The 57347-nt window shown below is 65.2% G+C and carries 50 protein-coding genes and 1 pseudogene (2 of these 51 running past the window's edge); 28 read left to right on the forward strand and 23 right to left on the reverse strand.

The window, feature by feature from the left end:
* The 4 genes from Q0L30_RS17965 to Q0L30_RS17980 all read right to left on the reverse strand — a co-directional run.
* Nucleotides 1-1241, reverse strand: partial view of a CHASE2 and HATPase_c domain-containing protein gene (locus Q0L30_RS17965; protein ID WP_296659211.1) — the 5' portion only. 1189 nt of this gene lie to the left of the window's left edge; only the first 1241 of its 2430 coding nucleotides appear in the window; it begins with the start codon at nt 1239-1241; the stop codon falls past the left edge of the window.
* 11 nt (nt 1242-1252) lie between these two features.
* Nucleotides 1253-1462 (reverse strand): hypothetical protein, encoded by a 210-nt coding sequence (locus Q0L30_RS17970; protein WP_296659213.1) that lies wholly within the window; start codon nt 1460-1462, stop codon nt 1253-1255.
* Nucleotides 1459-2157 carry a response regulator transcription factor gene (locus Q0L30_RS17975; RefSeq protein ID WP_296659367.1) on the reverse strand — a complete coding sequence of 233 codons (699 nt, stop codon included), beginning with the start codon at nt 2155-2157 and terminating at the stop codon, nt 1459-1461. Before Q0L30_RS17975 ends, Q0L30_RS17970 begins: the two co-directional genes overlap by 4 nt.
* Before the next feature lie 904 nt (nt 2158-3061).
* Nucleotides 3062-4012: an SH3 domain-containing protein gene (locus Q0L30_RS17980; protein WP_367277836.1), complete on the reverse strand. Its 951-nt coding sequence runs from the start codon at nt 4010-4012 to the stop codon at nt 3062-3064.
* Nucleotides 4013-4665: 653 nt separating this feature from the next.
* Between Q0L30_RS17980 and Q0L30_RS17985 the strand changes: the two genes are divergently transcribed.
* Nucleotides 4666-5400, forward strand: coding sequence for a YoaK family protein (locus Q0L30_RS17985; RefSeq protein ID WP_296659215.1), 735 nt, complete (start codon nt 4666-4668; stop codon nt 5398-5400).
* A 34-nt stretch (nt 5401-5434) separates the two neighbouring features.
* Here Q0L30_RS17985 and Q0L30_RS17990 read toward each other — a convergent pair whose 3' ends face one another.
* The 3 genes from Q0L30_RS17990 to Q0L30_RS18000 all read right to left on the reverse strand — a co-directional run bounded on the left by Q0L30_RS17990 (nt 5435) and on the right by Q0L30_RS18000 (nt 6999).
* Nucleotides 5435-5830: a hypothetical protein gene (locus Q0L30_RS17990; protein WP_296659218.1), complete on the reverse strand. Its 396-nt coding sequence runs from the start codon at nt 5828-5830 to the stop codon at nt 5435-5437.
* Nucleotides 5831-5889: 59 nt separating this feature from the next.
* Entirely contained in the window at nt 5890-6126 is a 237-nt protein-coding gene (locus tag Q0L30_RS17995; protein ID WP_296659221.1) for a hexameric tyrosine-coordinated heme protein, read from the reverse strand.
* A 252-nt stretch (nt 6127-6378) separates the two neighbouring features.
* A complete protein-coding gene (locus tag Q0L30_RS18000) occupies nt 6379-6999 on the reverse strand; it encodes a glycine zipper 2TM domain-containing protein (protein ID WP_296659222.1) in 621 nt (206 codons plus the stop codon).
* A gap of 720 nt (nt 7000-7719) precedes the next feature.
* Between Q0L30_RS18000 and Q0L30_RS18005 the strand changes: the two genes are divergently transcribed.
* A complete protein-coding gene (locus Q0L30_RS18005) occupies nt 7720-8493 on the forward strand; it encodes a methyltransferase (protein ID WP_296659226.1) in 774 nt (257 codons plus the stop codon).
* An 80-nt stretch (nt 8494-8573) separates the two neighbouring features.
* On the opposite strand, the gene Q0L30_RS18010 is transcribed toward Q0L30_RS18005, so the two are convergent.
* The gene (locus Q0L30_RS18010; RefSeq protein ID WP_296659227.1) at nt 8574-9899 is read right to left on the reverse strand and encodes an HD domain-containing phosphohydrolase; all 1326 of its coding nucleotides are present in this window, start codon (nt 9897-9899) and stop codon (nt 8574-8576) included.
* A gap of 474 nt (nt 9900-10373) precedes the next feature.
* Between Q0L30_RS18010 and nosP the strand changes: the two genes are divergently transcribed.
* Both nosP and Q0L30_RS18020 read left to right on the forward strand, forming a co-directional pair.
* A complete protein-coding gene (nosP, locus tag Q0L30_RS18015) occupies nt 10374-11537 on the forward strand; it encodes a nitric oxide-sensing protein NosP (RefSeq protein ID WP_296659372.1) in 1164 nt (387 codons plus the stop codon).
* Between the two features lie 70 nt (nt 11538-11607).
* On the forward strand, nt 11608-12732 hold the full coding sequence (locus Q0L30_RS18020) for a histidine kinase (RefSeq protein WP_296659374.1): 1125 nt from the start codon (nt 11608-11610) through the stop codon (nt 12730-12732).
* A gap of 223 nt (nt 12733-12955) precedes the next feature.
* Here Q0L30_RS18020 and ribA read toward each other — a convergent pair whose 3' ends face one another.
* Nucleotides 12956-13603 (reverse strand): GTP cyclohydrolase II, encoded by a 648-nt coding sequence (gene ribA / locus Q0L30_RS18025; RefSeq protein ID WP_296659230.1) that lies wholly within the window; start codon nt 13601-13603, stop codon nt 12956-12958.
* Nucleotides 13604-13839: 236 nt separating this feature from the next.
* Here ribA and Q0L30_RS18030 point away from each other — a divergent pair, with 236 nt between their 5' ends.
* On the forward strand, nt 13840-14283 hold the full coding sequence (locus tag Q0L30_RS18030) for a CBS domain-containing protein (RefSeq protein ID WP_296659232.1): 444 nt from the start codon (nt 13840-13842) through the stop codon (nt 14281-14283).
* 323 nt (nt 14284-14606) lie between these two features.
* Here Q0L30_RS18030 and Q0L30_RS18035 read toward each other — a convergent pair.
* Nucleotides 14607-14726, reverse strand: a pseudogene (locus Q0L30_RS18035) (3-methyladenine DNA glycosylase); the annotation flags it as partial.
* A gap of 82 nt (nt 14727-14808) precedes the next feature.
* Between Q0L30_RS18035 and Q0L30_RS18040 the strand changes: the two are divergent.
* Complete coding sequence (locus Q0L30_RS18040; protein WP_296659234.1) at nt 14809-15204, forward strand: hypothetical protein; 396 nt, start codon at nt 14809-14811, stop codon at nt 15202-15204.
* Nucleotides 15205-15284: 80 nt separating this feature from the next.
* Here the strand turns inward: Q0L30_RS18040 and prpR are convergent, their stop codons facing one another.
* Nucleotides 15285-17279: a propionate catabolism operon regulatory protein PrpR gene (gene prpR, locus Q0L30_RS18045; protein ID WP_296659236.1), complete on the reverse strand. Its 1995-nt coding sequence runs from the start codon at nt 17277-17279 to the stop codon at nt 15285-15287.
* Between the two features lie 194 nt (nt 17280-17473).
* Between prpR and prpB the strand changes: the two genes are divergently transcribed.
* The 4 genes from prpB to prpF all read left to right on the forward strand — a co-directional run bounded on the left by prpB (nt 17474) and on the right by prpF (nt 23552).
* Nucleotides 17474-18364: a methylisocitrate lyase gene (gene prpB / locus Q0L30_RS18050; RefSeq protein ID WP_296659239.1), complete on the forward strand. Its 891-nt coding sequence runs from the start codon at nt 17474-17476 to the stop codon at nt 18362-18364.
* A 30-nt stretch (nt 18365-18394) separates the two neighbouring features.
* On the forward strand, nt 18395-19561 hold the full coding sequence (prpC, locus tag Q0L30_RS18055; RefSeq protein ID WP_296659240.1) for a 2-methylcitrate synthase: 1167 nt from the start codon (nt 18395-18397) through the stop codon (nt 19559-19561).
* A 115-nt stretch (nt 19562-19676) separates the two neighbouring features.
* Nucleotides 19677-22274, forward strand: coding sequence for a Fe/S-dependent 2-methylisocitrate dehydratase AcnD (gene acnD, locus Q0L30_RS18060; protein ID WP_296659242.1), 2598 nt, complete (start codon nt 19677-19679; stop codon nt 22272-22274).
* A 93-nt stretch (nt 22275-22367) separates the two neighbouring features.
* A complete protein-coding gene (gene prpF / locus Q0L30_RS18065) occupies nt 22368-23552 on the forward strand; it encodes a 2-methylaconitate cis-trans isomerase PrpF (RefSeq protein WP_296659244.1) in 1185 nt (394 codons plus the stop codon).
* A 119-nt stretch (nt 23553-23671) separates the two neighbouring features.
* Here the strand turns inward: prpF and Q0L30_RS18070 are convergent, their stop codons facing one another.
* A complete protein-coding gene (locus Q0L30_RS18070) occupies nt 23672-24574 on the reverse strand; it encodes a peptidoglycan DD-metalloendopeptidase family protein (protein WP_296659245.1) in 903 nt (300 codons plus the stop codon).
* 650 nt (nt 24575-25224) lie between these two features.
* Here Q0L30_RS18070 and opgC point away from each other — a divergent pair.
* The 3 genes from opgC (at nt 25225) to Q0L30_RS18085 (ending at nt 27967) form a co-directional block, all read left to right on the forward strand.
* Nucleotides 25225-26322 (forward strand): OpgC domain-containing protein, encoded by a 1098-nt coding sequence (gene opgC, locus Q0L30_RS18075; protein ID WP_296659247.1) that lies wholly within the window; start codon nt 25225-25227, stop codon nt 26320-26322.
* 124 nt (nt 26323-26446) lie between these two features.
* Entirely contained in the window at nt 26447-27283 is an 837-nt protein-coding gene (locus Q0L30_RS18080) for an alpha/beta hydrolase-fold protein (RefSeq protein WP_296659248.1), read from the forward strand.
* Nucleotides 27284-27679: 396 nt separating this feature from the next.
* Entirely contained in the window at nt 27680-27967 is a 288-nt protein-coding gene (locus Q0L30_RS18085) for a DUF3331 domain-containing protein (protein ID WP_296659250.1), read from the forward strand.
* Nucleotides 27968-27997: 30 nt separating this feature from the next.
* Here the strand turns inward: Q0L30_RS18085 and Q0L30_RS18090 are convergent, their stop codons facing one another.
* Nucleotides 27998-28498 (reverse strand): thioesterase family protein, encoded by a 501-nt coding sequence (locus Q0L30_RS18090; RefSeq protein ID WP_296659251.1) that lies wholly within the window; start codon nt 28496-28498, stop codon nt 27998-28000.
* 217 nt (nt 28499-28715) lie between these two features.
* Here Q0L30_RS18090 and Q0L30_RS18095 point away from each other — a divergent pair, with 217 nt between their 5' ends.
* Nucleotides 28716-31295 carry an adenosylcobalamin-dependent ribonucleoside-diphosphate reductase gene (locus Q0L30_RS18095; RefSeq protein ID WP_296659253.1) on the forward strand — a complete coding sequence of 860 codons (2580 nt, stop codon included), beginning with the start codon at nt 28716-28718 and terminating at the stop codon, nt 31293-31295.
* Nucleotides 31296-31465: 170 nt separating this feature from the next.
* On the opposite strand, the gene Q0L30_RS18100 is transcribed toward Q0L30_RS18095, so the two are convergent.
* Nucleotides 31466-33505: an EAL domain-containing protein gene (locus tag Q0L30_RS18100; RefSeq protein ID WP_296659256.1), complete on the reverse strand. Its 2040-nt coding sequence runs from the start codon at nt 33503-33505 to the stop codon at nt 31466-31468.
* Nucleotides 33506-33720: 215 nt separating this feature from the next.
* Nucleotides 33721-34743 (reverse strand): AraC family transcriptional regulator, encoded by a 1023-nt coding sequence (locus tag Q0L30_RS18105; protein WP_296659258.1) that lies wholly within the window; start codon nt 34741-34743, stop codon nt 33721-33723.
* A gap of 205 nt (nt 34744-34948) precedes the next feature.
* Here Q0L30_RS18105 and Q0L30_RS18110 point away from each other — a divergent pair, with 205 nt between their 5' ends.
* The 3 genes from Q0L30_RS18110 to Q0L30_RS18120 all read left to right on the forward strand — a co-directional run bounded on the left by Q0L30_RS18110 (nt 34949) and on the right by Q0L30_RS18120 (nt 38419).
* The gene (locus Q0L30_RS18110) at nt 34949-36010 is read left to right on the forward strand and encodes an NAD(P)-dependent alcohol dehydrogenase (protein WP_296659261.1); all 1062 of its coding nucleotides are present in this window, start codon (nt 34949-34951) and stop codon (nt 36008-36010) included.
* Nucleotides 36011-36224: 214 nt separating this feature from the next.
* Entirely contained in the window at nt 36225-37181 is a 957-nt protein-coding gene (locus Q0L30_RS18115) for a LysR family transcriptional regulator (RefSeq protein WP_296659263.1), read from the forward strand.
* A 383-nt stretch (nt 37182-37564) separates the two neighbouring features.
* A complete protein-coding gene (locus tag Q0L30_RS18120) occupies nt 37565-38419 on the forward strand; it encodes a helix-turn-helix domain-containing protein (RefSeq protein ID WP_296659265.1) in 855 nt (284 codons plus the stop codon).
* 40 nt (nt 38420-38459) lie between these two features.
* Here the strand turns inward: Q0L30_RS18120 and Q0L30_RS18125 are convergent, their stop codons facing one another.
* On the reverse strand, nt 38460-40280 hold the full coding sequence (locus Q0L30_RS18125) for an ATP-binding protein (RefSeq protein ID WP_296659378.1): 1821 nt from the start codon (nt 40278-40280) through the stop codon (nt 38460-38462).
* Nucleotides 40280-40471 carry a hypothetical protein gene (locus Q0L30_RS18130; protein ID WP_296659268.1) on the reverse strand — a complete coding sequence of 64 codons (192 nt, stop codon included), beginning with the start codon at nt 40469-40471 and terminating at the stop codon, nt 40280-40282. Before Q0L30_RS18130 ends, Q0L30_RS18125 begins: the two co-directional genes overlap by 1 nt.
* A 221-nt stretch (nt 40472-40692) precedes the next feature.
* Here Q0L30_RS18130 and Q0L30_RS18135 point away from each other — a divergent pair, with 221 nt between their 5' ends.
* Nucleotides 40693-41640 carry a phosphoribosyltransferase gene (locus Q0L30_RS18135; RefSeq protein ID WP_296659270.1) on the forward strand — a complete coding sequence of 316 codons (948 nt, stop codon included), beginning with the start codon at nt 40693-40695 and terminating at the stop codon, nt 41638-41640.
* 10 nt (nt 41641-41650) lie between these two features.
* On the opposite strand, the gene Q0L30_RS18140 is transcribed toward Q0L30_RS18135, so the two are convergent.
* A complete protein-coding gene (locus tag Q0L30_RS18140; protein WP_296659273.1) occupies nt 41651-43363 on the reverse strand; it encodes an ATP-binding domain-containing protein in 1713 nt (570 codons plus the stop codon).
* Between the two features lie 181 nt (nt 43364-43544).
* Here Q0L30_RS18140 and Q0L30_RS18145 point away from each other — a divergent pair, with 181 nt between their 5' ends.
* Nucleotides 43545-44171 carry a glutathione S-transferase N-terminal domain-containing protein gene (locus tag Q0L30_RS18145; protein WP_296659276.1) on the forward strand — a complete coding sequence of 209 codons (627 nt, stop codon included), beginning with the start codon at nt 43545-43547 and terminating at the stop codon, nt 44169-44171.
* Between the two features lie 57 nt (nt 44172-44228).
* Nucleotides 44229-44831: a Fur family transcriptional regulator gene (locus tag Q0L30_RS18150; protein WP_296659279.1), complete on the forward strand. Its 603-nt coding sequence runs from the start codon at nt 44229-44231 to the stop codon at nt 44829-44831.
* An 82-nt stretch (nt 44832-44913) separates the two neighbouring features.
* Here Q0L30_RS18150 and Q0L30_RS18155 read toward each other — a convergent pair whose 3' ends face one another.
* Genes Q0L30_RS18155 through Q0L30_RS18165 form a run of 3 tightly spaced genes read right to left on the reverse strand, consistent with a single transcriptional unit; the run spans nt 44914 to nt 46530 of the window.
* Complete coding sequence (locus Q0L30_RS18155) at nt 44914-45321, reverse strand: response regulator (RefSeq protein ID WP_296659282.1); 408 nt, start codon at nt 45319-45321, stop codon at nt 44914-44916.
* Nucleotides 45318-45824, reverse strand: a complete 507-nt coding sequence (locus tag Q0L30_RS18160) for a hypothetical protein (protein WP_296659284.1) — start codon at nt 45822-45824, stop codon at nt 45318-45320. Before Q0L30_RS18160 ends, Q0L30_RS18155 begins: the two co-directional genes overlap by 4 nt.
* Nucleotides 45811-46530, reverse strand: coding sequence for a TetR/AcrR family transcriptional regulator (locus tag Q0L30_RS18165; RefSeq protein WP_296659287.1), 720 nt, complete (start codon nt 46528-46530; stop codon nt 45811-45813). The genes Q0L30_RS18160 and Q0L30_RS18165 overlap by 14 nt, the downstream gene beginning before the upstream one ends.
* Before the next feature lie 88 nt (nt 46531-46618).
* On the opposite strand from Q0L30_RS18165, the gene Q0L30_RS18170 reads away from it, so the two are divergent.
* On the forward strand, nt 46619-48142 hold the full coding sequence (locus Q0L30_RS18170) for an MDR family MFS transporter (RefSeq protein WP_296659290.1): 1524 nt from the start codon (nt 46619-46621) through the stop codon (nt 48140-48142).
* 7 nt (nt 48143-48149) lie between these two features.
* Here Q0L30_RS18170 and Q0L30_RS18175 read toward each other — a convergent pair whose 3' ends face one another.
* Entirely contained in the window at nt 48150-49559 is a 1410-nt protein-coding gene (locus tag Q0L30_RS18175; RefSeq protein WP_296659293.1) for a PLP-dependent aminotransferase family protein, read from the reverse strand.
* Nucleotides 49560-49689: 130 nt separating this feature from the next.
* Between Q0L30_RS18175 and Q0L30_RS18180 the strand changes: the two genes are divergently transcribed.
* From Q0L30_RS18180 to Q0L30_RS18205, 6 genes are all read left to right on the forward strand, one after another.
* The gene (locus Q0L30_RS18180) at nt 49690-50592 is read left to right on the forward strand and encodes a DMT family transporter (RefSeq protein ID WP_296659295.1); all 903 of its coding nucleotides are present in this window, start codon (nt 49690-49692) and stop codon (nt 50590-50592) included.
* A 217-nt stretch (nt 50593-50809) separates the two neighbouring features.
* On the forward strand, nt 50810-51646 hold the full coding sequence (locus tag Q0L30_RS18185) for a mechanosensitive ion channel family protein (RefSeq protein ID WP_296659298.1): 837 nt from the start codon (nt 50810-50812) through the stop codon (nt 51644-51646).
* Between the two features lie 272 nt (nt 51647-51918).
* Nucleotides 51919-53127, forward strand: coding sequence for a voltage-gated potassium channel protein (gene kch, locus Q0L30_RS18190; protein ID WP_296659301.1), 1209 nt, complete (start codon nt 51919-51921; stop codon nt 53125-53127).
* A gap of 390 nt (nt 53128-53517) precedes the next feature.
* Nucleotides 53518-54045 carry a cytochrome ubiquinol oxidase subunit I gene (locus Q0L30_RS18195; RefSeq protein WP_296659303.1) on the forward strand — a complete coding sequence of 176 codons (528 nt, stop codon included), beginning with the start codon at nt 53518-53520 and terminating at the stop codon, nt 54043-54045.
* 33 nt (nt 54046-54078) lie between these two features.
* The gene (gene cydB, locus Q0L30_RS18200) at nt 54079-55083 is read left to right on the forward strand and encodes a cytochrome d ubiquinol oxidase subunit II (protein ID WP_296659306.1); all 1005 of its coding nucleotides are present in this window, start codon (nt 54079-54081) and stop codon (nt 55081-55083) included.
* Between the two features lie 230 nt (nt 55084-55313).
* Nucleotides 55314-56093 (forward strand): hypothetical protein, encoded by a 780-nt coding sequence (locus tag Q0L30_RS18205; RefSeq protein ID WP_296659308.1) that lies wholly within the window; start codon nt 55314-55316, stop codon nt 56091-56093.
* A gap of 28 nt (nt 56094-56121) precedes the next feature.
* On the opposite strand, the gene Q0L30_RS18210 is transcribed toward Q0L30_RS18205, so the two are convergent.
* Complete coding sequence (locus Q0L30_RS18210; protein ID WP_296659311.1) at nt 56122-56799, reverse strand: isoprenylcysteine carboxylmethyltransferase family protein; 678 nt, start codon at nt 56797-56799, stop codon at nt 56122-56124.
* A 311-nt stretch (nt 56800-57110) separates the two neighbouring features.
* Here Q0L30_RS18210 and Q0L30_RS18215 point away from each other — a divergent pair, with 311 nt between their 5' ends.
* On the forward strand, nt 57111-57347 hold the 5' portion of the coding sequence (locus Q0L30_RS18215; protein ID WP_296659315.1) for a carbohydrate porin. 1245 nt of this gene lie beyond the right edge of the window; 237 of the gene's 1482 nt are visible here — the first part of the coding sequence; its start codon is at nt 57111-57113; its stop codon lies beyond the right edge, outside the window.

A 57347-nucleotide genomic window follows, 5' to 3' on the forward strand; every position in this document is an offset into this window, starting at 1 on the left:
TCGCCCGCATATTCGCGCACAGGCACGGGTGCTTCAGGCAACAGATAAGGTTCGTCGGCCAGTCTGCGCAAAGCCTTGCGCAGATACGCCATCGTCATTTCCAGACGCCGCCAGTTCCACATCGGATAGACAAAGATCAGCGCGGCCACTGCGGGCACGGGGCTCAGCCACATGTGCGCGCCGTCGAGGAGCGCGGCGCTCACAGCAAGCGAGGCGACACCGAGCGCGACGGACAACAACAGGGCGCGCCACGGCGACAACACGAGAAAACCCGCCAGCAGCAGTGAGAGCGGCACGAGCGACGCGAGCAGCGCCCACGGTCTCGACACGGGTTCGATGGCGGTGCCGTTGAGCAGCGTGTCGAGGACGTTCGCGTGGATGTGCACGCCCGGCAGCGGGCCGAGCATGCCGGAGACCGGCGTCGCGAAACGATCCTGGACCCCCGAAGCCGTGACGCCGACCAGCGCCACACGATCGCGCAACCATTCGGCCGGCACGTGGCCGTCGAGCACGTCCGAGAACGACACGCGCCGATGGATCTGCGCATGCGCGCTGAACGGGACGAGGAAGCGCGCCTCCCTGCCCGCGCTAGCCAGCGCCTCGCCGCGGATGGTCTGCGGCGCGCCGCCGGACAGCGTGATCTCACCCCCGCGCGCGGCGCGCCAGGCGGGCACCATCAGTTGCGGCCAGTGCTGATGCGCGTCGCCCTGGAATAGCGCAACGCTGCGCACGATGCCGTCACTGTCGACTTCGAAATTGACATGCCCGAGACCGGCAGCCGCATTCGCGAGCGGTGCGACGGGCAGCACGACTTCACGTGCGCCCGCTGCATCCGAGGAACCCAGCACGACCGGAAGGTAAGCCGGCCGCGCGGCGAGCGCTTTCGCAAAACTGTCGTCGTCGGGCGAAGGTTCGGTGAACGGCACGTCGTAAACGATCGCCGCCACGCCCGCCTGGTCCAGTTGCTCGGCGAGCCGCGCATGGATGCTGCGCGGCCACGGCCAGCGGCCAAGCGCTGCGATGCTCGCGTCGTCGATCTCGACGATCGCGATATCCGACGACATGGAGGGCGCACGCCCGGCAAGGAAGCGATCGTAGACGAACTGGTCGGCACCGGCCGTCCACTGCCACACGATGCTGAGGATCACGATCAGGAGGCCCGCGCATCCGACACCCGCCCATTCGGACAGGAACCGGCGCCTGAAGGAGCGGCCTGGGCGCGCAGGCGGCTTGACGCGCATGGCGGGCGCCGTCACCCGTCGAGCCGGAACGACGCGATCAGCCAGGCTTGCCGGTAGTAGCCGCGGTTGTCGACCGGCTCAGCGAGCACGGTCCGGTCGTACACGTCCTCTGGAAGATCGTTGACCGCGATCTCGGCGTTCGTGGCGTCGGCGAATTCGACGGACGGCACGCGCACCGCCCGCGCCGGCGCGGCGCGCTGCATCGGGCGAGCCGGACTCACGCGGCGTCCCCTTCGATTCTCTCGAGACGATAGCCGTAGCCGTAAATCGGCGTCAGACGGTAGCCGTTTTCGGGGCGCAGGCCGAGCTTGGAGCGCAGCATCGAGACGTGCGTATCCATCGTGCGCGACGGAATATCGTCGGACTGTTTCCAGATCACATCGAGAATGTGTGTGCGCGAAAGCGGCCGGCTCAGATGCTGGAACAGCAGCAGCGCGAGATCGAACTCCTTCTGCGTCAGCGCGACCGGCTTGCCGTGCACCAGGACCTTGCGGGATTTCAGATCGAATTCGTATTCGCCGAAGACTTCTTTGAGCACCGGCGCATACAACTGATAGGCGCGGCGCAGCAGCGAACCTACGCGCGCCACCAGCACCGCTGCGGAAACCGGCTTGACCACGTAGTCGTCGGCACCGCTGTTGAGCATCAGCACGATATCGGCCTCGTGGCTGCGGCTCGTCATGAACAGCACCGGCAACCGCGTGGAGAGGCTCTGGCGCACCCAGTACAGAACCTCGTCGCCCGACATGTCGGGCACGTTCCAGTCCAGCACGAGCAGGTCAAACGTCTCGCGCCGCAGCTGCCGCACGAGGTCGTTGCCCTTCGCAAACACATGGCAAGTGTGGCCGGCTTCCCCCAACGCTTGACATACGAATTCCGCTTGAGCCGGATCGTCTTCCAGTACTGCAATTCTCATCATGCCCCGCACCTGCAATCGTCTTTCATCTTTCCAGGATGGATTGGCTTTCCAGGCGGGCCGAACGGCGGCACCGTCCCGTCCCCGCGCCGGCCGTCGTGCCGCGGCGCATAGCGCCCCGCGGACACCGACGGACATCCGTCCCGGAACACGCTGCGCACGGTCTGACCATGCGTCCTCAAACCGCTACTCTCGCTTCGTCTTGAAAATAACGGGAGAGCGCCGCGCCAGTCGTTATGTGAAATCGGATCTCGTTCATAGTAGTCGAAAAGAGTTTCCCCTTACCGTAGTCCGTATAGTCCGTCGTGGGCGGCACCGCGCTACAGGCCGTCAGACGCAACGTTGTGAGATGAACGTCCCCGCGCTTCCTGCACCGCCACGTGGCGGGCGCATGCCAGCGCGCAACGTTTCCGGCTCAAGGTGAATGGATCGGATCCGTTGGACCCGGATGTGCCCCGTGCCGTCGCGCGCCGGGCACTGCGTCGGCCACGTCGGCCATCTGACAAGTGGGCTTATTGATCGGCTTCACGGAGCCGGATCACCACGCGGGTTCACTGAGTGGGTTCCGATCGTTCATTAAGCGGCCTCCTTGCCTCAGGCAACGACAGCCGTATATTTTGGAGCGCGTATTGTCCCCGGAAGTCGCAATATTTAGTGTCAAAGATTGCTAAATCTCGCAATCCATGCAGCATGGATATGCAAAATACTCTGACATCCTAACGATACAAGATCGACGGCAACGCATTGCTGACGCGCGAAGCGCAGCAGCAGCAGCACAAGCGGTGGCCAGGAGAATGCGATCGCTCAGCCAGTGCAGAGCGATCTGTCGGGAAGACGGATGGGAGTCGGCGCGAGCGCCCGAAACCGGCGCTCGCGCGTGAAGAAGCCGGACTAAGGCGGTGCGTCAGTTCTGCTGTCGGTAGTCGCGGCGGCCGCTGTTCGCGTCACCTGACGGGTGGCCGCCCTGCGGCGCACCTTGCGGGCGTTCCGGTCGCGCCGCACCGGGCGCCGGGCCGGGCGCACGCTGACCGCCGTATGGCTGACCGGCAGGCGGGTGGCCATAAGCGCCTGCGGGCGGCTCAGGCGGACGACCGCCGTACTGCGGCCCCTGCACCTGAGGACGGGCCGCACCCGGCGGCGGGGCGGACGGCCGCGCGCCGTTGAATTGCGGCTCCGGCGGGCGGTGCATACCGGGCGGCGAACCTCCGGCCTCAGGCATCGCCCGACGTTCCGCTCCGCGTGGCGGCTCGCCATGCATTGGCGGAGGCCCACCGGCCTCAGGCATCGCCCGTCGTTCCGCTCCACGCGGCGGCTCGCCACGCATTGGCGGAGGCCCACCGGCCCCAGGCATCGCCCGACGTTCCTCTCCGCGCGGCGGCTCGCCATGCATTCGCGGCGGCCCTCCGTACGGGCGCCCGCCATAGCCCGGTTGCGGCCTGTGCGCCCAGCGATCACGGTCGCCGTACCACGGACGATCGCGATAGAAACTGCCCCAGTACGCTCCGAGCGCAAAAGTCACGACCGGCAGCCCGATGGATGGGCCATAGTCTTCGAGCGGCACGTAGCCGCCCTGGTAGGGATACGAGAGATAGGCGGCATAGACCCAGCCGCGCAGGTCGGGCAGCGCGACGTCGCACCACGAGTAGTCGCTCACGCAGCCCATCACGGTGACGGGCACACCGGGCCCGAGTTCGGACACAACCGGGTAGTCACCCGACGGTCCGGCGAAGAGTTCGACCGGCTCGCTCGTGTAGGCCTGGACCTGCGCGAACGCACGAGGCGCCGCCAGCCCGAAACCGGCCAGCACCACCGCGACGGCCAGCGCCCGCGTGCGCATCGTCTGGCTCTTATACATTGTTTTCTCCCTTGACCACTTTTCGTATTCGATCAAGCCGCACGTTTCGTGCCTGATTCACGCGTTTTCGTCGAAATAGTGAATTGGACTCGCCCAGCGGGCTGCCTCGCCGAAAGCTTACCTTGATTAAGACAGTTTGCAGTTTTATTGGGACTCAATGACGGTGCGGTAAATGCGGGCCTGTATCGGTCCGCTCGCAGGCGTGACGCGCGGTCAAACGAGGCACCGGGAACAACCCTGCCGGTGGTCGCGAGCACGAATTGCCGACGCCCGGAACCGGCCAACGTACGGACATTCGGCCACCACAGCTTCAAAGGAGCGCTTCAGGTCGGCGCCGGTCCGTCACCATCGGAGCGCCGATTCAACACACTAAAGACCGCATAAGCAGTGGAGGTGTTGCAAATGAAGCACAGACGGCGGATTTACAATGCACACCGCCAGAAGGCGTTGATATGCGGGCGGTGGCGCAAAAACCGCGCGATTTCAACTTGCCTCTGCGAGATTTGAGAGCGTTGTGTCACGTCAAGTCGGCCAGCATATATCACACCGTGATACAATCGGCACGTTTATATGCCTTTTGATGTCTGTGCAAGTCAACGAGGCAATGCTGCGACGCGTATCCGTTAATCGTCAATCCGCCCAGAGTTTTCTAAATGTTGCTGCGTCAGGGAGAAGCCCGCAACCACGAGATCGATCGTCAACTTGCCTGCATACTCGCCGGGATTGCAGGCGCCCTGAACACCGCGGCCTTTCACGCCGCCGGGTTTTTCTCGGCAAACATGACCGGGAACGTGTCGTCACTCTCGGATCACGCTGCACTCGGGCAATGGTGGGTCAGCGCCTTCTACTTCTCCATCCTCGTCATCTTCGTTTTCGGCAGCACGACGTCGACCCTGCTGATCAATGCCGGGTGCCGGCGTACGATCCGCAGCATCTACGCGATCACGATCCTCGCGGAAGCCATTCTCATGGTGTTGCTCGGACTCGCCGAATGGTCGATTCCCTCGATGGATCGCGGCCCCGTGCTGATCCTCGGCCTGAGTTTCCTGATGGGATTCCAGAACGCCGTCGTCACTCGCATCTCGGGTGCGAGGGTTCGTGCCACACACGTTTCCGGCATGTCGACCGATATCGGTATTGAGTTCGGCATGCTTCTCGACATCATCCGCGGGCGCGAACCGGACGTCGAACTTGCGCCGTATTCGGCCAAACTGCGTCTGCACGTACAGACCGTCCTGTCGTTTTTGGCCGGCGGTGTCGCGGGGATGGTGGTCTATCAGGCAATCGGGACGCGGCTTCTGTTCGCCGCCGCCGTTCTGCTGTTCGCGATGGCGATCACATCCATCATTCGCGCCCGGACGCAGAGCAATCAGATATCGATGCCCTGATCCCTAAAGCGGTAATTCAAAAAGCCACCGAAGTTCAGGATCGGCATTTGTTAATGCCTGCATATTTCCACTGACCATTTATTAATGGCTCTACCCGAGGAACAAGATCCTGTCCGGCCGTTGCCGTGTTTGCACCCAACCCTGATTCCACCGTCTTGTGCCGGACTTTGAGAACTTGTTCGGGCGTTGTCGTGCCGCCCAATGTGACAACATCGGTTATCGAGCCCACCGTGACGCCTGGCGCGCCCTCATACAGGCCGGTGAGGATATTTCCATTTGAAACTTGCGTCCCTGCATCACTGGCTATTTTTGCCGTTGTGCAACCGGACAGCGCTGCTGTGCAAGCAACAAAAGGATGGCCCCGCATCCATCCAAAGAGCGGTCCTGGAGGGCCCTGGTCGATGAACGTCTCCCGGAGTAGGGACAGCATCGGGGCGGCACTCCGAAAGCTCTTCAGCCCTGGAGTGCCATGATTCGATCCGGACCTGACTAATCGCGCCAGTAGTGATTGGCTGCGGCTATCGTGGCGAACTCAGTCGCTACGACTTGCCCGACCTGAAGCAGCATGCTCGCGTCGTTCGCATACACGTCGCGTAGCTTATCCCGGACAGCCTCGTCCTGCTGTGTCGCCTTGATGATCAGCCGTGCCATCTTGACGGCCAGTTGGCGCCCTTCTTCCGGAGTCGCGGTGATGAGCGAATTGCCGGGAACAAGTGTGGTATCCATCGTTGCGCACCTCTCTGGTTACAAGTGAGTGAACGAAATATGTCGGAGCGATCTGACAGCTTCGACATTCATGATTATTGCTGACACCGGGCAACTGTGACGCGACCTGTTCACGCCGCAGCTGGAACCGGACGCACTTGATGCTCCAGCCGGGGTGCAGGCTCCCGTCCATCGATAAACCGCGCCGCGCGTTCCCGCTTCTCGACTGGCCACCCGGCGAGTCGTGAGGCCGGGCGACAGCGACCGGAATCACTAGTAGCGCGAAAGCTGGCTGCCATTGACCTGCACGCGGTCGCCCGGGCGCAGGTCGCCGGGCGTCGGCACGTTGAACGCGCGCGTTGAGCCGTCGCTCAGTTGTACGTCGATCTGGTATCCGGCAGGCTGGCCCATTTGCTGGCCGATCTGGTTGCCCGCGTAGGCTCCGCCTAGCGCGCCGATGACGGTCGCGGCGTCGCGACCGTGGCCGCGACCGAACTGATTTCCGAGCACGCCGCCAACGAGCGCGCCGACCACCGTTCCCGCAACGCCCGACGTGCCCGTGGCGCTGCTCAAGGGGCGGATGCTCGCGATCGTGCCGTACTGCGTGCCATATTGGTTGCCGTATTGCGAGTTGTACTGTGACCCGTACTGCCCGTCGTTTTGCGTGTCGTATGGCTGTTGCGGCGCGGGCGGCGGCGCGTAGGCGGGTTGCTGCACGGTAGCCGGTTGCGCGTAGACGGGTTGGTTATAGGCGGGCGTTGCGTACTGGGCCTGGTAGCCTTGCTGCGAGCCGTACGGCGCATAGCCCGGGGCAACGCATGCAGACAACGAAAGACTCGCGGCGGCTACAAGCGCGGCGGTCAGGGCGGACTTGGTGGAGAGCATGGGCATCACGGCGTGGTTTGCAATGGCGCCGCGCGAGGCGCGGCGAGCATAAGGAGGAAGGCGGTTGCGCGGCAGTATAAGGAAAGCCCACCCGGATGTGCGCAGCTCGATAGTAACAACGTGTAAAGTCCGTTTCCCGGTGAATAGCGGCAGGCATCGGTGCATCCGGATCGCGACGCCGTTACGAAAATACGGGCGACCGGGGAATGCGATTGTGGTGCGCTGGAACTATTCCCGCTATCCACCGGGAGGTTTTTCCCACGGCGGAAAAGACAATTCACCAACCTCCGGAGACGCGCCGCCTCAAAACAGTCGAAACCCGCCAGCAAACGCCTCCAGCAATACAGCCGCCGGTTGATAGCGCACCGCAAGGCCCGCGAAGCCTGACCGGATCGATTAACCCGTTAACGTCTCGGGGCCGAGTTCATACGCGAGACATTTTGCTGGATGCCCCATGCCGCGACGAACCGTCGCAGACATCATCGATGGCAACAGCGAAATAGTTCGCCTTGTTATGCTCTAAGGTTTTCCCTTTTCAGGAAGCTCGATGCGCACGAGATACCGCAAGCCATCACTGACGCGGCAACCGGGATGCGAAGCGGTATCAGCCGGTTGCAGCAAACCCATCCGTGGTGAATGGATCACGTGCTCGATCCAGCGTTTTTCCCGGACGCAGAGATGAACTCAATAAGCGGCACGAGCGACAACTCGCGCATCAAGGCGCATATCGTGCGTGCGTTCGGCGCAGCGCACGACTACGATCGATACGCCCTGGTACAGCGCCGGGTAGCGACGGATCTCGCGGAGCGTATCGCGACGATCGCGCTGCCGCCGGAACCCCGGATTTGCGAAATCGGCTGTGGCACAGGTTTCCTTGGCGCAGCACTGGCACACACGATCCCGCGCGGAGAGTTCCTGCTGACCGACCTCGCACCGACCATGATCGAGCGCGCCCGCAGTCGGCTGGGCGCGAATCCGCGCTTTCGCTTTGCCGTCGTCGACGGCGAACATCCGGCCGCACTGGAAGACGACGGTCCCTTCGATCTCATCTGCTCCAGTCTCGCGGTGCAGTGGTTTTTCGACCTCAAGGCGGGACTGGAACGGCTTTTCGCGCAGTTGCGCCCGGGAGGCAGTCTGCTCGTTTCCACGCTGACACAAGGAACGTTCGCCGAATGGGAGCAGGCGCACGCCGCAGCCGGACTCACGCCTGCATTCGACGCCTATCCCTGCCCGGCCGAGTTACGGGCCATGCAACTCGATCGCGTTATGCCGCGCGTCGACGTGTGGTCCGTGACTGAAAAACATCGTGATGGATGGGCGTTCCTGCGATCCCTCAAGGCGATCGGCGCTCATGCAACGAAGCACGCCCGGCATCCCTTGACCCCATCGCAGCTCCGTCGTGTCGTGGAACGCTTCGATGCCGGCGACGCGCGCATTACCTATTGCATGGCAACCTGCCTGTACTCCAAGCCGGCGCTCGGTCACACGGATCTGTCCTCGTAAGCCCGGGAGTCATTCAAAAGGCGTCTCGCGGCCGCCAGGTCGCGAGGTTGCCGATACCACTCGCTGAAGACATGAACACGTCATGGTTCGGCGTCGCAAACATAGATTGAGAACCGCTCGCCCTCCGTCTCTTCGAAGCGCCTGATCTGCGCAATATGGTGCGCCTCCAGCACACTTCCGCTCGTCATCAGCAGCACGCCACGCGCGGTGCGCAGATCGTCCGCGAGCTTCATGCCCGATTTCAGCCGCGCCGTGTCGATGCAGACATGATCCAGCCCGCTCGCCTGGCGGGCTTTGAGAACCTTGAGGAAATGGTCCACGAGTGCAGGGTCGTAGCGCATTCCGGCCTGCGAACGGAGCACCGAAGTAATCTGCTCGTCGGGAACGACGCGCCCCAGCAGCGCACCCGATCGCAGCCCCTCGAAATCGCGCACGATTGCGAGGATTTGTGCGCCGACTGGAATCTCCGGGCCGCTAAGGCTGTTGGGTGTCCCGCGCCCGTCATAGCGTTCGTATTGATGCCGGATCAGGACGGCCGCCGCCTGCAGATTGGCGACGGGCATCAGCGTCATCTGCGCATGCAGAGGGTGCTGATAATAGGAACGTGCCTCCGTTGGCGTGAACTTGTCGACGGTCTTCTGAACGATCGCATCCGGCAGCGCGAGCTTGCCGACGCCGAGCAACAACCCTGCGAAATACGTTTCCTGCGCCTCGTATTCGCTCAACCCCGCTTCAAGCGCGAGCTGGCGCGAGAGATCCGCGATCCTCGATGCCTGCCCGCCCAACACGCCGCAGCGCAACTCGATCATGTTCGCGCAGACTTTCAGCATCGCGGTGAAATTGCGCTTCAGATCTTCCTCGGCCTTTTCGAGGAACATGACCGTCTGACCCAGTTCCTCCGTGCGTGCCTTGACCTGAGCTTCCAGCGTCGCGTTGAACTGCTTGAGTTGTTCGTTCTGTGCGCGCGTCAATTCGCCCAGTCTTTCGGCTTCGCGCCGCAGGGTCTGCTGCTCGATCGCACGCTTCACGGTCAGCAGCAGGTCCTGATCGTCCCAGGGCTTGTGCAGATAGTGATAAACGCCGCCTTCGTTGATTGCACTCACAACCGACGTAATGTCCGCAAAGCCGGTCAGCAGGAGCCGTGCCGTGTCGGGCCACCTGCTTCGAACAGACGCCAGAAATTCCGCGCCGCTCATGTTCGGCATGCGCATGTCCGAGATGACCACGTCGACCGGATGCTCTTCCAGTATTTTCAAACCGGCGCTGCCGCTCTCCGCCGTATGGATCTCGTAGCGGCCCTGACGAAGCAGCCGGCGCAATGCGGACAGAACGCTGGGTTCGTCATCGACGATCAGTATCGATCCCGTCTGCGTGGCAGCTGACTGATCGCTATCGAGTGTTTCCATTTTTGCGTCACGCGGGAAATCACCCACGATGTACTCTCCGGTTTCGATATCTGCAAAATCGATAATCAATTGCGCACGCCAGCTTTTCTGTCTTGCGCAATTGCACTCCAGCTACCACCGCCCAAACGTGGAAGCTTAACTATCGAACGGCCGCTGCGGAATTATCGGGCATCAGGTTTTCCCTCGATACCTTGCGCATTCGATGCGCTTCACATTAAATGCACCAGGTGTATCCGGTCGTCACGTCGATGCACCTCCACTGACATTGCGGCGATGCGGTCTTCCACGACGTTGTCCGCCCGTACCGCAGAAATGCCCAGTATCGATCTCGCAAACGATTCAACAGAACCTGGCAATTATCCGCATTCAGAATTCAGCCCCTCCTGCCGATATCACAGTGTGAGTCTGCCGTATGTGCCGACCATCAAGCGCGCACCGTGCCCGGCGAAGTGGCCCGGAAAGAAGGAGCCTGTCATGCCCCCCGTTGAGTCTTCCTCGATCGTATCGGCCCATTCGACGCACCCCGACGCACGCGCGGCCGTTCGCGAAGTCGGTGCCGCACTTGCGGTCTGCGACGCCGAACTCGTCATCTTCTACTGCTCCAGCCATTTCGATCTGGACGCACTCGCCAGTGAAATTCACGCGACGTTTGGCCAAACGCGTGTCATTGGCTGCACCACGGCTGGCGAGATCGGGCCGGCCGGCTATCTGGATCACAGTCTTTCGGCGGTCGCGTTACCACGTGCGCTGTTTACAGCGGCGATAACACGCATCGACAATTTGCGCGATTTTACGATTGCCGGCGGCCAGGCATGCGCCATCAATACCCTGAACGATTTCGAAAAGCGTGCATCGCATGCGAGCGCATCCAACTCGTTCGCGTTGCTGCTGGTCGACGGACTTTCGGTACGCGAAGAGCCGGTTGCGCGCACGCTGCAAAACGCCCTCGGCGACATTCCGCTGGTCGGCGGATCGGCAGGCGACGATCTGCGTTTCGAGCGCACCGCGATATTCCATGACGGGTCCTTCCGCACCGACTGCGCCGTTCTGGTCGTCGCATCGACATCATTGCCCTTCCGCACGTTCAAAACGCAGCACTTTCTCCGTTGCGAAGAAAGACTGGTCGTTACCGGAGCCGACGCGCCGCGACGCACCGTATACGAAATCAACGGGCTTCCGGCCGCGAAAGAGTACGCAAGGTTGATCGGCGCAAGCGCGGACGAACTATGCGCCAGCCATTTCGCGTCCGCGCCCGTCGTGGTGTTGATAGACGGCGCCGATTATGTTCGCTCCATCCAGAAACTGAATCCCGACGGCAGTCTCACGTTCTATTGCGCAATCGAGGAAGGTCTTGTATTGCGTGTCGCGAGAGCACTCGACCTCGTCGGGAACCTGCGCGTAACGTTCGACGATCTCCGAAATTCGCTGGGCGAGCCCCAACTGGCGCTCACCTACGATTGCATCCTGCGTCACCTCGAAATGACACAACGCGGAACGCGCGATGAAGCGGCCGCCCTTTACAAGGCAAATCACGCGGTCGGTTTCAGCACCTATGGCGAGCAATACCGCGGCGTCCATGTCAACCAGACGCTGACCGGCATCGTGTTCGGCAATGAGGCGAGGACAGCCAGTGTCTGAAGCACACACTGAAGCACGCACTGAGGCACGCACGCACGCGGACGCGCCATCGGACGTCGAAGCGCTGAACATGGAAATCGTGCGATTGAACAAGATCGTGCGCGCCCTGATGGACCGTGCCGAACGCAGCACGATGGCATACAGTTCCGATTTCAGCCTGTTCCAGATGGCGGTCACGCTCGAAGACCAGGTTCGACATCGCACACGCGAGCTGGAAGCCGCGCTTCACGAGAACCGCAAGATCACGCACACGCTTCAGCGTACCCAGGCGTTGATGCGGCAGGAAATCGATGAGCGCAGACGCACACAGGCCGAGCTCGAAACGGAACGCATCGCACAACAGGACTTGATCGAGAAGCTCGAACAGGCTCATGTGCAGTTGCTGCAATCGGAAAAGCTCGCGTCGATCGGGCAACTGGCGGCTGGCGTGGCCCACGAGATCAACAACCCGATTGGATTCGTCGATTCCAATTTGCACACGCTCAAGACGTGGATGATCCAGTTGCTGGGTTACATGGACGTGCAGGACAACATGCTGCGCACTTCGTGCGATCTCGACGACGAAGCACTGGCCCGTCTTCATACGGCGCGCGAGCAGGCCGATCTCGACTATCTGCTTTCCGACGTCGACGCATTGATCGAGGAGTCGATTGAAGGCACGTCACGCGTGCGCCGCATCGTACAGGACCTGCGCGACTTCTCGCGGGTGGGAAGCGAGGAATGGAGCATCGTGGATATTCACAACGGTCTCGATGCAACGCTGAATGTCGTGCACAACGAACTCAAGTACAAGGCGAAAGTCATCAAGGACTATGGAGAGTTGCCGCCTGTCGAATGCATTCCGTCCCAGATCAATCAAGTGGTGATGAATCTGCTCGTCAATGCCGCGCAGGCCATTCCCGAACACGGAACCATCACGATCACCACGCGCCATCAGGACGAAGGTGTCACCATCGCGGTCAAGGACACCGGCACAGGCATGACCGCCGAAGTGCGCGCCAGGATTTTCGATCCGTTCTATACGACCAAGCCCGTCGGCAAGGGAACAGGGCTCGGACTGTCGCTTTCGTACGGGATCGTCGAAAAGCACGGCGGCAGGATCACGGTGGAAAGCGAGCCCGGAAAAGGTTCGAGCTTCACGGTATGGATACCGGTCGCCCGGCCGCATCCGCCCGCCGCGAGCATTGATCGCTGATCGATTGCCAGAGGAACGTTTGCCTGCAGAACAGACGTGCACTGCCGGCGAGGGCAGAACAGTACGCGAATTCATCCTCACACGCTGTATGCAGGCACGCTGCGACCGCGATTCCTGTACTGGGTTCCGCAATCTCCAGCGTGTACGTTGGCCACCGGACACGGGCGAACCTTCATATTAGAATCGCTTCAGTCGAGACAGATTATCTCTATGCAATCCTGAACTACTCGTTCTCTTCGAAGTAGTGCCCAAACTTGACCTGCTTGGTTCGAATGTAGCGTTCGTTCTCTTCGCGCGTCGAAATAGGCAGTGCAACGCGCTCGATTACCGGGATGCCGTGTTTCGCGAGCGTGTCGAACTTCTTCGGATTGTTGCTCATGAGCCGCACCGACGCGACCTTCAGCATACGCAGGATCGCCGCAGCGGAATCGTATTCGCGCGCATCTTCAGGCAGGCCGAGGTCGAGATTGGCTTCGACCGTATCGCGGCCCTGCTCCTGCAGCGCATAGGCGCGGATCTTGTTCGACAGGCCGATGCCGCGTCCTTCGTGGCCGCGCAGGTAGAGCAGCACGCCGCGCCCCTCGGCCGCGATGTTGCGCAACGCGAGATCGAGCTGCTCGCCGCAGTCGCAGCGATACGAACCGAGCACGTCGCCGGTCAGGCATTCGGAGTGCAGGCGCGTCAGCACCGGCGCGCCGCTGTCCACATCGCCCATCACGAACGCCAGATGCTCCGCACCGCCGTCCTTCACCCGATAGACATAGGACGTGAACGTGCCGTAACGGGTCGGCAGCGAGGCGGTCGCGTCAAGCACGACGCATTCGTTGGCGTTGTTGCCGTCCGCGCAGGACGACTCTGGAAACGTAGGCATGTTCTGGAACAGGTGACTGACAAAGGCCGGCGCACGCGCCGGATTGAAGTTCGGAATCGGAGTTTACCGCCATTTGGCCTCCCTCGCCGGGCGCGCAGCCTGTGCGCGTTCGGGCACACCCCAACTTCCCGGCGCGATTCGCGCGCGTATACTGGAACTGCTTTCCGATGGCACGCAGGGTAGCCGCCCAGTGTGCTCCGCCGCGCAATGGCTGAAGGACGAATGGGAGTCGCCCTATGACGAGCGTTGCACAGGTACTCAAATCAAAGCCGGAACAGGTGGTCTACACGATTGCCGCCTCAGATTCCGTTTATAACGCAATCCGCCTGATGGCAGAAAAGCAGATCGGTGCGCTAGTGGTGACCGACGGCAGCGCGATCGTCGGCATCGTCACCGAGCGCGACTACGCGCGCAAGATCGTGCTGATGGACCGATCTTCGAAAACAACTGCCGTGCAAGACATCATGAGTCCGCACGTGCGCTTCGTCGAACCCCGCCAGACCACTTTCGACTGCATGGCGCTCATGACCGAGCGGCGCATGCGGCACCTGCCCGTGCTGGACGGCGGGAAGCTGGTCGGGATGGTGTCGATCGGCGACCTCGTGAAAGACATCATCGCCGAGCAGCAATTCACGATCGAGCAGCTGGAGCACTACATCACCGGCCGCCCCGTGGTCTGAGCCGCAGCCGGTTGCGCGTGAAAGAAAAAAGCCCAATCCGGCAGGGTTGGGCGAAAGCCGCCTTACGGCGGCGGAGGATTCACGCATCGAAATCGTGCGGCGCAACGCAACGCGCACATGCATGCCGGTCAGGGCAGGCTTCGCGCCGCCCTGACCGCATCAAATCAGTCTCCGGAACAGATCGAGCCAGCGTGCCTGCACGGGCTGGCCGGGCTCGCTATGGAAGTCTATTCAGATGAATGACCAGGGCAAATACCTATTTGCCCAAAACATAGTTGCTCTGGATACAACAATTCAATACGGGGTGCGTTCCTTCGTTGCGCTCAGCCCCGATTGACGAGCAAGCTTTGCGGTCTGCCGACAAACCGGCTGCCCACCTCGAAAAAGCGCAGCAATCGCTGCGTCTCGTGCGAAAGTCCGATGCGCGTGGTCACGCCGACCGGCCGCGCGGCCATTGCGTTACCATCTTCCGCACAGCCACACGATCTGCCGCGCGCCCGCTACGCGGCGCCGAAGGAGCCACAGATGAACGAGCAACGCGCGATCCAGTTCCTCAACGATGTCCGCAAGCCGCTCCTCACGCTGCACAAGGCGATCCTCGATCACGAGCGCGCCGCTTATCAACGCGAGTTCGGGCCGGTGACGCCGGCTGCGTTCCTGCAGGTGCTGATCAACGGATCCGGCTTTCGCTGGATCTCGCCGCTGTCGGCTGTCATCACCAACCTCGACGAGTCGCTCGACGCCAAAGACGCCACCGATGAAGACCGCATCGGCGCCGCGCAGGCCGTGTGCGCGCTGTTCTCGGGCGAGGAGTCGGTGGAATTCTTCACGCACTATCAGTCGCTGATGCAGGCAAGTCCCGACGTGCTCCAGTTGCACGGGCGACTCGTTCCGCTACTGCGCAGCGTGCAGGACGCCTGAGGCAGCCAGCCTGCGTGCCTTAAGGACTGGACTGGACTGAACCGGGCTGAATCAGGCACGCGACGTGCATCGCCGGAATTTCACGGCGCGCGCCTGCGCTTCGCCGGAGCAGCCGCGACCGCCGCACCGTTGGCCTCGCGCGCCGCGTTCAGCCTGCGCCACAGCGTCGTCTTGCTGATGCCGAGCAGCGCGCACACGCGATCCCGATCGCCACCGCAAGCTTCCAGCGCCGCACGGATCTCATCGGCTTCCACGCTCAGGCTGCGCTCACGCAGCGTCAACGCCGCATCGCCCGCCGCGCGCGATTCGAACACCTCCGGTGCAATCGCGCGCAACACGTCGGGCGTCAGCGTGTCGTCGTCGGCATCGGCCAGTTCCACGACAATGCGCTCCACCACGTTCTGCAATTCACGCACGTTACCCGGCCAGTCGTGGCGCGCGAGCGCGTCGCCCACGGGCGCGAGCACCTGCGCAGCCGCTTCGCCCGTGCGGATCCGCAGCGCTACACGCGGCTCGCGGCGCGCGGCCTGCGCCAGCAGTTCGGCCGCAAGCGGCACGACGTCGCCGCCACGCTCGCGCAGCGGCGGAATCGCGAGATTGAGAATGTTGAGCCGATAGTAGAGATCGGCGCGGAATTCGCCCGCCTCGATCTGCCCGGCCAGCGAGCGGTGCGTCGCCGCGACCACGCGCACATCCACGCGCGTCGGCTCCGTCGCGCCGAGCCGCACGACTTCGCGCTCCTGCAGCACGCGCAACAGGCGGCTTTGCAACGGCAGCGGCATCTCGCCGATCTCGTCGAGAAAGAGCGTGCCGCGATGCGCAGCCTCGATCAGCCCCGCCTTGCCGCCGCGCCGCGCGCCGGTGAACGCGCCCTCTTCATAGCCGAACAGTTCGCTCTCGAGCAGCGTCTCGGGAAACGCGCCGCAATTGATCGCGACGAACGGAAAATCGCGCCGCGCGCTCTCGCGATGAATGCCCTGCGCAACCAGTTCCTTGCCCGTGCCGCTCTCGCCGCGAATCAGCACGGTGGCGTCCGATTTCGCATAGCGTTTCGCAAGCTGGCGCACGCGCGCGATGCCCGGCGTTGCGCCGCTCAGATCGTCGATCTCGTAACGCGCCACGAACTGCTGCGCGCGCTGGCGCGAACGCAGCGTGCGGTCGAGCCGCTCGACCGCGCGCGATTCCTGAAACGTGAGCACGGCGCCGGTCGTTACGCCGTTGTCGACAAGCGGTCCGCGATGCACGACGTAGCTCACGCCGCGCACGGTTTCGAGCGATTCGCCGTCGGCCTCGGGCAACGTGAAGGCGATGTCGGGCGCAAGCGCCGCGAGCGGCTGGCCCGCCGCCAGCAGAGGATCGATGCCGAGCACGGCGGCAAGCCGCTGGTTGATCGCCTCGACGCGGCCCTGCGCATCGAGCGCGACCACGCCGTCGCGCAGGTGCTGCAGCACGCTGTCGAGCCGCTGGCGACGCTGTGTCTCGCGCCACGTGGCCTGCACGACTTCGAGCGCGTTGTCGAAGGCCGCGCGCACCGAAGGCCGCGAATAGACGAAGAACGGCGCGAGCCCGTGCCGGGCCGCGAGATCGTTGACGAGGCCGGGCCCCACGACCGCGCCCACGCCGCGATCGCGCAGATCGAGCACGCACGTCTCCGCGTCCTGCATGGTGCGATAAGACGCGAACACCACGTCGAGCCCGAACGCGCTCGCGAAGCTACGCGCTTCGACGGGCGTCTCGCCGTAGGTGACGAGCGCAACGAGATCGACCTCGCGGCGCGCGCGGGCGAGCGACTGCATCACGTCGTAGCCGGTCGGCTGCAAGAGCACGACGGGCACGTCGATGCGCGCCTTCAGATAGGTGCCGTTCGAGCCCGCAGCGACGATCACGTCGGGACGCTGATTCGGCCCCGCGGCAACGATCTCCGCCACGGCTTCCTCGAAGCCGCGCGCGACAACCCGCAGGTCGGCGAGGTCGTCGTATTCGCGTGCAATGTCGCGGAACAGGTCGCGCAGGCGGCTGATGCCCATTGCCCAGACGCGCGGGCGGAATTCGGAAGGGGTGGGAAAGCGGTTCATGGCGAGCGGGTGCGGCGAGAGAGGTTTTCATTATCGCTCGCCGATTTCAAATCTGAAATTGCAATTTCACCATCGAAATTTCATCGTCAGGTTCAGGTCAGCTATTCCGGCGCAAAATCAATGCGTTAGCCGTGCCGCCGCGCGCTGGCACGGTATCTGCAATATCCGACCGAGATTCTCCAGGAGATGCCCAAATGACCAACAAATCCCCCGCCAGCGCCGGCGCCAAATTCCGTGCCGCCGTCGCAGCAGAACAACCGCTGCAGGTGGTCGGCGCGATCAATGCTTACGTCGCCAAGCTCGCCGAAGCCACGGGCTTCAAATCCCTCTACCTCTCGGGCGGCGGCGTGGCGGCCAACTCGCTCGGCGTGCCCGATCTCGGCATCAGCACGATGGACGACGTGCTCACCGATGCGCGCCGCATCACCGACGCCGTCGACCTCCCGCTGATGGTCGACATCGACACCGGCTGGGGCGGCGCCTTCAACATCGCGCGCACGATCAAGTCGTTCATCAAGGCGGGCGTCGCCTGCGTGCACCTCGAAGACCAGGTGGGCCAGAAGCGCTGCGGCCATCGTCCGAACAAGGAAGTCGTCTCGACCGGCGAAATGGTGGACCGCGTGAAGGCCGCCGTCGACGCGCGCACCGACGACCAGTTCGTCATCATGGCGCGCACCGATGCTGCGGCCGCTGAAGGCGTCGATGCGGCGATCGAGCGCGCAGTCGCCTATGTCGAGGCCGGCGCGGACATGGTCTTCCCCGAAGCGATCAAAACGCTCGACGACTACCGCCGTTTCCGCGCTGCGGTGCAGGTGCCGATCCTCGCGAACCTGACCGAGTTCGGCTCGACGCCGTTCTTCACGACCGAAGAACTGAAGAGCGCGAACGTCGACATCGCGCTGTACTGCTGCGGCGCGTACCGCGCGATGAACGCCGCGGCGCTGAATTTCTACGAAACCGTGCGCCGCGACGGCACGCAAAAGGCCGCCGTTTCGACGATGCAATCGCGCGAGGACCTCTACAAGTACCTCGGCTATCACGCATACGAAGACAAGCTCGACGCCCTCTTCGCAGCGAAGAAATGATCCCGTTCAACAGACATTGAGGAAGACACCATGAGCGAAGCAGACAAGAACACGCCCGCAGCGGGCGCTTTCAAGCCGAAGAAGTCGGTTGCGCTGTCGGGCGTGACCGCCGGCAACACGGCGCTGTGCACCGTCGGCCGCACCGGCAATGACCTGCACTACCGCGGCTACGACATTCTCGATCTCGCCACCGCATGCGAGTTCGAAGAAGTCGCATACCTGCTCGTGCACGGCAAGCTGCCGAACGCAGCCGAGCTCGCCGGCTACAAGACGAAGCTCAAGGCCCTGCGCGGCCTGCCCGCGAACGTGAAGGCCGCGCTCGAATGGGTGCCCGCTTCGGCGCATCCGATGGACGTGATGCGCACCGGCGTCTCGGTGCTCGGCACCGTGCTGCCCGAGAAGGACGATCACAACCTGCCGGGCGCACGCGATATCGCCGACCGCCTGATGGCTTCGCTCGGCTCGATGCTGCTGTACTGGTATCACTACTCGCACAACGGCCGCCGCATCGAAGTGGAAACCGACGACGACTCGATCGGCGGGCACTTCCTGCATCTGCTGCACGGCCGCGAGCCGTCGAAGTCGTGGGTCGAAGCGATGCACGTCTCGCTGAATCTCTACGCGGAGCACGAGTTCAACGCTTCGACGTTCACGGGCCGCGTGATCGCGGGCACGGGCTCGGACATGTATTCGTCCATCACCGGCGCGATCGGCGCGCTGCGCGGGCCGAAGCACGGCGGCGCGAACGAAGTCGCATTCGAAATCCAGTCGCGCTACGTCAACCCCGACGAAGCGGAAGCCGATATCCGCCGCCGCGTGGAAGCGAAGGAAGTCGTGATCGGCTTCGGCCATCCGGTCTATACGATCTCGGATCCGCGCAACAAGGTGATCAAGGAAGTCGCGCGCATGCTGTCGAAAGAGCAGTCGAACCTGAAGCTCTTCGACATCGCCGAGCGCCTCGAAAGCGTGATGTGGGACGTCAAGAAGATGTTCCCGAACCTCGACTGGTTCAGCGCCGTGTCGTATCACATGATGGGCGTGCCCACGGCGATGTTCACGCCGCTCTTCGTGATCGCCCGCACCGCAGGCTGGAGCGCGCACATCATCGAGCAGCGCATCGACAACAAGATCATCCGCCCGAGCGCCAACTATACCGGCCCGGAAAACCTCAAGTTCGTGCCGATCGCCAAGCGCTGATCGTCCCGATGGCCGGACGGCGCATCAGCCGTCCGGCCAGCTGTGACCCGCCGCAAAGGTGTAATAAAGTGGCGCCGTTGCCTCCCCGTTCCCTATTCCATTTGCACCCCACGCCGTGAACACTGCCTACCGCAAGCCTCTTCCGGGCACCCGGCTCGATTACTTCGACGCGCGTGAAGCCGTCGAGGCAATCCAGCCCGGCGCCTATGACACGTTGCCGTACACCTCCCGCGTGCTCGCCGAAAACCTCGCGCGCCGCTGCGATCCGGCCACGCTTACCGCCTCGCTCAAGCAGCTTGTCGAACGCAGGCGCGACCTCGACTTTCCGTGGTTCCCCGCGCGCGTGGTGTGCCACGACATCCTCGGTCAAACCGCGCTCGTCGACCTCGCGGGCCTGCGCGACGCCATCGCCGACCAGGGCGGCGATCCCGCACAAGTGAATCCGGTCGTGCCGGTGCAGCTGATCGTCGATCACTCGCTCGCCGTGGAATGCGGCGGCTTCGATCCGGATGCGTTCACGAAGAACCGCGCAATCGAAGACCGGCGCAACGAAGACCGCTTCGATTTCATCAACTGGACGAAGAAGGCGTTCAAGAACGTCGACGTGATCCCGCCCGGCAACGGCATCATGCACCAGATCAATCTGGAGAAGATGTCGCCCGTGATCGGCGTCGCGAACGGCGTCGCCTACCCCGACACCTGCGTCGGCACGGACAGCCACACGCCGCACGTCGATGCGCTCGGCGTGATCGCCGTCGGCGTGGGCGGGCTCGAAGCCGAGAACGTCATGCTCGGCCGCGCATCGTGGATGCGGCTGCCCGATATCGTCGGCGTGGAGCTGACCGGCAAGCGCCAGCCCGGCATCACCGCCACCGACGTCGTGCTCGCGCTCACCGAATTCCTGCGCAAGGAAAAAGTGGTCGGCGCATATCTGGAGTTTCGTGGCGCAGGCGCCGCGAGCCTCACGCTCGGCGACCGCGCAACGATTTCGAACATGGCGCCCGAATACGGCGCAACCGCCGCGATGTTCTTCATCGACGGCCAGACGCTCGACTATCTGCGTCTCACGGGCCGCGACGAAGAACAGGTGAAGCTCGTCGAGACCTACGCGAAGGCCGCGGGCCTCTGGGCCGATACGCTCGCGCACGCGCAATACGAGCGCACGCTCACGTTCGATCTGTCGAGCGTCGTGCGCAACATGGCCGGTCCGTCCAATCCGCACAAGCGCCTGCCCACGTCCGATCTGGCCGCGCGCGGCATTGCGGGCAAGTGGGAAGAAGTGCCGGGCCAGATGCCGGACGGCGCGGTCGTCATTGCCGCGATCACAAGCTGCACGAACACCAGCAATCCGCGCAACGTGATCGCCGCGGCGCTCATCGCGCGCAACGCGAACGCACGCGGCCTCACGCGCAAGCCGTGGGTGAAGTCGTCGCTCGCGCCGGGCTCGAAAGCCGTCGAACTCTATCTGGAAGATGCGAAGCTGCTGCCCGACCTCGAAAAGCTCGGCTTCGGCATCGTCGCGTTCGCGTGCACCACCTGTAACGGCATGTCGGGCGCGCTCGATCCGAAGATCCAGAAGGAAATCATCGACCGCGATCTGTACGCCACGGCCGTGCTCTCGGGCAACCGCAACTTCGACGGCCGCATCCACCCGTACGCGAAGCAGGCATTCCTCGCCTCGCCGCCGCTCGTCGTGGCCTATGCGATTGCGGGCACGATCCGCTTCGACATCGAAAAAGACGCGCTCGGCACGGACAAGGACGGCAAGCCGGTCTACCTGAAGGACATCTGGCCGAGCGACGAGGAAATCGACGCGATCGTCGCGCAAAGCGTGAAGCCCGAGCAGTTCCGCAGGGTGTATGAGCCAATGTTCACGACCACCGCCGCGAGCGGCGAGACGACCGATCCGCTCTACGACTGGCGCGCGCAAAGCACGTATATCCGCCGCCCGCCGTACTGGGAAGGCGCGCTCGCGGGCGAGCGCACGCTCAAGGGCCTGCGTCCGCTCGCCGTGCTCGGCGACAACATCACGACCGACCACCTCTCGCCGTCGAACGCGATTCTGCCGAACAGCGCGGCGGGCGAGTACCTGGCGAAGATGGGCTTGCCCGAAGAGGACTTCAACTCGTACGCGACGCACCGCGGCGATCACCTCACGGCACAGCGCGCAACCTTCGCGAACCCGACGCTCATCAACGAAATGGCCGTTGTGGACGGCGCGGTGAAGAAGGGTTCGCTTGCGCGCATCGAGCCGGAAGGCAAGGTCACGCGCATGTGGGAAGCCATCGAAACCTACATGGAGCGCAAGCAGCCGCTCATCATCGTCGCGGGTGCGGACTACGGCCAGGGTTCGTCGCGCGACTGGGCCGCCAAGGGCGTGCGTCTTGCGGGCGTGGAAGTGATCGTCGCGGAAGGTTTCGAGCGCATTCACCGCACGAACCTGCTCGGCATGGGCGTGCTGCCGCTCGAATTCAAGGCCGGCACGAACCGCACGACGCTCGGCATCGACGGCACCGAAACGTTCGACGTGATCGGCGAGCGCACGCCGCGCGCCGACCTCACGCTCGTGATTCAACGCAAGAACGGCGAGCGCATCGAAGTCCCGGTGACCTGCCGCCTCGATACGGCGGAAGAGGTCTCGATTTACGAAGCGGGCGGCGTGCTGCAGCGCTTCGCGCAGGACTTCATCGAATCGTCGACGAAGGCCGCGTGAGCAAGGGCTGATCCAGCAACGCAATGAACGGGCTGAACGGGCGCTACGGAAACCTGCCGGCAACGTAACGCCCGGCCCATTTCAGGATTCGACATGGCACACCTTCCCCAGATCAAAATCCCCGCCACGTATATTCGCGGCGGCACCAGCAAAGGCGTGTTCTTTCGTCTGCAAGACCTGCCCGCAGCGGCACAGCAGCCGGGCGAGGCGCGCGACCGGCTGCTCATGCGCGTGATCGGCAGCCCCGATCCCTACGGCAAGCAGATCGACGGCATGGGCGGCGCAACATCGAGCACGAGCAAGACCGTGATCGTCGCGAAGAGCGGCCGTCCCGGGCACGACGTCGACTATCTGTTCGGCCAGGTCGCCATCGAGCGCGCATTCGTCGACTGGAGCGGCAACTGCGGCAATCTCTCGGCGGCGGTCGGCCCTTTTGCGATCAGCGCAGGCCTCGTCGACCCGGACCGCGTGCCCGATAACGGCGTTGCGGTCGTGCGCATCTGGCAGGCGAACATCGGCAAGACCATCATCGCGCACGTGCCGATGACGAACGGCCAGGTGCAGGAGACGGGCGGCTTCGAACTCGACGGCGTGACCTTCCCGGCAGCCGAAGTGAAGCTCGAATTTCTGGACCCCGCCGCCGAAGAAGAAGGCGCGGGCGGCACGATGTTCCCGACCGGCCAGCTCGTGGACGACCTCGAGGTGCCGGGCGTCGGCACGCTCAAGGCCACGATGATCAACGCGGGCATCCCGACGATCTTCGTCAATGCCGAGGCGATCGGCTACACCGGCACCGAGCTTCAGGACGCGATCAACGGCGACGCCGCCGCGCTCAAGAAGTTCGAGACGATCCGCGCGTACGGCGCGTTGCGCATGGGCCTCATCAAGCAACTCGATGAAATCGCCACGCGCCAGCACACGCCGAAAATCGCGTTCGTCGCGAAACCGCAGGCTTATACATCGTCGAGCGGCAAGCGCGTCGGCGCCGAAGACGTCGACCTGCTCGTGCGCGCGATGTCGATGGGCAAGCTCCACCACGCGATGATGGGCACGGCGGCTGTGGCAATCGGCACGGCGGCGGCCATTCCGGGCACGCTCGTCAATCTCGCGGCAGGCGGCGGCGAGCGCAACGAGGTGCGCTTCGGCCATCCTTCAGGCACGCTGCGCGTGGGCGCCGAGGCGAGCGAGGAAAACGGCGAGTGGATCGTCAAGAAAGCCATCATGAGCCGCAGCGCGCGCGTGCTGATGGAAGGCTGGGTGCGCGTCCCGCAAGACTGATTGTCTTCAGGCGCGGCTGATGCAAAAACGCCGTCCCCGCATAGGCTCGCGGGGACGGCGTTTTCGTATCCCGGCCCAGGAATTCGTCGCGGCGGGAATCACGCCCTGGCGCTGTGCGCTCAGCTCTTCGGCGGAAGATACGGCATCGGATCGACCGGCTTGCCGTCGCGGCGCACCTCGAACAGCACGGCCACGCGGTCGTTCTTTTCGCTGCCCATCTCCGCGATCTGCTGCCCCTGATGCACGGTGTCGCCGATCTTGACCAGCAGGCGGCGGTTATGGGAGTACGCGGTCAGGAAGTCCTTGTTGTGCTGGACGATGATCAGGCTGCCGTACTCGTTAAGGCCCGTGCCGGCGTACATCACCTTGCCGTCGGCGGCGGCGCGCACCGGGTCGCCCGCCTTGCCCGCGATCTCGATCCCGCGTGTCTCGCCGGCCTGGAACGCCTCGACCACCGGCCCCTGCGCGGGCCAGACAAGCGCGACGCTGCGCGCATGCCGTGCAACCTCGGCGGCTACCGCGCGGTTTCCGGCAGCGTTTCCAGCCGTGTTTCCGGCCGTGCTTCCAGCCATATTCCCGGCTGCGTTCGCCGCCGTTGCGCCGGAACCGGCCGCCTGCACGGTGATGGTCTGCTTCGAGACGATCTTCAGCGACTGGCCGGTACGCAGACGGCCCGTCTTGCCACGATTCCAGGCCTGCAGATCCTTCACGGAACAGCCGTGAAGCTTTGCGATCCGCGCTAGCGTATCGCCGCGCCGCACGCGAACCCAGGTCGTCTTTGTCACGACCTTCGTGACCGGCGCTGACGCAGCCGCGGGTGCGGGCGCAGTCGCCTGCGCGGACGCCGCTGCGGCATCGGAAGCCGGCGCTGCGCCTGACGCCGCAGCCTGATCCGGCTCCGGCCCGGCCGGCTGTTGCTGCTGGCCGAAGTTGGCACAGCCTCCCAGCAGGGCGACAAGTCCGACCCCGGCCCAAACGCGCTTCAAACGGTCGATACGCCGGCCGCTACCTTCTTTAAGCATGTACGCCTCCTGCTCTAGTCGCGGTGGACAGTGTGCGATGCACGCGGCAAGCGCGGCGCGGTGTGCGGCGTCTGGCGCGCTCCCGGCGTCGCGTGGCACCGGCGTTTCATCTCACCCGGCCCGCATCGATCCACATCTATCTGAGCCCCTTCTTACGGCAAAAGGCTCCCTTCACCACTTAACCGCCCGCATTCAGCGGACGATCGCAATCAAGAAATCGACTTGGCATTGTAAAGCGCATTCGCGGCGTTCTGGCCGCCCGGAACACTCTGATACAAAAGCTTACAAGCGCGATCCGGCACTCGTAACAGCCTTCGGCTCAACACGGGTGCAATACCGCGGCGCATGCCGACCTTAAACGCTTATCGGCACGTGCGTGCGCAAACTTGAACGGGCATGCGGCGCGCGATGAAGGCAACAAGAAATTAAGAGAATATTTACCTGAATCAAGCGACCGACTTCATGGCGGGGAACCTGAATGTCACAATCCGGTCTTTCCCTTACCTGCTGCCCGGCCAGACGGGACACTTCATCCCGACCACCGGCGCCTCGCGCCCCACGGCCTCATTCCATCGCCGATTGACACAGCCGCCCGATACCCGCGCGCATCCTGCGTTGCAGCGCGTCGCCGCGGCCTGTTAGCAAGACCCATGTCACAGCCATCCAGCCGTCTCGTCGAACTCGATTTTTTCCGCGGTCTCGTCCTCCTCGTCATCGTTGTCGATCACATCGGCGGCAGTATCCTCTCGCGCTTCACCCTGCACACTTACGCGCTGTGCGACGCGGCAGAGGTTTTCGTCTTTCTCGGCGGCTACGCGAGCGCCACCGCGTGGGCCGCGCTCTGCGCACGCCGCACCGAAGCCGCCGCGCGTCAGCGCTTCATCCGGCGCGCGTTCGAGATCTATCGCGCCTTTGTCGTCACGGCGCTCTTGATGCTGCTCGTCTCCGCGATCCTGGTCGCGTGCGACATCACCGCGCCCAACCTCACCGTCACCGACCTCGACGACCTCGCTTTCGCCCCCGCCGCCGCCTTGAGCGATATCGTGCTGCTGCGCCGCCAGCCCTATCTGGCGGGCGTCCTGCCGATGTACGCCTGGTTCGCGCTCGCCGCGCCGCTGGCCCTGCCGCTCGCGTACAAGAAGCCGTGGTGGCTGCTTGCGCTCAGTCTCGCGCTGTGGGGGCTCGCGCCGCTTGCCACCCCCTGGCTGCCGCACGCCGCGGGCACGCAGTGGGACTTCAATCCGTTCGGCTGGCAGCTGATGTTCGTGTTCGGCGTCATCGCGCGCGCGCAGCCGGTCTTTCAGCGCGTGAGCGCGCACCGGCTCGGCTGGATCGTCACGCTCGCCGCGCTCGCCATCGTCGTGGCGTGCGCCGCCTGGCGGCTTTCCCCCGGCAACGCGGTCTTCGACAGCGATCTCAAGCGCAACCTCGCCTGGTTCCGCGCCCTGAACTTCCTCGGCATCGCGTGGCTCACGGCGCATACGGTCCGGCTCGGCTGGACGAAGCGGCTTGCCTGCGCGCTGCCGTGGATCGGACTCGTTGGCCGCAAAGGGCTGCTGTCGTTCGTGGCGGGCGCGGTCATCTCGCTCGTCATCGATTCGCTGCTCTACTGGTACACGGACGGTTATCTGGACGTGCCGCTCGGACTCGCCGCCGATGCGCTCGCGCTCGGCAGCCTGATGCTCGTCGTGCGCCTGTCCGGTCCGCTCGAACGCCTGCTGCCCGCAAAGGTCAAGGTCTCCGCCTGAAACGGCGCTGGCCCGCCACGCGGGGCGGCGGCCAGGATGATCGCCCGCGCCACGGGCGTCATCCGCCAGTTATGATCCGGTTCCGTCGCGTTCCTTTTGGTTCCTTTCGTTCCGCTTTGCCGCCATGCGCAGACTCCTCCAGACAGCGCTGCTTGCGCTCAGCGCCGCGCTCGCCGTGCCCGCCTCGGCCAGCACGATCGCCGTGCACATGTTTCGCTCGGCCGCGCTTGGCCGCGCCTGGCCGTACGTCGTCTATCTGCCGACCGGCTATCGCGCCGACGGCCCGCACTATCCGGTGCTCTATCTCCTGCATGGCAACAACGGCGACGCGATGGACTGGATCACGCAGGGCGACCTGCAAATCGCGGCCGATGCGCTGATCGCCCGCCACGAGATCGCGCCGGTCGTGATCGTGATGCCGCAGGGCGGCATCGACTGGTACGTCGACCGCCGGGAGAAGATGGAGACGGCGTTCTTCGGCGACCTGATCCCCGAGATCGAAACGCACTTCGCGGTGGAGAACCAGCGCAGCGGACGGGCGATCGGCGGCGTCTCGATGGGCGGCTTCGGCGCGCTGCGCTACGCGCTCGAGCACCCCGATGAATTTTGCGGCGCCCTGCTGCTCTCGCCCGCGATCTATTCGAACGATCCGCCGCCCACTTCGGCGGCACGGTACGTCGGCGTCTTCGGCGAGCACCAGTTCGATCCGCGCGTCTGGCACGAACTCAACTATCCAGCGCTGTGGAACGGGTATTTCGCGCAGCCCGCACGCGTGTCGTTCTTTATCGCCTCGGGCGACGACGACCTCGTGATCCAGGCCGAATCGTCGCTGCTCTATACGCGGCTGCGCGAGGCGGGCAACGCGGCGGCGCTGCGCATCGTCGACGGCGGCCACGTGTGGCCCGTCTGGCGCGAGGTGCTGCCCGCCGCGCTCAAGTACGCGCTGGCCTGCGTGCGCTGACGCGCGCCGCAGCGGCTGCGTGCCGGCGTTCGTGCCCGGTTGCCGGGTTCGGAGCAGACGCGCGGCGAATCAGGTAATCTGCCATCTCTTCACGGATTGACGCCCGCTCACCGCGTGAAACGCATCCGCATCCTGCCCCGGTTCCCACGGTTGGCCCGGCTCCCAGGCGTTCCGCCCCTCTTCCGAACGCCCATTTCGTGTCGCGCTCCGGGCAACACTGCGTTGCACAAATCCGTGTAGTTGACGCAGATCCCCCGCAAAGCCCCATTCCTTCGTCATTTGCCACCTATCGACACGGGATTGTTGCGAATACTGGAATGGTGTTTCAACTGAGACACAATGGCACTTGCTGTCGGACAGGAATAAATTCCTGGCACCCCACCTACGGAGCCGACAATGAAATCCAAAGCGTGTCTCGCGCTAGACGGTGCCAACGGCGAGCGCATCGAAGTGCTCGAACAGAGCGATGGCGCGCTCGTGATCCGCTGGGTCGAGCCGGGGCGCTGTCACTATGGCGAACAGCGCTGGCGCCGGCGCTCGGCGCATACGTCGGGCACCTGCGCCGTGTCGCGCCGCAAGATCCGCCGCGGCGACGCCGTGTTCAAACCGGCTGAACGCCCCGCCCCGCTCAACGCATCGGTGATGATCGCCGCAGAAGTGTTCGGCGACCTCGTCAACAAATAATCCGCGCCACACTCGCCACTTTCGCAGCACTCACCGCGCACGCCGCGGCGCGAGCCCGATGGCGCGCGCCGGGTGACGCGGTTCGAACCCCGCATCGGCTGCCCGCAGCGCGGCCACGCGTGCGAGCACGTCGGCATCGAACGCCGCTGCGCGCGGCCCCGACCGATCGACATGCAGCAACAATTGCTCGCTCGCCGACACCGGCTCCGGGGCATCGTCCGCATACATCTCCAGATAGACGTGAACGCGCTTCGCGTCGTGTTCGAGCACGCGCACATCGACGCGCACGCGCGCGCCTTCCTTGATCTCGCGCAAATAAGTCAAATACGCTTCGAGCGTGTACATCGAGCGAGCGCGCGCGTCCCGCTGCGCTGAATCAAGTCCGATTGCATCGAGCAAAACGTCGGTCGCATAGCTGTAAATCAGCATGTAAAATGCGTCGCGCAGATGGCCGTTGTAGTCGACCCACTCCGCACGCACAGTGTCCTGGTACACGACACTCGCCTCCCCCGCCCGCTTCTGGTGCGTCATCCCGCCTCCTTCGTTTTGCCGAGAGTGTAGCTTTCAGGGCGCCTTTTACGCGGGTTATTATTGGGATGGGGCGAACGCCCGCCCAGGGGATGGGGCGAGCCCCGCTCAGGGGATGGGGTAAGTCCCCGCCCAGGCAAGCGGTGTCCGGCACGGTCGGCTGCCTCTGCCCGTTAACCGCCGCGCGACGTCCGCGCGGCGCAACCCAAGGACCAGGTACATGGCCGAGAACGAGCCTCCAATTCCGCTCGCGGTTGCCCCGCAGCAATTCTCCCTCGACGTGATGCTCGAGAAATACGCCAAAGGCGACGAGCGCACCGCGGACGACATCTACCTGCGCGTCGCGCGCGGCGTCGCAATGGCGGAGCCGCCCGAACTGCGCGCCGAAATCGAGGCGCGTTTCGTCGACAACCTGCGCCACGGCGCACTCGGCGCCGGGCGCATCATGAGCGCGGCGGGCAGCGGCATCGCGGCCACGCTCATCAACTGCTTCGTGCAGCCCGTCGGCGACAGCATCCAGGGCTTCGACGACCAGGGCCGTCCGGGCATCTACGTCGCGCTTTTGCAGGCCGCTGAAACGATGCGGCGCGGCGGCGGCGTGGGCTACAACTTCTCGGCGATCCGCCCGCGCGGCGCACACGTTCATTCGACCGGTTCGTGCGCCTCCGGGCCGTGCGGCTATATCGACGTGTTCGACGCTTCGTGCCGCACGGTCGAAAGCGCAGGCGCACGGCGCGGCGCTCAGATGGCGGTGCTCGATTGCGATCACCCCGATCTGCCCGAGTTCATCGAGGCCAAGCATTCGAAGGGACGCTGGAACAACTTCAACGTCTCGGTCGCCGTGACCGATGCGTTCATGCGCGCCGTCGAAAACGACGAGATGTGGCAGCTCGTGCACCCCGCCGAGCCGTCGCCCGCGCTGCGCGCCGCAGAAGATTTGCAGCAGCGCGAAGACGGCATGTGGATCTACGACGAAAGACGTGCCCGCGATCTGTGGGACACGATCATGCGCTCGACCTACGACATCGCTGAACCCGGCGTCGTGTTCATCTCGCGCATGAACGAGGACAACAACCTGCGCGCGAAGGAAGCCATTCGCGCGACGAACCCGTGCGGCGAGCAACCGCTGCCGGCGTACGGCTGCTGCAATCTCGGGCCGCTCGATCTCACGCGCTTCGTGATCGATCCGTTCGCGCAGTTGAAGGGCGGCACGCCGGTATTCGACTGGGACGCGCTGGCCGAACGCACGGCGACGCAGGTGCGTTTCCTCGACGACGTGCTCGACGTGACCATCTGGCCGCTGCCGGAACAGGGCGCCGAAGCCGCGGCGAAGCGCCGGATCGGCGTGGGCTTCACCGGGCTCGGCGATACGCTCGTCATGCTCGGCATCCGCTACAACACGGAACAGGGCTGCGAATTCGGCGCGCAAGTGGCACGCACGATGCGCGACGCAGCCTATCGCGCGTCGGTCGAACTCGCGCAAGAGCGCGGCGCGTTCCCGCTCTTCGAGGCGGAGACCTATCTCGAGGAAGGTACCTTCGCTTCGCGCCTGCCCGACGACATCAAGGATGCGATCCGCACGCACGGGATCCGCAACAGCCATCTGCTGTCGATCGCGCCGACGGGCACCGTGAGCCTCGCGTTCGCCGACAACGCCTCGAACGGCATCGAACCCGCGTTCTCGTGGAGCTACCAGCGTACGCGCCGCATGAACGACGGCAGCAGCGAGACCTTCATGGTCGAGGACCACGCGTGGCGCCTCTATCGCACGCTCGGCGGCAACGTGAACGCGCTGCCCGCCTACTTCGTGAGCGCGCTGGAGATGAGCGCGCAGGATCACATCGCGATGATGGCGGCGGTACAGCCGTTCGTCGACACGTCGATCTCGAAGACCGTCAACGTGCCGGCCGATTACCCGTTCGAGGCGTTCGAAGGACTCTATCTCGACGCGTGGCGGCGCGGCCTCAAGGGGCTCGCCACGTACCGGCCGAACGAGACGCTCGGCGCTGTGCTGCAGACGCTGCCCACCGCTGCCGCTGCTGCCGCAGCCGAGGACACGCTCAACGACACGCAACAGGATCCGCTGCGCGTGGCGATCGATCACCGGCCGAAGGGCCAGTTGCCGGCCGTCATCGAAAAGATCGAGTACCGCACGCAAGCCGGCAAGGTGTCGCTTTACGTGGCGGTGTCGTTCCTCGAAGTGACGGGCCAGGTGGGCGGCGAATCGTTGACGATCGAGCGGCCCATCGAGTTCTTCATTCCGGTTGGTCAGCGCGACGAATCGCAGCAATGGATCACGGCGACGATGCGCTCGCTGTCGCTCGCCGCGCGCGGCGGCTTCATTGCACGCAATCTGCAGGATCTGCGCAAGGTGTCGTGGGATCGCGGGCAGGTGCGCTACGGCGAAACGCAGCGCCTCGACGGACACCGCACGCCGATGTGGCACGACTCCGAAGTGGCGGCGATCGCCTACGCGATTCAGCAGATCCTGCATCGCCGCGGCTTCCTCGATGCCGAAGGACGCCAGGTGCCGTCACGACTGCTCGCGCAACTGCGCAACGAGCATCGGCGCGCCGCGGGTTCGGCACAGGATCAGACGGCGGCTGGCGCGCATGATGCATCGGCGCATTCCGGCGATCGCGCGCACGACAACGCCAATGCAGCCCCGTCCGACACGAAGCACGGCACACTGCACGTGATGCTCGGCCGCAAGTGCGGATCGTGCGGCGCCAATGCAGTCATCCGCAAGGACGGCTGCGATTTCTGCACGGCGTGCGGCGAAGTCGGAGCGTGCGGCTAACTGCTGTATCGGGCGTCTAATCCACGCGTGAGTGACGCCATAAGTTGAAATTTGCACGGCGCGCAGCCGATGCAAAGTGCGACCCACGAAGCCTGCCATCTCCTGGATGGCAGGCTTCGTTTGCATTCAGGGGGACGTTTTTTGCACTCGACGAGCTCGCATCGGCGCAATCACGCAGAAGCGGCATGCCCGATGGCCGTCATCAACTGGCGCACCGCCGAACGGTATGTGCCGCTATTGCGGCCATCGGTCAACAGCGTGCGCAGCAACTCATGCCGTACCGCGTCATGGCCGTTTCCAGTCGGCAGAATGTCGTCGAATTCGGTGAGCGACTGTGCAAACTCGTCGACGGCGGGATCGTCCGTTCTCCGCCCGTGCGGCGCGTCAAGCAGACGCTGCCCCGCACCGGGCACCGCTGAAATCAGCGCGACCCGCTCCTCCCAGAGCACGAAGCGCGCAAGGCGCGCAAGCACGCTCTCGCTGCGCGGCGCGACCGGCCAGGACGGTTGATTCGCCATCCATTCGCGCATGCGTCCGGGCGCCATCGGCCGGGCGATCACGTAGCCCTGCGCGCCGTCGACGCCGAGTATCGACAACGCGTACACGAGCTCGATCGTGTCGATCCCCTCCGCGAGCACCAGCTTGCCCAGCGCATGTCCGAGTTGCGTGAGCTGAAAGATGAAGCGCAGCACGTCGAGTGCGCCGTCACCGTCGATGCGCACGATTTCCCGATCGATCTTGATCCAGTCGAACGGCAGCTCGCGCAGTCGCGCAAGCCCGCTGTGACCCGAGCCGAGGTCGTCCTGCGCAAGCAGCACGCCGAGCCCGCGAAAGCGATCGAGAATCGCACACTGCCCCTGGCTCAACGACAAAGATTCGTTCTCCAGAACTTCCAGCGTGAGTTTCGTGGGCGCGCACGCGTGCGCCGCCAGCGCGGAACTCGTCGCTTCGAAATAGCGGATATCGTTGAGCGCCGCAGGCGGCAAATTGATCGAGATTTCCAGATCGAGGTTATCGCGCAGCCACTGCTTGCGATCCGTGAGCGCCTCGTCGAGGCCGTGCGTATACAGCGCCAGCAGATCGTCGGACGCAAGGGAGGAAAGGAAGGCATCCGGCGTGAGCACGCGCCCACCGTCATGCAGCCGCGCGAGCGCTTCCGCTTTGCCCACTTGCCACGTGCGCAGGTTCAGAAGCGGCTGGTAATACATCTCCAGCCCGTCCGTGCGCACGAGCGCGGCCCAGTGCTGCCGCACGCTCACCGGGACCGCGTGGGTCTTGCCGTCCTGGGTTTGCAGACGCATCGCGGCACAGCCGAGCAAGGTCTGCAGCAGTTCGATGAACGCCACCTGGTGCGGACCGATGAAACCGCCCGGCAATGCGCTGAGGAGCACGAGGATCGCCATGGGTGTGTGACCCTGCGCCGCAATCGGGATGGACACCGACGAGCGCAGTCCTTCGCGCTTCGCGAGGTCACGCCACGGCAGGACGAGCGGATCGGTCTGATAGTTGGTCACGCGCTCGGCCTTGCCACTGCGCCACGCGCGTCCCACCGCGCTCTGTCCGTGAGGATCGTCGGCGCGTACGCTGAGGGGCTGGCTCTCGTCGGTCAGCACCTCCAGCAACCCGGCGCGGGCGCGGCCGCCGGCGCCTGCCTCGAAGTGAAAGACGCCGTGCTCATCGGGACGCCCGATGATGCAGGCCGCGACTTCGTCATGGGCCGAAAGCACTTCGACCAGATCGTCGATGAAATTCGTATAGCTGTCCGCTTCCCACACGAGGCGCGTGACGCGCAGCAGGACTTCCTGCTGCGAATCCTGCACATCCTGATACGCCTTGAGCTGCCAGGCGAGATCGGTCGTGAGGCGGCGCGCGTAAAGCGAAAGGGATTCGCCGCTCACCCGGTTGCTGATCAGCTTGAAAAGCAGTTCCTGGAGGATGCCGCGGCTGCGCACCAGCTCTTCCTTGTCGAGCCCCACGATGGCGTGAATGCGCCCGATGCGCAGCGCCATCTCGGCGTGGCCGTCCGCGGTCAGATCGGGGTCCGAGAGGGCGAGAAGATTCTGGACCTGCTTCGATTTCAGATGAACAAGTTCATCCGCCGACAACATTTGCAGAATGAGCCGGGATTTGGGTAATCGTGACAGCTCCTCATAGAACTGATTCACTACGAGGACCGCACATTGTTGTAGCGCCTCGATCAATGTTTGCATTCGTTGAATCGGCTCGTCGCCCCTCGAAAGGTAAAGCGGCACGTCAGTACGTGCCGCACACAACGACTCTACACGACTCGGATGAAATAAAAAGACACGACGCCAACCCGTCCGCGTAACGCGCAAGCCGCAAGCGAAACCGGAATCCACGCCGCATAGCGTGATCGCTTCGCCGTTAATTCGACATACGAATGATCGAGGTTTCTTGATGCGCGTTAAACCGCCGTCACATAACGCGGCGCAGCCGGCGCGATGCGCGGCGCCGCAACCTCTGCCTCGCCGCGCGCACGCCGCATTTCGTCGGCCGGACTCAGGCCGAACAGGCGCTTGAACTCGCGGCTGAACTGCGACGCGCTCTCATATCCCACACGCGTCGCCGCGGCGCTCACGTTGAGCCCGTCATGCGCAATCAATAAACGCGCGTGATGCAGGCGCGTGGTCTTGACGTATTGCATCGGCGACGTGGACGTCACGGTCTTGAAGTGCGCATGGAAGACCGCGAGGCTCATGCCCGCCTCGTTCGCGAGCATGTCGACGTCGAGGTCGGTGCAATAGTCTGCGTGGATGCGGCGCAGCGCCTTCGCAATGCGGCCGAAGTGGTGCTGGTGCGCGAGCGCCGCGCGAATTGCGTCGCCCTGCACCCCGCTCAGCACGCGGTAGAGGATCTCGCGCACGATCGACGGCCCGAGAATGCGTGCGTCGCACGGCGAAGCGAGCGCTTCGAGCAGGCGCAAAACGGCGTTGGAGAGCGGTGCGTCGAGCTGCGTGGCGTAGATGCCGCGCGGCTCGGAAACCGTGTTGCCGCGCGACTCGTTCAGCGCCATCAAGAGTTCGGCGACCATCGTCAGATCGACGCGAATCGAAATGCCGAGCAGCGGTTCCTCCGGGCTCGCTTCGGTTTCGCATTCGAACGGCAGCGGAACCGAAAGCACCAGATATTGCTGCGCGTCGTAGACGAACACCTGATCGCCGAGAAAACCGCGCTTGCGGCCCTGGCAGACGATAAAAATGCTCGGCTCGTACATGACCGGCGTGCGCGGACGCGCGACGCTCGCACGCATGAGGCTCACGCACTCGAGCGCGGACGGATTGACGCCGTCCTGGCGCGTGAGTTGCGTGAGCAGCTCGACTGTGCGGCGCTGGGTGTAGCCGCCCTCGTCGATCCGGGCGGTTTCGTGGCCGGCTTCATGGATGGCTTCATGGCTGGCCGATGTGACGGCAGTAAGAACGTGAGTCATGTCGTATGTGCCCCAAATGCAAACACATTGCAGAGAAACAGGCTTGGAAATCTATCACCGATCACCCCGGCGCGTCCGCACCCAGGAGAATCAGGCAAGTCTTCGATAGATTCAGGTATTCCCCGACTACGGCCCGATCCTTACGATGGGAACCCTGCCGCAATACCCCGCTTCCCCGGCTTTCCCGGTCACAACAGGAGTCAACATGTACCCGACTTACGGCTATGCCGCCCGTGGCGCAAGCACGCCGCTCGCACCGTTCGAATTTCAGCGCCGCGCCCTGCGCGAATACGATGTCCGCATCGACGTGCAGTTCTGCGGCGTGTGCCACTCCGACCTGCACCAGGCGCGCAACGAATGGCACAACACGATGTACCCGGTCGTGCCGGGCCACGAGATCGTCGGACGCGTGGCCGAAACGGGTCCGGGCGTCACGCGTTACCGCGTCGGCCAGCTGGTCGGCGTGGGCTGTCTCGTCGATTCGTGCCGCACCTGTGCAAGCTGCGCCGAAGGCCTCGAACAGTATTGCGAGAACGGTTTCGTCGGCACCTATAACGGCATCGACCGCATGAGCGGCGAGACCACCTTCGGCGGCTATTCCACGCAGCTCGTCGTCGACGAAGCCTTCGTGCTGCGCGTGCCGGAGAACCTCGACCCCGCAGGCGCCGCGCCGCTCCTGTGCGCGGGCATCACCACCTATTCGCCGCTGCGCACCTGGGGCGCGGGTCCGGGCAAGAAAGTCGGCATCGTGGGCCTCGGCGGACTCGGTCACATGGGCGTGAAGCTCGCGCACGCCATGAGCGCCCACGTCGTGCTGTTCACCACGTCGGAGTCGAAGATCGAGGACGGCAAGCGTCTCGGCGCCAACGAGGTGGTGATCTCGAAGGACCCGGAGCAGATGAAGGCGCACGCCAACAGCTTCGATCTGATCGTCAACACGGTCGCCGCGCAACACGACCTGAACCCGTTCATCCAGCTCTTGCGGCGCGACGGCACGATGGTGCTGGTGGGCGCGCCCGAACACGATCACCCGTCGCCGCAGGTGTTCAACCTGATTTTCAAGCGGCGGCGCATCGCGGGCTCGCTGATCGGCGGGATCGAAGAAACGCAGGAAATGCTGGACTTCTGCGGGCAGCACGGCATCACCTCGGACATCGAGATGATCAAGATGCAGGACATCAACACCGCTTACGCACGCATGCTCAAGAGCGATGTGAAGTACCGCTTCGTGATCGATATCGACACGCTGCGCGAAGCCGCGCGCTAAGCAACCGACGTCGCCCGCCCCACCGGGCCGCCGGTTCCCGACGGCCCGCCAGCCTGCCACCTCGCGCCGACGCCTTGCGTCGGCGTCCGCCTCCTTCAACCGCCGCGCGCCCTTCTCCGCAGACGCCGGCACCGCGAGCCGCTTCGGCTTCGCGCCTCACCGCTTTCTCGCAGCACTGCGGACCTCTCAAGTCAGTAAGGACAGGAGTTTGCCCGTGATCGACCGTATCCAGGCGATGCGCACTTTCGTTCGCATCGTCGACACCAACAGTTTCACCAAGGCCGCACAGTCGCTCGACATGCCGCGCGCGAGTGCGACGACGATCTTGCAGAATCTCGAAGCGCTGCTCGGCACCGCGTTGCTCGTGCGCACCACGCGCCGCCTTTCGCTCACGCCCGAGGGCGCCGCCTATTACGAACGCTGCGCGCAGATCCTCGCCGATATCGACGATGCCGAGGCGAGCGTGCGGCAAACGCCAGGCGGCATCACCGGGCGTCTGCGCGTGGAAATGCCGGGGCTGATCGCGAATGCGGTCGTGCTGCCCGAACTCGACGACTTTCACGTGCGCTATCCGCAGATCGATCTCGCGATCGGCGTGAGCCTGCGCAATGTCGATCTGGTCGGAGAAGGCGTCGATTGCAGCATCCAGCTCGGCGAGCTGCCCGACTCGGGACTCGCCGCACGACGGCTCGGCGTGCTCGAACACGTGACGTGCGCGAGCCCCGCGTATCTGGCGCGTCACGGCGCGCCCGCGTCGCTCGACGAACTCGCGCAGCATCCGGTGGTGAACTTTCTCTCTCCGCGAACGGGACGTCCGCTCGAATTCGACTTCGAGGTGGACGGCAGCGCGACGAAAGTCAAAGTCGATGGATTCGTTCACGTCAGCGACGACATTGCGTACCTCACGTGCGGGCTGCAGGGGCTCGGGCTCGTGCAGCCGCCGCGGCTTGCGGCGCAGCCGTATCTCGACAGCGGCGCACTGGTCGAAGTGCTGCCGCAGTGGAAGCCGCTGCCGACGCCGGTTTCGATCGCCTATGTGAAGACGCGCCAGGCATCGCCGCGCGTGCGGGTGTTCGTCGACTGGCTCGCCGGGCTGTTCGAGGGCGCCGGACCGATGAATCGCGATCTGTCGCGCGTGCAGCAGCTTTTGAACGGGATGCAGCCCGCCTGAGGCAAGCATGCGCCCTGCGCGAGCGCGCCTGCAGCCAGGCCACAAAGCGGACTACTAAACGGCCCGCGGCTGCGCCCGTCGACGGCGCCGACAATCGCCCGCGCACCGCTTCGCTTGCCCATGGATTGACCGTAGCCGCGTCTGAAAACCAGAAAACCTGACAGAAATAAAGATAACGTAACGCAAACGTTCTCCGGCCCCCAATTTAGTCATATAAAAACCGGGTTGCCGATAATTGATGCGTTTAGAATAATGCGCGCCGTCTGCTCCCTCGACGATCTGTACGCGATCTTTTCGTAATCTTTTCGCGATTTGTCCGTCGCAGGCGAGCGGCCGCACACCACACCTGGTCAAAAAACTAAGTCTTCGATCTCGCAGGCAGGATGTCAAACGTAGCACACACAACCGATCCGGCCACGGTCGCGGAGCGCGTGCGCGCGCTGATGAGCCGTCATGGCATCGGCAAGCGCCAACAGACGACAGAGCTTTGCCGAATCCTCGAGCTGAGCTTTTCGCAAGGGCACCGCAAGCTGCGCGGCGAAAGCCCGTGGACGCTCGCGCAGATCACGAAGGTCGCCGCCGCGTTCGGCGAGCCGGCCGGACATCTCTTCGGCACGCAACTGCCCGATCCGTACGTGGCGGGCGCGAGCGCGCATGAAGCGCGGCTGTGCGTGAACGCGGCCGTGCTGCCGTGCGTCGCGTGGATCGGCGCACCGGTCGAGCCGGGCTGCCGGCCTGAATTCATCGCGTATGAAACGCAGGGCCAGTGGCGCGTCGTGCGCCCCGACGGCACGCACTACCAGGACGCGCGCGAGGTCCTCAAGATCGAGATTTCGCCGCGCCGCGCCGAGGCCGACAAACCGCTGATCGCCGTCGTCGACGACGACCGCGCCTCCGCCGATAACCTGCGCGACTACCTCGAACAAAACGGCTATGCGGCCGAGGCCCATTACGGCCTCGCCGCCTTCGAAGGCGCGCTCGCGAACCAGGTGTTCGACGCCGTGGTGATCGACTGGCTGTTCGGCGGCCAGACCTCGGCTGACGCGATCCGCCTGGTGCGCGCGTCCGAGAATCCCGACGCGCCGATCTTCGTGCTGACCGGCGAACTGCTGACCGGCAAGGCGAGCGAATCGGAGATCAGCGAGGTCGTGCGCCACTACGACGTCGCGTGCTACGAGAAGCCGGCGCGCATGGCGATCCTCGTCGCCGATCTTTCGAAGCGGCTCAACCGCGGCTGACGTCCTGACTCACGTCCTGGCCCGGCGTAGACAAGGCAAGCTAACCCGCCTCACTCTCCCGAGCCGTACGCGGCACCGACAACGCGCGCTGCAACGCGGCGCGCAATACCTCATAACGGACCGGCTTTGCCAGGCATTCGAAGAACGGTCCGCCTTCGCATGCCGCGTTGAGCGCCGCGACGTCCGCGCTCACGGCGATCACCCGCGGGCGCGGCCCCGCCGTTGCGCCCGCTTCCAGCCCCGCGAGAAACGCGTAGCCGTCGCGGCCGGGCATATGCAGGTCGAGCAGCACCACATGGCAACGGTGCGTGGCGAGGCGCGCAAGCGCGCCATCGGCGTCGCTGTCCGCGAGCGCGGCGTAGCCCATGTGCTCGGCCATCTCGCAGAGCGACTCGCGCACGAGCGGATTGTCGTCGACCACGAGCACCCGCGCACGCGCGAACTTGCCGCCGGCCGGCTGCGTCGCGCCGTCCGTCTCGCGCGCGTCGACCGGCGCGACCGGCACGGTGACGGTGAACTTCGTGCCCTCGCCCACCCGGCTGTCGGTCTCGATCGTTCCGCCGAACAGGTCGACCAGCCCGCGCACGATGGCGAGGCCCATGCCCGCACCTTCGTAGCGGCGCGAGCGCAACGTGTCGAGTTGCGTGAACTCCTTGAAAATGAGCGGAATCTGCGACGGCGGCACGCCCGGCCCCGTGTCGCCGACGATGATCGACAGCGTCTGCGCGCCGAGTGCGAATTCGATGCGCACCGAGCCCTGCTCGGTGTAGCGGATCGCGTTCGTGACGAGATTGTTCGCGATCTGGCGGATCCGGTGCGGATCGGCGACAACCGGATGCCGGTCGCCGTGCCACGCATGCTCGAACGCAAGGCCGCGCGCGCTCGCGACGGATTCGTTCTCGTCGACGATCGACTGCAGCAGTTCGAGCGGATCGAACTGCTGGTGGCGCAATTCGAGCTTGCCTGCACCGAGCCGCGCGTAGTCGGTGAGGTCCTTCATCTGCGCTTCGAGCTGGCGCGCGGCGGTTTCGAGGCGCTGGATCACCTTGCGGTCGGACGCGGAATGCGAGTTGAAACCGAGCAGTTCGATCGACGAAACGATCGCGTGCAACGGCGTGCGCAACTCGTGGCTGATCATGCCGAGAAACGCGTCCTTCGCCGTGCCCGCTTCGCGCGCGGCACGGCTCGCCTCGTGCTCGGCTTCGAGCAGCGCCCGCTGCTGGAGGATGAGGCGCGTACGCCGGTAGCCGTTCATGACGAGCAATACCATCGCCGCCGCCGAGAGCATCAGCAGAAAGATCGCCGCCGCGAACAGTTCGCGGCGCTTCGCCATGAAGTCGTGGCGGATTGCATCGCGTTCGGTGATGTCGGCGAAATGGCGGCTCAGCGAGAGATCGACGACCTGCGGCCAGTGCGCGCGCAGCGCGCGCACCATCGACAAGGCGCGCCGAGGATCGTCTGCGAGTGTCGGGAGCTGTGCCTCGAACGGCGCAATTGCCGCTTCCAGCACGGCGAGATCGGCCTGTTCACGCTTCATGAGGCGCGGCCGCGCGCCCAGCCCTTGCGTCGTAAAGTTCGCGACGTTGAGCTTCGCGCGCAGCACCGTATAGCGCAACTGCAGTTCGTCGAGGTCGCGGTCGGCGCCGTCCGCGTAGATCAGCAACTGGCTCTCGAAGCGCGCGTACGCGTTCTGGAGCTGCGCAGCGTCCCAGTAAAGACCGTTGTAGGTGCCCGTGAGGCGATCGATCACGCGCGGATCGAGCAGATTTGCGTAGAGCAGATAGCCGACCGCCGCCACAGGCGGCATCAGCGCAACAATCCAGATCAGAACGTGAACGAACCTGCGTAGCGGACGATGCATCATCGACCACCCGGGTTCGGCATGTCCGTCTCGCCGCCGCTATCGCCGTCGATATTGCCGTCGATATTGCGCGCCGGCGGCGTACGCGGCACGGCGCGCGCCGCAATCGCCCACGCGGCCGCGGCCCCGGCCAGTACAGCGGCCCCGCGCCGCCAGCCGGCAGGTTCCCGTGTTACTTCCAGCTCACTCACGCTTTGAATCCCTGAATCTTCGAATCTTCGCTTCTTCGATTCGTTGTTGATGAAGGCGCGGCACAGACGCTCGCATCCCCTGCCCGCCTCGCCCGGCGGTCCAGCAGGGCCGCACGAGCAAAGGCATAATATCGCCAAACATTGGTCCTACAGTAGCCGTCGTTGCCGCGCGCCTTGCGCGTGCCCACCATTTTTGCGTCGCTATTTCCGTTTCCGACCCGATGAACAAACCCGTCGTCCCGCTCACTTACGAACAACTCGATCAGTGGGTCGAGTCGCTTCAGCCGGTGCTGGCCCTGGAGGCGTTCGCCGCCGTGATCGGCATTCTGCGCGGCGGCGCGCCGCTCGCGCTGATGGTGTCGCATGCGACTGGCGCGGACGTCGCGTTTCTGCGCTACGAGCGCGCCACGCGCGAAGTCCGCTGGGATTCGACGCTGCCGCTGCCCGAGCCCGGCTCGAAAGTGCTGCTGTGCGAGGACATTGCGGGGCGCGGCAACACGCTGACCGACTGCATCGCGTTCCTGCGCGAGCACGGCCTGATCGTGCGCACGCTCACGGGCGCCTTCGACGATTTCTCGCGCCTGCGGCCCGACTATTCGATCGACGCGAGCGGCTATTTCACGCTGTTCCCGTGGGAACGCCAGGCCTACACGGACCGCTATCGCGCCGACTGGTCGCGTGAGGGCGCGCAGCAAGGTTCGCTGATGGCCGACGACCACGAGTACACCGTCTACGCGATCGACCTCGACGGCGTGCTGCTGCCCGATCTGCCGCTCGAACGCTACGAGCAGGACCTCGACGCGGCGCTCGCCGAGCGCGATGCGCTGATGCCGTTCGAGCGCATTCCCGGCATCGACGTGCAACGCGCGCGCGCCATTATCACCGGACGGCCCGAGATGGACCGCGCACGCACCCAGGCATGGCTCGAACGCTACGGCTTCGGGCATCTGGATCTCGTGATGCGCGCATGCGACGAACACGACGACACGCCTTCGGGCGCCGCCGCGCACAAGGCCGCGGCGGCGATCCGCTGCGGCGTCACGCATTTCATCGAAAGCGACCCGGTTCAGGCGATCCTCATCGCCCGTCTCGCACCGCTCCTGCGCGTGATCTGGTGGAACGCGCACACGCGCACCGGCACGCTGATCGGGGCCTCCGTCTGGGGCTAGGGTCTGTTCCTCAGGCCGCGGCCTGCCCGTCCCCCAACACGCGAACCGCACGCTGCGACGCCACGACGATCAGCTTCATCGTCGCGCGCGTGGCGCCGACGAAGAGCTTGCGGGCGGCGCGCTCATCGAACGCGTCGAAGTCCACTTCGGTCAGGATCACGCACGGCGCCGACTGCCCCTTGAAGCGATAGACCGAATCGAGCAGCACGTCGCCTTCGCGATACTGCGGATTGCCGAACAGGTCGTACTGCCCGGTGAAGCTGCGCAGGCGATGCGGGCCCAGATGATCGAGCGCCGCGAGCTGCGAATGCTCGCGGCCGCGAAACGACAGCACCACGATGTCCTGCTTGCGAAAGCCGAGCGAGAGCGCCTGGGTGATCGCGCGCTTGGTTGCGGCCACAACGGGCGGTTCGTCCGCTGTCGTGCTCGCTGTCGTGCTCGCTGTCGTGCTCGCTGCTGCGCTCGCGGTTTCGTCCCACGCGGCGAACGTGACGTCGGAACCGTCGAACGGGCTGCCCGCCGCAAGCTGCGCGAGCGCGGGCGCGGCGGGACCGGCGGTCTCGCGCAGGAAAGCGAGGATGTCGCGCGGACTGCGATAGTTGGTGTTCTCGCGCAGCACCGTCCATCCCGGCAGCGCGACCGGATCGCGCAGATAGAGGTTCTGCAGCGGATCTTCGAGCCACCACCACGCAGCGCCCGGGCGCAGCAGCCGCTCGAGTGCATTCACCCACATCTGCTGGAAATCCTGCCCCTCGTCGACGATCAGGACGTCGAAGCGCCAGCGCTCGTCGACGGGTGCGGCTGCGAACCGGCGCTCCAGGTCGTCGAATGCGTTCGTGCCGTGGAAATCGGGCACGTGGCCGCCGTCGCGCGCAACCCAGTCGCAGAGCTGGTGATAGTTCGTGACCGTCGCGCCTGCGGGCGCAACCTTCGCGATGTGATCGGCAAGCGGCCGGTTGAAGCACACATAGAGCGTGCGCTGGCCGCGCGCGAGCGCGTCCTTCATCGCCTGCACCGCCAGTTGGGTCTTGCCCGAGCCCGCCGTGCCGATCACGCGCAACCGGAACGGCGCGAATTCCAGCCGCCGCGCCCACGTGGCGAGCCCGCCCGCGAGCCGCGTGACGAGCGTGCCCGCCGCACCGACGAGCGCGCTCGCGTCGGGCGCGAGCGACAACTCGTCGGAGAGGAAATGGTGAATCCTGGCCGCGCACGGCAGGCTCGGCTCGTCGGCGGGCAGCGCATCGAGCACGATCGAGGCGAGCTGCGCCTTGCGCGTCGCGTCGACGATGCGAGCCGGGCTCACGCCCGCGATGGCCGGATCGCGCACGACATGGTCGGGGCAATAAAAAAGTTCTTCGAGGAAGTACGTTCCCGCGCCGAACGCCGCGGTCAAGCGCCGGTGCAGGCCTTCGAGCGTGCGCGCGAGCGCCACGGCCACGTTGCGCTCGGTCTGCAGATGCGCCTTGACGAGACCGTTGGGCGTCTCGCGCAGAAAGCCGGTTTTCTGCTCGACGATCATCACGCGCCCGGCCGGGCTCACGATCACGAAATCGACCTCGCCGAACACCGAAAAACCTTCGGTGAGGCGCGTCCAGTGCACACCGTGATAAACCGTATAACCGTCGGGCAGGCCGCGTGCGAGGAGCGCGAGCGTCTCGCGTTCGCGCGCGGCGGCGCCGGTGGCTTCGAGGTGCTGCCAGTCGTCGGGGACAATGCGGGCCATGGGCGGATCTCGTCGCTTAGCGTTGCGTTAGCGTTGTCGTAGCGTTGCGGTGGGTAGCGGCTATTGTGCAGCGGCTATTCTACGAGATGCGCGGTGCGTCAAAAGCGGCGTCCGATCGTGTATCGTGTCGCCCGGCGCAACCGTTGCGCCCTTTTTTACAACGTCAAGGAGAGTGCGCCTGATGATCACCATCTGGGGACGCGCCAATTCGGTGAACGTCCAGAAAGTCCTGTGGTGCTGCGACGAACTGGTGCTGCCGTTCGAGCGCATCGACGCCGGACTGCAATACGGCCGGCTCGACGAACCCGCCTTCCTCGCCATGAATCCGAACGGGAAAGTGCCGACGCTCGTCGACGGCACGTTCACGCTGTGGGAATCGAACGCGATCCTCCGCTACCTGGCCATGCAATACGGCCCGTCGAGCCAGCTCTATCCCGCCGACGCCAAAGTGCGCGCGCTGATCGAGCGCTGGCTCGACTGGTCGCTCGGCACGCTCGCGCCCGCCGAGCGCCCCGTCTTCGCCACACTTGTACGCACGCCCGTCGAACAGCGCGACATGACGAAACTCGCCGCCGACTTCGAAGCCGTCGGCGCGCTGTGGAAACGGGTCGACCGTCATCTGCAAGGCCGCTTTTTCCTCGAAAACGAGCGCTTTTCGCTCGCCGACATCGTGATCGGCGCGTTCGCGCGGCGCTGGTTCGGCCTCGAAGGCGTCGAGCGTCCGCCGCTGCCGAATCTCGAGCGCTGGTATCAGCGCCTCGCGCATCGCGAAGGCTTTCGCAAGTATGTCGATGTGCCGCTCACCTGATCGATCCCCGTCATGCGGGGCCCGGCGCGCAGCCGACGCGCCCCGTATAATCGCGGGATGAACACAGCAAAACCGTCCCCGGATATGGCGGCCCCGCACGATCACCATCACGATCACAATCACGACGGCGATCACGCGCACCTCCACGACGGCGCGCAGGCCCGTTCACCCGCGCGGCCCGCATCGCCCGCGTCGCTGGATGCAGCACTCGCGATGGCCGAGGCGTACTGCCGCGAACGCGGCGAAAAGCTCACGCCGCTGCGCCGCAAGGTGCTGGAATTGCTGCTCACCTCGGGCCGGGCCACCAAGGCCTATTCGCTGCTCGACGAAATGCGCCAGATCCATCCAGGATCGGCGCCGCCCACCGTCTATCGCGCGCTTGATTTCCTGCTTGCGGCGGGGCTCATTCACCGCATCGAATCGATCAACGCATTCGCGGTGTGCCACGATCTCACGCAGTGCCAGCACGGCATCCTCGTCGTGTGCCAGCAATGCGGCAACATCACCGAACTGCACGAGCCGAAGCTGCGCCAGGCGCTCGTCGCCCAGATCGAGGCAGCGGGTTACCGGCTCGCGGGCGACGGGATCGAGCTAAAAGGGGTCTGTGCGCAATGCCAGGCCGCCGAACCGGCCCCGGCCGAAGCCGCCGCGCAGTCCTGAGGCAACAATCACGCAGATTCGCGCGTTCAGGCGCGTTTATGGGCGCTCAGGTACGCTCCGGCACGCTGAAGCACGCCGATGCTCACATGTGCCGGGAGTCGATCGCGTCGCTCAATAGCGTCACGAGTTCATCGGGTCGGGCGGGCTTCATCATGAAGTGCTGAAAACCTTCGCCGATGCTGCGCAGGCGCCAGCTTTCATCGGTGTGTCCGGTCAGGGCGACGGCAATGGCGGGTGCGTGATCGCCGCGGATTTCGTGATCGCGCAATCGCTGGATCAGATAAAAACCGTCCATGGCCGGTAGATCGAGATCGCAGACCACCGCGTCGGGCAGCAATTCCAGCGCCGCTTCGACGCCGGTCTCGGCGTCCTCCACCGCTACGACATGCGCCCCCTCCGATTCGAGCAATGAAGTGAGCGATGCCCGGGAGAGCGGATCGTCTTCGACGAGGACGATGGTCGTCCGGTCGAGTCTGTGTACTGCGTTCATTGTGTTTGCTTGAATGCCGTTCTGTCTGTGTGGCGAGCCGCGCCATGCGCGAATACCGCCGCGGGCAGCCGTTGATGCGCAATATTAATGCCACCACATGAAGCGCACTGTGGTCCGGTCATGGGTCGATACATGACGCGCCGCGCACGATAGCCCGCCAGTAAGACAAGCCGATGAAATGCGATAGCGGCACTTCGCCACGCTGCCGGTCGAAGCGTGTTTGACGGCCGGTTGAGTGCGGTCGTTCCCGGATGCGCGCCGGCTGCTTCGAAATGCTGCACCCTGAAAGCCCACAATTGATGGATCGGCGCGGCGAATCTGCCTGTGCGTTCCGGCACCGATTGCTGCACGCCAACGTGTTGCACCATGACCGCTATCGAATTGAAACGCCGAAAGTGCGCTGCGACACCGGCGCACGAAAAACCGCTGGAATCGTGCGGCTTCGAGGTCAGGATGCGATGGCGGGACATACCGGCACGATTTGCAAAATCATCCACGCTCATGCGTGCCGTGCGCCGGTCCGACGCCCTGCGTGATGAGCGCCACCGCATGCCGGGCAATGTCGCGCGCACTCAGGTCGCGGCGCACCGGATCGTTGCACCAGACGCGCGACGTCGCAAGCGGCAGCAGCGTCAGGCCGAGCAGCGACTGGAACAACAGAGACGGTTCGAGCGCCGCATTGAGGCGCCCCGCGCGCTGCCAGCGCGCAATCGCGGCCTGCGCCGCCAGCTGATGCGACTGGCCGAAACGCGCATGCATGCGCTGACGCAGCAGTCCACCTTCGCTGATCACCTCGCGCACCCACAGCGGCGCAAACCACGGATAGCGTTCGCCGATCTCCGCAAAGCGCTCGGTGAGCAGCGTGAGCGCGGCGACGGGATCGTCGGGATGCGCCTCGAAGATGCCGCCCATTCCGGCGCGCAGCGGCAGGAAGCACTCCTCGATCAGCACGTCGATCAACTGATCGCGCGTCTTGAAGTAGTAGTGGACCATCGCGGGCGTGACACCGGCTTCATGGGCAATCGCGGCGAGCGAGGTGTCCTGGATGCCCTCGCGCGCGAACAGCGCGAGCGCCACTTCAATCAGGCGGGCGCGCTGCTGCGCCCCGCCCGCGCCGCCGCTCGGGCGGCCCGGACGGCGCGCCGCGGCGGGTGCGGGCGCGGGTGCGGGTGAAGACACTGCGCCAGCTGGAATATCGGGGTCATTCATATTTCGTCACACTGCGTGCTTTGACCGGCATCGGGAATTCGCCTATATTAATTTCCACGTTAATTAATTTCAAGCGCCCTTCCGATCCATGGAACCCGCCACGGAACACCCCGCACCGGTCTCGAACAGCCCCGCGCCCGCAGCCGACCATCCGCCGATCCGGCTCCTCTTCCCCGCGCTGCTGCTCGTGATGCTGCTCGCAGCGCTCGACCAGACCATCGTCTCGACGGCGCTGCCCACCATCGTCGGCGAACTGGGCGGGCTCGACCGGCTTTCGTGGGTCGTCACCGCCTATCTGCTCACGTCGACCATCGTCGTGCCGCTCTACGGCAAGTTCGGCGATCTGTTTGGCCGCCGCGTCGTGCTGCAGGCCGCCATCGTGATCTTCATGATCGGCTCCGCGTTGTGCGGCATCGCGCAAAACATGATGCAGCTGATCGTGCTGCGCGCCTTGCAGGGCATCGGCGGCGGCGGGCTCATGGTCGTAACGATGGCCGCCATCGGCGACGTCATTCCCCCCGCGCAGCGCGGCAAATATCAGGGCATGTTCGGCGGCGTGTTCGGCCTCGCGACCGTGGTCGGGCCGCTGCTCGGCGGCTTTCTCGTCGAGAACCTGTCGTGGCGCTGGATCTTCTACATCAACCTGCCGCTCGGCGCCGTGGCGCTCGCCGTGATCGGCGCCGTGTTCCGGCCGCGCACCGCGCACGTCAAGCACGTGATCGACTATATGGGCGCCGCCTGGCTCGCCTCCGCCCTCACCTGCCTGATCCTCTTCACGAGCCAGGGCGGCACGATCCTGCCGTGGACCTCGCCGCAGCTCTGGCTCACGCTCGTGCTCGGCGTCGTTTCCGTCGCCGGGTTCATCCACGAGGAAAAACACGCGGCCGAACCCATCATGCCGCTCGAACTGTTCCGCCACCGCACGTTCCTGCTGGCGAGCCTGATCGGCTTCATCGTCGGCGTTTCACTGTTCGGCTCGGTCACGTTCCTGCCGCTCTATCTCCAGGTCGTGAAAAGCTCCACGCCTTCGCAGGCCGGCATGCAGATGCTGCCGATGATGGGCGGCGTGCTCACGATGTCGGTGATCACCGGGCGCATCATCAGCAGAATCGGCAAGTACCGCATCTTTCCGATCACCGGCACGGCGCTCGTCGGCGTCGCCATGACGCTGCTCGCGCGGCTATCGATCGATACGCCGCTGCACTGGATGTATCTGTACATGGCCCTGCTCGGCTGCGGGCTCGGCATGGTCATGCAGGTGCTGATCCTCGCCGTGCAGAACGCCGTCGAGTTCCGCCACATGGGCGTGGCGACGTCGGGCGCGACGCTGTTTCGCTCGATCGGCGGTTCAGTGGGCGTGGCCGCGTTCGGCGCCGTGTTCTCACACGGGCTGAACACGCGCCTCGACAAGGTGCTCACGCCCGGCGTCACGCTGCCGCAGCCGCTCACGCCCGATGCGATTCATCATTTGCCGCCCGTGCTGCACGCCCAATATCTCGACGCGTTCGCGGGCGCGCTGCACACCGTCTATTTCCTCGCGGCGTGCGTCGTCGTGTTCTCGTTCGCGCTCGCCTGGTGGCTGCAGGACATTCCACTGCGCAAGCAACATTAGGACCGGTTCAGACAGGTTGCGCGCAGCGCTCCATTGCGCGCTGCAATGTTTCGTACACCTTCGGGCGATTGCACTGCGAGACGTTGAAGCGCAGAAAATCGCCCGCGCTGTGCGACACGCTGAACACATTGCCCGGCGCGAGCACGACGTCCGACTCCAGCGCCTCGCGCGCCACACGCGCCGCGTCGAGCCCTGCGGGCAGGCGCGCCCAGACGAACAGCCCCGCCTGCGGCCGCGTCCACGGCTCGATGCCGAGCGCGCCGAGGCGCTGCAGCGTCTCGCTCATCGCGTCGGCAAGCCGCGCGCGCAATGCGTCCAGATGATGCCGGTAGGTGCCGTCCACGAGCAGCCGGTACACGAGATCGGCGGCCAGTTCGCCGTTGCCGAACGACACCGCGAGCTTCAGATCCACGAGTGACTCGATCCAGTCCGCCCGCACGGCGATAAAGCCGCAGCGCGCCGCCGCCGACATCGTTTTGGAAAAGCTGCCGATCGTCACGACGCGCGTGAGGCCGTCGAACGCGGCGAGACGCGGCGCGGGATCGGTCTCGAAGTCGGCGAAGATATCGTCCTCGACGATCAGCAGGTCGTGCGCTTCGGCGAGTTTGAGCAGCCGGTGCGCAACCGTGGGCGCGAGCGTCGCGCCGGTGGGATTGTGGATCGCGGAGTTGGTCACGTAGAGCCGCGGACGATGCTCGATCAGCGCGCGTTCGAACGCCGCGAGATCGGGACCGGCGGGCGTGTACGGCACCCCGGCCACGCGCACGCGGTGCGCGCGCAGCAGCGCCTGGAAGTTGAAGTAGCACGGATCGTCGATGAGCACCGTGTCGCCCGGTTCGAGCAGGAAGCGGCACACGAGATCGAGTGCCTGGGTGCCGCCGTCGGTCAGCACGATCTGGCGCGGCTCGGCCTCCACGCCGCGCTGCGCGAGACGCCACGACAGATGCTGGCGCAGCGCGGGCAGGCCGGATGGCGACGCGTAGTCGGTGAGCCGCGCGCCCGGATCGCGCGCGAGCGCGCGCAGCGCACGCCGCACGGCGTCCTGCGGCAACCAGGATTCTGGCAGCCAGCCGCAGCCGGGCCGCAACGCACCCGAATCGGTTTCGAGCGACTGGCGCGTGAGCCAGAGCGGATCGATCTCGCGATCGAGTCGCGGCCCCAGCGCGCCGAGCGCGAGCGGCGGCGCATGGCCCGCGACGTAGAAACCGGAGCCGCGCCGCGCGACGAGCGTGCCTTGCGCGACGAGCCGTTCATAAGCTTCCACCACGGTCGATTTCGATACGCCGAGTTGCTCGCTCATCGCCCGAATGGACGGCACCCGTGCGCCCGCCGCGAGCGCGCGCGCAGCGATGCGGGTGCGCACCGTCTCCATGACGAGTCCGGCGCGCGTGGCCGTATCCTGTGAAATGTCTTCCATCTGTACTGCTCCGCGTCCAATACAGTTCGAACAGATTGTACTGATCTGTAGCTTAACGCCGACGCGCGCAACGCGCATCATCGTCCAGACGTTCCATGACCTTCCGACGACTTCACCGCCCGACCCGATCATGCGCAAATCCCTCGACCCCACCACCGACGGCTGGCTCTGCGGCCTCGCTGGCGTCCTGATCTTCAGCGGATCGCTGCCCGCCACGCGCGTCGCCGTACTCGGCCTCGCGCCGCTGTTCGTCACCGGCGCACGCGCGGCCATCGCAGGCGTGCTGGCCGTGCTGCTGCTCACCGTCTTTCGCGCCGCACGACCCGGTCGCAAGGAGATCGGCTCGCTTGTGATCGTGGCGCTCGGCGTGGTCGTGGGCTTTCCGTTGCTGACCGCGTTCGCGCTGCGTCACGTCAGCTCCGCGCATGCGATTGTGTTCGTCGGCCTGCTGCCGCTCGCCACGGCGATCTTCGGCGTGCTGCGCGGCGGCGAGCGCCCGCAGGCCGCGTTCTGGTTCTTCTCCGCCATCGGCAGCGCAGCCGTGGTCGCATTCGCGCTGGGGCGCGGCGGCGAGGCATCGCCGGTCGGCGACGCGTTGATGCTCGGCGCGATTGTCGTCTGCGGGCTCGGGTACGCGGAAGGCGCGCGGCTCACGCGCCATCTCGGCGGCTGGCAGGTGATCTGCTGGGCACTCGTGATTTCGCTGCCCGTCATGGCGCCGCTCGCGTGGTGGATGCGGCCCGCTTCGTTTGCAGCCGTCGATGCCGCGGCATGGTGGGGGCTCGCGTACGTGACGCTCTTCAGCATGCTCATCGGCTTCGTGTTCTGGTATCGCGGGCTCGCGCTCGGCGGCATCGCAGGCGTCGGCCAGCTCCAGCTGCTGCAGCCGTTCTTCGGTTTCGTGCTCGCGGCCTTCGTCCTGCACGAGGCCGTGCCGCCCGCGATGATCGGCGTGACCGCTGTCGTGATCGCCTGCGTGGCCGGTGCGCGCCGCTTCGGGCGCGCGGCGCCCGTCGCCGTGACGCGTGCCTGAGCACCGGGACGTCAGATCCCGTCTGACACCGATCTAACGTATCGGCGCACGTTGAAGGCGGCGGCCGCTCCGTCGCCCGAGGCGCGAACTGCGCGCACATCGTCTGAGCCGGGCCTCCGGCCCTTAGAATGGTCCCTTGCGTCTCGTGCCGGCCACCCGCCGGCACGCTCCCGCCACAGTACGCCTGCCCGCGTGCGCCGACGAAAAGGACACCTCAATGCAATCTCTCCTGGCACACATTCATCCATCCAACTGGAGCTTCCTGTGGAATGCGCTCAGCGACTTCGCACTGCGCCTCGCCGCAGCCGGAGCCATCCTGTGGATCGGCTGGTGGATCGCGCGCCGCGCGGGGCGCTGGCTCGCCGCGCAGACCAGCATCGAACCGACGCTGCGCCCGATCGCCCGCGACTCCGCCGTGTGGACCGTGCGCATCATCGCGCTGATCGGCGCGCTCTCGCAGATCGGCATCCAGACCGCCAGCATCGTCGCGGTGCTCGGCGCAGCCGGTCTGGCCATCGGCCTCGCGCTGCAAGGCACGCTGCAGAACATCGCGGCCGGGATCATGCTGTTGCTGCTGCGGCCGTTCAAGGTGGGCGACTTTATCGACGGCGGCGGCAACGTCACGGGCACGGTCGAGGAAATCAACCTCTTCACGACGCGGCTCACGAAACCCGACGGCATCTGCGAGTTCGTGCCGAACAGCGCGCTCTGGAGCAACTCGCTCCGCAATTACAGCCGCAATCCCACGCGCCGTCTCGACCTCGAAGTGGAAGTCTCGGTGCGCGACGACGTGAACCGTGCCATCGACGCGCTGCTCGCGCTCGTCGAGTCCGATGCGCGCGTGCTGCGAACACCCGCGCCGCAAGTGATGGTGAGCCGCTTCGACGACAGCACCGCCGTGCTCAACGTCCGGGTCTGGTCGAACACGAGCGCGTTCTGGGATCTGCGCTGGGCGCTCTCGCGCCAGGTGCGGCAGACGCTGAACGACGCGCAATGCTCGCTGCCGCTGCGCACGCGCGAGCTGCATATCGTGCAGACGCAACAAACGAACTGACTCGCCACTGACAACCAGCCGCTGCGCCGCGAGCTCACGCGACCTTGCGCAAGCAACCGTTGTACGCCGCGCCAGCCGTAGCGGGCAGGGCTGCTAATATCGTGTGAGCCTGGCGCGCGTGCATGCGCGCCGAATCGACGAACTCGCGACATACCCGCGACAAACTGGCAACAAACGCCCGATAAGCCCGCACCCGTCCCGTTCATGAAGCCGACCACCTCGCCGCGCCGTTCGGACACGGTGCCGTCAGCGGCGCAGACGGCGCCGCAGCGATGAACGCCGTCGCCCGCCGCCTGCGCCACTTCGCGATACAGATCGTGCCGCATGGCTATCTGGCGGTGCTGATCGTGATCGACGGGCTGATGCTGCTGCACCCGATCGCCGAAAAGGCGCTGCGGCACACGCGCGGCGGCTGGATCCACGACTGGATCGCGCTCATCGACAAAGTCGGCCTGCTCGCACTGCCGCAGGCCGTAATCGCCACGGGCCTCGCGACGATGGCGATCGGCATCGCACTGCGCGCACGCGTGGCGTGGGTGCTTTCGCTCCTGTTGCTGGCCGCTGCGGCCTTCATCAGCGTGTGGGGCGGATACCGCAGCATCCCGCTTTTCGCCTTCACCCTCGCGCTCGCCGCCGCGCTGCTCTATTACTGGCGCCATTTCAACCGCACGAGCCTCGCCGCCGGCACGTTGTTCGCGATCCTCAGCATCGGCTCGCTGATGATTTACGCCGTGTTCGGCTCGCTCTACCTCGGCGACGGCTTCTCGCCGCCGATCCACAACCTGCTCACGGCGTTCTACTTCTCGATCGTGTCGATGGCCACCGTCGGCTACGGCGATATCACGCCGCACTCGGACACGGCACGGCTCTTCACGGTATCGGTCATCGTGCTCGGCATCACCGTGTTCGCGACGTCGATCAGCGCCGTGATCGGCCCCGTGATCGGCGGCAAGCTCAAGCACATAGTGAAAGGGGGGATTTCAAACGTGTCCCGCAAGAACCACTACCTGATCGTCGGCGCCTCGCCGCTCGCGCACAACGTCTACGCGGGGCTGCGCAAGCGCGGCTACGCAGTCACGGTGATCGTCGCGCCGAACGCGCCGCATGCGTACCCCGAGAACGCCGATCTCGTCATCGGCGATTCGAGCGATACCGCGACGCTGCACACCGCGGGGGCGGAAACCGCGCTCGCGGTGCTCGCGCTGCGCGCCGACGACGCCGAGAATGCCTTCGTGATCCTCGCCATCAAGGACCTCGCGCCGAAGATGCGGACCGTGGTGCTCGTGAACGACAGCCGCAATCTGCAGCGGCTGCGACTGCTGCAGCCCGACATGGTGTTCTCGCCGCAACTGCTCGCGGGCGAGTTGCTCGCGCGCACGCTCAACAACGAAACCATCGACAACGATCTCATCGAGCATCTGCTGTTCGGCAAGGCTCACGGGGGCACGGCTTCGCCGATGCCGCCTTCGGCACCCATCTGAGAAAGCGCGCGCGCGAGCCCGTCGCGAGCCCGTCCGTGTCCGCACGCAATTCGCATACAACGCATTCCGTCAGCGCTTAATTCATCGGCGCGCGCACGGCATCCAGGCAGATTGACGCACCGCCACGGCGCGGTCTATTGGCGCAGCACCGGCTTCGCTGCGCGCGTCTGCCGCACGTTGAATTTTCACTCAAAATTCAATGTTATCAACGAGTTAAAGCATCACAACGCGATCTAACGATAGCGCGTGCGACAAGCTGGCGCAGGTTGGCGTCGCAACAAACGTCCGCCATTCCCCTACCCTTGAGGGCATCCCCACAACGCGTTGCCCACGCTCCCGGCTCACATCGCCGTGCGAGGGGCTCCGTGCACGCAAGCTTCAGGCACATACATGCACAGTTCACTTCGGGCTTTCGGCCCGACCCGGCTGCAATCGGCCCTTGCCGCTCCCTGGCGCAGATTTGTTTCCGCGCACGTCAGGAAGCCCGCGGGCGTCGTTACGTTGCTGGCCGGCTGGATCATGACCCGGGCCGCGCGCCAGCCATGGGTGATCCATGACGTTATGCGTAGACCGCAGGCCGTAATGCGTAGACCGCAGGCCTTGTCGCATGCCGTATCGCAGTCTGTATCACAGTCCGTATCGCGGTCCACAGCGCAGTCCGCAGCGCAGTCCACAGCGCAAGCCGTTTTGCAGGACGTAAAGGACGCTGTAAAGGACGCCGTAAAGCAGGCCGTTCAGCCGCTCGCGGCGCAGCAGGCAGGCATACCGGCGACAGCGTTGGCCGCCGTCTGTTTTCTCGCGTCCGCGGGCCTCTACGCCGTCCTCAAGTTGATGAGCACGGCGCCGCCCGCGTATCGAATCGAACCTCGAACCGCACATCGACAGCTTTGCGCCGCCGATCAGCGGATCAACGTCTGACCCTCCCCTCCATCCGTAAAGAGGCAAGCCAACATGCATGTCACCGTCATCTGGGCTGCGATCATCGCACTCGGCGTGTTCATGTATCTCGTGCTGGACGGCTACGATCTGGGGATCGGCATCGTGCTCCCGTTTTTCCCCGACGAGCACGAACGCGATCTCATCATGAACAACGTCGCCCCCGTCTGGGACGGCAACGAAGCCTGGCTCCTGCTGGGCGGCGCGGCGCTGTTCGCAGCGTTCCCTGTCGTGTACTCGACCGTCCTTTCCACGCTTTATCTGCCACTCGCGTTCGTGCTCGGGTGCCTTGTGCTGCGCGGCGTCGCATTCGGGCGCCGCGCGAAGAACGATCCCATGAAGAAGCAGTGGGACCTCGCGTTCATCGCCGGTTCGGCGGGCGCGGCGTTCTTCCAGGGCGTCGCACTCGGCGCGTTCCTGCAAGGCATGCCCATCGAGTCGCACCTGAACGCCGACCATGCCATGCGCTGGCTCACGCCGTTCAGCGTGCTTTCGGGGCTCGGGCTCGTCGCCACGTATGCGCTGCTTGGCACGTGCTGGCTCGTCGCCAGAACGTGGGGCGACCTGCAGCGCCGCTTGCACCGGCTCGTCTGGCCGCTCACCATGGGGCTGCTCGGCTTCATCGTGCTCGTGAGCGTGTGGCGGCCGCTGCAGGACGTGACGATTGCCGCGCGCTGGTTCGACGTGCGCCTCTTCGCGAGGCTCGTGCCGGTCCCGCCGCTCGTGCTCGCGTGCGCGTACTGGATGCACCGCGCCATGCGCGCGCGCCGTCGCACCACGCCGTTTCTCGCGGCGCTCAGCCTCGTGTCGCTCGCCTATCTGGGACTCTTCGCCAGCCTGTGGCCGTATGCGATTCCGCAAAGCGTCACGCTCTGGCAAGCCGCCGCACCGCGTTCGAGCCATCTGTCCACGCTGGCCTGCGCGGCCATCGTTCTCCCGCTCATCCTCGCGTACACGGCCATGAGCCATCGGCTCTTCCGCAGCCGGATACGCACTGTCGGCACGCATCCGTATCGCTAGCCGGGGCGCGCCGCACGGCTGGCTGGCGCTGACCGCTTGGCTGACCGGCTGGACAACCAGCAGGACAACCGGCTGGCCGACCGCCTGGCCGACCGGTTGGCTGGCTGACCGGCGCAACGGCGCCCTCGCGGGCGCCCGGTAGTTCGCCAAAAAATGAGGGGCAGGCCTCACCTGACGCTGGCGCACACACGCTAGACTGTTGGCCGTCCATCACTCGTGCGCCGACAACCATGCAACAGATGACCTTCAACGAATCCGTGAAGCGCGCGTGGGCCAGCGCCTGGGACGCTGCCACGCGGATGCCGCGCCTCACGCTCGGCGCCTTCGTCGCCTATGCGGCGCTCAGTTGCGTGGCGTTCGCCGGGCGGCCCGTGCCCGGCGCGGGCGAAACGCCCTCGGGCGCGCTCGTGTTCGCGGCGAACCTCGCGACGTTGCTGACCTGGATCGTCGATCTCGGGTTCATCATCAAGATCCATCGCTTCGTACTGCTGCGCGAAGGCTCGACGCCGCTGCTGCCGCTCGGCGGCAAGCCGCTCGCCCGCACGTTCGCGCTCGGGATCGTCATCACGCTCGGGCTGATCGCGAGCGCGCTCCTCCTCTACGCCATCCTGCGGCCACGGTACGAGAGCGGCGGCGCATTGTTCGGCGTCATCGTCGGCGCCGTCTGGATCTTCATCTCGGTTCGGCTCAGCCTGCTCTTTCCGGCGATCTCCACCGGCAGCCGCCTCGATCTGCGCGGCGCATGGCACGACAGCCGCGGCCACTTCTGGAACCTCTTCGGCGTGCCATTCGTCGCCCTGCTGCCGCTCATCGGCTGCGCGCTCGTCGCCCTGATCGTCATCGGCGCCGCCGGCATCACCCCCGCGGCCATCGCCTCGCCCGCCTGGCTCGTGCTGCTCGCCACCGGTCAGGCCGCGGCGAACATCGTCTTCACGCTCATCTCGTCGGCCTCGCTCGCGTGGCTGTACCGGCGCTACGCCAACCGGCTGCCCCTGCCGCCCGAAGCTTGACGCGCGAGGCCTGCGCGACGCAGCCGCCCTACCAGATCCCCGGCACGAAGCGATACCGCACGCGCTGCACATATTCGCGATAGCCGGGCAACCCGTCGACGAGCGTGCGCTCCTCCTTCACCGCACGCCAGCCGATGCCGGCCACCATGAGCGGCACGCACGCGAGCCCCCACCACGAGCCCAGCATCAGCGGCGTGCCGGCCAGCAGCAGGATCGCGTACGCGTACATCGGATGCCGGACGTACGCATACGGCCCGGTATCGCTCAACGTGTGGCCGCGCTCGCGCTGGATCGCGACGACCGGCGATGCATAGCGGTTCGCCGCGAACACGCCGCGCGTGAAGTAGATATCGAGAAACACCCCGACCGCGCCCACCACACGCAGCCAGAGCGGCACGTGCGACCAGCCGAAGCGCACGGCGTCGATGCCCATGAGGCACAGCCACGCGCACCAGGCGACGGTCACCGCCACCATGAACACGCGGTCCCACCGGCTCTGCCCGCGCGGCGCGAAGGGCGCGAGGCGTTCGGCGAGCAGCCCCCGATCGACACGCCAGAGCCACACGCCGAGCCAGATGCCGCACGCGGCCCATTCGAGCAGCCAGAGCCACGCAGCGAGCCAGGCGAGCGTGCCCGCCGAACCGAACAGCAGCGCGCCCATCCACGCGAACCAGACCACCGTCAGCCAGATCATCCGTCCAATCATCGCGTCCTCCCTGACGGCCTGTCGCGCGCGCATCGGCGGGATGAGCTGCCATTTCCGCCCGTACGGCCGCCATCCGACTCACTGTACGCCCGTTCTGACAGCGGGATCGCGGCGCGCCAATTCCCCCACGACTCAAATTAGTATTTGCGAATCATTCTCATTTGCATTGACTATTAATGAGATGGGACGTAGGATTCGTCTGATTCTTCTGATCTGTAGCCCGATCGCCGCGCAACGACCCAGAGCCAGGCGCGCTCCTGCGCGGCGATCCAGCCAACAACCACCTCGACAAAATCAAAACAAGGACCTCGATGAAGTTTGCCCAATCGGTTCATCACGCCGCGTTGCGCGGGCACGAAACCCGCCACCGTCTGCCCGCCTTGCGCAGCCTTGCGATATCGGTCGCGGTCGCGTTCGCCACGCTGGCGAGCGGCGTTGTAGAGGCGCAGTCGAATCCCGGCGCGCCCGAAGCCGACCTCGCCATCAAGGCGCAGCCCGCCGACTTCTGGACCGGCTTCTGGACCCGCGAGACCATGCTCGGCGACATG

The sequence above is a fragment of the Paraburkholderia sp. genome, from assembly GCF_024281035.1.
GTDB lineage: Bacteria > Pseudomonadota > Gammaproteobacteria > Burkholderiales > Burkholderiaceae > Paraburkholderia.

Coding starts and splice junctions, on each gene's coding strand:
- Q0L30_RS17980 (WP_367277836.1), bottom strand. CDS start 4,012: ATGTATAAGAGCCAGACGATGCGCACGCGGGCGCTGGCCGTCGCGGTG.
- Q0L30_RS18165 (WP_296659287.1), bottom strand. CDS start 46,530: ATGAATGACCCCGATATTCCAGCTGGCGCAGTGTCTTCACCCGCACCC.
- Q0L30_RS18170 (WP_296659290.1), top strand. CDS start 46,619: ATGGAACCCGCCACGGAACACCCCGCACCGGTCTCGAACAGCCCCGCG.
- prpB (WP_296659239.1), top strand. CDS start 17,474: ATGACCAACAAATCCCCCGCCAGCGCCGGCGCCAAATTCCGTGCCGCC.
- Q0L30_RS18155 (WP_296659282.1), bottom strand. CDS start 45,321: ATGAACGCAGTACACAGACTCGACCGGACGACCATCGTCCTCGTCGAA.
- Q0L30_RS18080 (WP_296659248.1), top strand. CDS start 26,447: ATGCGCAGACTCCTCCAGACAGCGCTGCTTGCGCTCAGCGCCGCGCTC.
- Q0L30_RS18205 (WP_296659308.1), top strand. CDS start 55,314: ATGCAACAGATGACCTTCAACGAATCCGTGAAGCGCGCGTGGGCCAGC.
- Q0L30_RS18110 (WP_296659261.1), top strand. CDS start 34,949: ATGTACCCGACTTACGGCTATGCCGCCCGTGGCGCAAGCACGCCGCTC.
- nosP (WP_296659372.1), top strand. CDS start 10,374: ATGCCCCCCGTTGAGTCTTCCTCGATCGTATCGGCCCATTCGACGCAC.
- prpR (WP_296659236.1), bottom strand. CDS start 17,279: ATGAACCGCTTTCCCACCCCTTCCGAATTCCGCCCGCGCGTCTGGGCA.
- Q0L30_RS18180 (WP_296659295.1), top strand. CDS start 49,690: ATGCGCAAATCCCTCGACCCCACCACCGACGGCTGGCTCTGCGGCCTC.
- ribA (WP_296659230.1), bottom strand. CDS start 13,603: ATGCCTACGTTTCCAGAGTCGTCCTGCGCGGACGGCAACAACGCCAAC.
- prpC (WP_296659240.1), top strand. CDS start 18,395: ATGAGCGAAGCAGACAAGAACACGCCCGCAGCGGGCGCTTTCAAGCCG.
- Q0L30_RS17995 (WP_296659221.1), bottom strand. CDS start 6,126: ATGGATACCACACTTGTTCCCGGCAATTCGCTCATCACCGCGACTCCG.
- prpF (WP_296659244.1), top strand. CDS start 22,368: ATGGCACACCTTCCCCAGATCAAAATCCCCGCCACGTATATTCGCGGC.
- Q0L30_RS18085 (WP_296659250.1), top strand. CDS start 27,680: ATGAAATCCAAAGCGTGTCTCGCGCTAGACGGTGCCAACGGCGAGCGC.
- Q0L30_RS18120 (WP_296659265.1), top strand. CDS start 37,565: ATGTCAAACGTAGCACACACAACCGATCCGGCCACGGTCGCGGAGCGC.
- Q0L30_RS18195 (WP_296659303.1), top strand. CDS start 53,518: ATGCACAGTTCACTTCGGGCTTTCGGCCCGACCCGGCTGCAATCGGCC.
- Q0L30_RS18100 (WP_296659256.1), bottom strand. CDS start 33,505: ATGCAAACATTGATCGAGGCGCTACAACAATGTGCGGTCCTCGTAGTG.
- cydB (WP_296659306.1), top strand. CDS start 54,079: ATGCATGTCACCGTCATCTGGGCTGCGATCATCGCACTCGGCGTGTTC.
- Q0L30_RS17975 (WP_296659367.1), bottom strand. CDS start 2,157: ATGAGAATTGCAGTACTGGAAGACGATCCGGCTCAAGCGGAATTCGTA.
- Q0L30_RS18070 (WP_296659245.1), bottom strand. CDS start 24,574: ATGCTTAAAGAAGGTAGCGGCCGGCGTATCGACCGTTTGAAGCGCGTT.
- Q0L30_RS18160 (WP_296659284.1), bottom strand. CDS start 45,824: ATGAGCGTGGATGATTTTGCAAATCGTGCCGGTATGTCCCGCCATCGC.
- Q0L30_RS18145 (WP_296659276.1), top strand. CDS start 43,545: ATGATCACCATCTGGGGACGCGCCAATTCGGTGAACGTCCAGAAAGTC.
- Q0L30_RS18210 (WP_296659311.1), bottom strand. CDS start 56,799: ATGATTGGACGGATGATCTGGCTGACGGTGGTCTGGTTCGCGTGGATG.
- opgC (WP_296659247.1), top strand. CDS start 25,225: ATGTCACAGCCATCCAGCCGTCTCGTCGAACTCGATTTTTTCCGCGGT.
- Q0L30_RS18125 (WP_296659378.1), bottom strand. CDS start 40,280: ATGCATCGTCCGCTACGCAGGTTCGTTCACGTTCTGATCTGGATTGTT.
- Q0L30_RS18010 (WP_296659227.1), bottom strand. CDS start 9,899: ATGGAAACACTCGATAGCGATCAGTCAGCTGCCACGCAGACGGGATCG.
- Q0L30_RS18040 (WP_296659234.1), top strand. CDS start 14,809: ATGAACGAGCAACGCGCGATCCAGTTCCTCAACGATGTCCGCAAGCCG.
- Q0L30_RS18020 (WP_296659374.1), top strand. CDS start 11,608: ATGGAAATCGTGCGATTGAACAAGATCGTGCGCGCCCTGATGGACCGT.
- Q0L30_RS18150 (WP_296659279.1), top strand. CDS start 44,229: ATGAACACAGCAAAACCGTCCCCGGATATGGCGGCCCCGCACGATCAC.
- Q0L30_RS18140 (WP_296659273.1), bottom strand. CDS start 43,363: ATGGCCCGCATTGTCCCCGACGACTGGCAGCACCTCGAAGCCACCGGC.
- Q0L30_RS18105 (WP_296659258.1), bottom strand. CDS start 34,743: ATGACTCACGTTCTTACTGCCGTCACATCGGCCAGCCATGAAGCCATC.
- Q0L30_RS18095 (WP_296659253.1), top strand. CDS start 28,716: ATGGCCGAGAACGAGCCTCCAATTCCGCTCGCGGTTGCCCCGCAGCAA.
- Q0L30_RS18135 (WP_296659270.1), top strand. CDS start 40,693: ATGAACAAACCCGTCGTCCCGCTCACTTACGAACAACTCGATCAGTGG.
- Q0L30_RS18175 (WP_296659293.1), bottom strand. CDS start 49,559: ATGGAAGACATTTCACAGGATACGGCCACGCGCGCCGGACTCGTCATG.
- Q0L30_RS18185 (WP_296659298.1), top strand. CDS start 50,810: ATGCAATCTCTCCTGGCACACATTCATCCATCCAACTGGAGCTTCCTG.
- Q0L30_RS17985 (WP_296659215.1), top strand. CDS start 4,666: ATGTTGCTGCGTCAGGGAGAAGCCCGCAACCACGAGATCGATCGTCAA.
- Q0L30_RS17990 (WP_296659218.1), bottom strand. CDS start 5,830: ATGCTGTCCCTACTCCGGGAGACGTTCATCGACCAGGGCCCTCCAGGA.
- kch (WP_296659301.1), top strand. CDS start 51,919: ATGAACGCCGTCGCCCGCCGCCTGCGCCACTTCGCGATACAGATCGTG.
- Q0L30_RS18030 (WP_296659232.1), top strand. CDS start 13,840: ATGACGAGCGTTGCACAGGTACTCAAATCAAAGCCGGAACAGGTGGTC.
- Q0L30_RS18090 (WP_296659251.1), bottom strand. CDS start 28,498: ATGACGCACCAGAAGCGGGCGGGGGAGGCGAGTGTCGTGTACCAGGAC.